51 protein-coding genes (1 of these 51 only partly in view) are annotated in these 55,769 nt (G+C 74.2%); 24 read left to right on the top strand and 27 right to left on the bottom strand.

The annotated features are described in order from the left end of the window. Positions 1–198: 198 nt before the first annotated feature. Positions 199–1,164: a pirin family protein gene (locus tag ACIQVI_RS04760; protein WP_403591044.1), complete on the bottom strand. Its 966-nt coding sequence runs from the start codon at positions 1,162–1,164 to the stop codon at positions 199–201. 171 nt (positions 1,165–1,335) lie between these two features. Here ACIQVI_RS04760 and ACIQVI_RS04755 point away from each other — a divergent pair, with 171 nt between their 5' ends. The 3 genes from ACIQVI_RS04755 to ACIQVI_RS04745 all read left to right on the top strand — a co-directional run bounded on the left by ACIQVI_RS04755 (position 1,336) and on the right by ACIQVI_RS04745 (position 2,907). Further along, positions 1,336–1,680 (top strand): tetratricopeptide repeat protein, encoded by a 345-nt coding sequence (locus ACIQVI_RS04755; protein WP_351972501.1) that lies wholly within the window; start codon positions 1,336–1,338, stop codon positions 1,678–1,680. 46 nt (positions 1,681–1,726) lie between these two features. Further along, complete coding sequence (locus tag ACIQVI_RS04750) at positions 1,727–2,164, top strand: DUF6153 family protein (RefSeq protein WP_403591040.1); 438 nt, start codon at positions 1,727–1,729, stop codon at positions 2,162–2,164. 98 nt (positions 2,165–2,262) lie between these two features. Further along, positions 2,263–2,907, top strand: a complete 645-nt coding sequence (locus ACIQVI_RS04745; protein ID WP_403592261.1) for a DUF305 domain-containing protein — start codon at positions 2,263–2,265, stop codon at positions 2,905–2,907. A gap of 27 nt (positions 2,908–2,934) precedes the next feature. Here ACIQVI_RS04745 and ACIQVI_RS04740 read toward each other — a convergent pair whose 3' ends face one another. The 3 genes from ACIQVI_RS04740 to ACIQVI_RS04730 all read right to left on the bottom strand — a co-directional run bounded on the left by ACIQVI_RS04740 (position 2,935) and on the right by ACIQVI_RS04730 (position 8,065). After that, entirely contained in the window at positions 2,935–4,665 is a 1,731-nt protein-coding gene (locus ACIQVI_RS04740) for a TROVE domain-containing protein (protein WP_403592258.1), read from the bottom strand. Between the two features lie 269 nt (positions 4,666–4,934). After that, positions 4,935–6,602: an amidohydrolase gene (locus ACIQVI_RS04735; protein ID WP_403591036.1), complete on the bottom strand. Its 1,668-nt coding sequence runs from the start codon at positions 6,600–6,602 to the stop codon at positions 4,935–4,937. A gap of 47 nt (positions 6,603–6,649) precedes the next feature. Further along, the gene (locus ACIQVI_RS04730) at positions 6,650–8,065 is read right to left on the bottom strand and encodes a purine-cytosine permease family protein (protein WP_403591034.1); all 1,416 of its coding nucleotides are present in this window, start codon (positions 8,063–8,065) and stop codon (positions 6,650–6,652) included. A gap of 183 nt (positions 8,066–8,248) precedes the next feature. Between ACIQVI_RS04730 and ACIQVI_RS04725 the strand changes: the two genes are divergently transcribed. Further along, positions 8,249–8,857: a TetR/AcrR family transcriptional regulator gene (locus ACIQVI_RS04725; RefSeq protein ID WP_403591031.1), complete on the top strand. Its 609-nt coding sequence runs from the start codon at positions 8,249–8,251 to the stop codon at positions 8,855–8,857. Between the two features lie 7 nt (positions 8,858–8,864). Here the strand turns inward: ACIQVI_RS04725 and ACIQVI_RS04720 are convergent, their stop codons facing one another. Beyond that, positions 8,865–10,304, bottom strand: coding sequence for an NAD(P)/FAD-dependent oxidoreductase (locus ACIQVI_RS04720; protein ID WP_351974300.1), 1,440 nt, complete (start codon positions 10,302–10,304; stop codon positions 8,865–8,867). 115 nt (positions 10,305–10,419) lie between these two features. Here ACIQVI_RS04720 and trxA point away from each other — a divergent pair, with 115 nt between their 5' ends. Beyond that, positions 10,420–10,800 (top strand): thioredoxin, encoded by a 381-nt coding sequence (gene trxA, locus ACIQVI_RS04715; protein WP_403591028.1) that lies wholly within the window; start codon positions 10,420–10,422, stop codon positions 10,798–10,800. Between the two features lie 79 nt (positions 10,801–10,879). Here trxA and ACIQVI_RS04710 read toward each other — a convergent pair whose 3' ends face one another. Together ACIQVI_RS04710 and ACIQVI_RS04705 are read right to left on the bottom strand one after the other, a co-directional pair. After that, positions 10,880–12,064: a thiolase family protein gene (locus ACIQVI_RS04710; RefSeq protein WP_403591025.1), complete on the bottom strand. Its 1,185-nt coding sequence runs from the start codon at positions 12,062–12,064 to the stop codon at positions 10,880–10,882. Positions 12,065–12,235: 171 nt separating this feature from the next. Further along, positions 12,236–12,499, bottom strand: coding sequence for a hypothetical protein (locus ACIQVI_RS04705; protein ID WP_381438971.1), 264 nt, complete (start codon positions 12,497–12,499; stop codon positions 12,236–12,238). 167 nt (positions 12,500–12,666) lie between these two features. Here ACIQVI_RS04705 and ACIQVI_RS04700 point away from each other — a divergent pair, with 167 nt between their 5' ends. The 3 genes from ACIQVI_RS04700 to ACIQVI_RS04690 all read left to right on the top strand — a co-directional run bounded on the left by ACIQVI_RS04700 (position 12,667) and on the right by ACIQVI_RS04690 (position 15,130). Further along, positions 12,667–13,374: an alpha/beta fold hydrolase gene (locus tag ACIQVI_RS04700; RefSeq protein ID WP_403591022.1), complete on the top strand. Its 708-nt coding sequence runs from the start codon at positions 12,667–12,669 to the stop codon at positions 13,372–13,374. 14 nt (positions 13,375–13,388) lie between these two features. Further along, positions 13,389–13,619, top strand: coding sequence for a hypothetical protein (locus ACIQVI_RS04695; RefSeq protein WP_351973977.1), 231 nt, complete (start codon positions 13,389–13,391; stop codon positions 13,617–13,619). A gap of 83 nt (positions 13,620–13,702) precedes the next feature. Next, positions 13,703–15,130, top strand: coding sequence for an SPFH domain-containing protein (locus ACIQVI_RS04690; RefSeq protein ID WP_351973976.1), 1,428 nt, complete (start codon positions 13,703–13,705; stop codon positions 15,128–15,130). A gap of 518 nt (positions 15,131–15,648) precedes the next feature. Here ACIQVI_RS04690 and ACIQVI_RS04685 read toward each other — a convergent pair. Further along, the gene (locus ACIQVI_RS04685; protein ID WP_163013778.1) at positions 15,649–15,816 is read right to left on the bottom strand and encodes a hypothetical protein; all 168 of its coding nucleotides are present in this window, start codon (positions 15,814–15,816) and stop codon (positions 15,649–15,651) included. Positions 15,817–15,893: 77 nt separating this feature from the next. Further along, positions 15,894–16,724 (bottom strand): TIGR02452 family protein, encoded by an 831-nt coding sequence (locus ACIQVI_RS04680; RefSeq protein ID WP_403591017.1) that lies wholly within the window; start codon positions 16,722–16,724, stop codon positions 15,894–15,896. Between the two features lie 289 nt (positions 16,725–17,013). On the opposite strand from ACIQVI_RS04680, the gene egtA reads away from it, so the two are divergent. The 4 genes from egtA to egtD are packed head-to-tail and all read left to right on the top strand — an operon-like array spanning position 17,014 to position 21,333. Then, positions 17,014–18,291, top strand: coding sequence for an ergothioneine biosynthesis glutamate--cysteine ligase EgtA (egtA, locus tag ACIQVI_RS04675; RefSeq protein ID WP_403591014.1), 1,278 nt, complete (start codon positions 17,014–17,016; stop codon positions 18,289–18,291). Then, positions 18,288–19,619: an ergothioneine biosynthesis protein EgtB gene (egtB, locus tag ACIQVI_RS04670; RefSeq protein ID WP_403591011.1), complete on the top strand. Its 1,332-nt coding sequence runs from the start codon at positions 18,288–18,290 to the stop codon at positions 19,617–19,619. The genes egtA and egtB overlap by 4 nt, the downstream gene beginning before the upstream one ends. Next, positions 19,619–20,371: an ergothioneine biosynthesis protein EgtC gene (gene egtC, locus ACIQVI_RS04665; protein WP_351970572.1), complete on the top strand. Its 753-nt coding sequence runs from the start codon at positions 19,619–19,621 to the stop codon at positions 20,369–20,371. Before egtB ends, egtC begins: the two co-directional genes overlap by 1 nt. Next, positions 20,368–21,333 carry an L-histidine N(alpha)-methyltransferase gene (gene egtD, locus ACIQVI_RS04660; RefSeq protein WP_403591008.1) on the top strand — a complete coding sequence of 322 codons (966 nt, stop codon included), beginning with the start codon at positions 20,368–20,370 and terminating at the stop codon, positions 21,331–21,333. Before egtC ends, egtD begins: the two co-directional genes overlap by 4 nt. On the opposite strand, the gene ACIQVI_RS04655 is transcribed toward egtD, so the two are convergent. The 3 genes from ACIQVI_RS04655 to ACIQVI_RS04645 form a co-directional block, all read right to left on the bottom strand. Further along, entirely contained in the window at positions 21,228–22,190 is a 963-nt protein-coding gene (locus ACIQVI_RS04655) for a lysophospholipid acyltransferase family protein (protein WP_403591005.1), read from the bottom strand. The two genes, egtD and ACIQVI_RS04655, sit on opposite strands and share 106 nt — an antisense overlap. Continuing rightward, the gene (locus tag ACIQVI_RS04650; RefSeq protein WP_351970569.1) at positions 22,187–22,984 is read right to left on the bottom strand and encodes a GNAT family N-acyltransferase; all 798 of its coding nucleotides are present in this window, start codon (positions 22,982–22,984) and stop codon (positions 22,187–22,189) included. The genes ACIQVI_RS04655 and ACIQVI_RS04650 overlap by 4 nt, the downstream gene beginning before the upstream one ends. Positions 22,985–23,122: 138 nt before the next feature. Then, on the bottom strand, positions 23,123–24,370 hold the full coding sequence (locus ACIQVI_RS04645) for an extracellular solute-binding protein (protein WP_403591002.1): 1,248 nt from the start codon (positions 24,368–24,370) through the stop codon (positions 23,123–23,125). Positions 24,371–24,648: 278 nt separating this feature from the next. On the opposite strand from ACIQVI_RS04645, the gene ACIQVI_RS04640 reads away from it, so the two are divergent. Next, positions 24,649–24,864, top strand: coding sequence for a dodecin (locus ACIQVI_RS04640; protein WP_121829243.1), 216 nt, complete (start codon positions 24,649–24,651; stop codon positions 24,862–24,864). Positions 24,865–24,962: 98 nt separating this feature from the next. Here the strand turns inward: ACIQVI_RS04640 and ACIQVI_RS04635 are convergent, their stop codons facing one another. Further along, the gene (locus ACIQVI_RS04635) at positions 24,963–25,451 is read right to left on the bottom strand and encodes a hypothetical protein (protein WP_403590999.1); all 489 of its coding nucleotides are present in this window, start codon (positions 25,449–25,451) and stop codon (positions 24,963–24,965) included. A gap of 75 nt (positions 25,452–25,526) precedes the next feature. Here ACIQVI_RS04635 and ACIQVI_RS04630 point away from each other — a divergent pair, with 75 nt between their 5' ends. From ACIQVI_RS04630 to ACIQVI_RS04615, 4 genes are all read left to right on the top strand, one after another. Next, on the top strand, positions 25,527–26,678 hold the full coding sequence (locus ACIQVI_RS04630; protein ID WP_403590996.1) for an MsnO8 family LLM class oxidoreductase: 1,152 nt from the start codon (positions 25,527–25,529) through the stop codon (positions 26,676–26,678). 9 nt (positions 26,679–26,687) lie between these two features. After that, a complete protein-coding gene (locus ACIQVI_RS04625) occupies positions 26,688–29,060 on the top strand; it encodes an ATP-binding cassette domain-containing protein (RefSeq protein WP_403590993.1) in 2,373 nt (790 codons plus the stop codon). A 190-nt stretch (positions 29,061–29,250) separates the two neighbouring features. Beyond that, on the top strand, positions 29,251–30,417 hold the full coding sequence (locus ACIQVI_RS04620) for a M23 family metallopeptidase (RefSeq protein WP_403590990.1): 1,167 nt from the start codon (positions 29,251–29,253) through the stop codon (positions 30,415–30,417). A gap of 75 nt (positions 30,418–30,492) precedes the next feature. After that, positions 30,493–31,194, top strand: a complete 702-nt coding sequence (locus tag ACIQVI_RS04615) for a GNAT family N-acetyltransferase (RefSeq protein WP_403590986.1) — start codon at positions 30,493–30,495, stop codon at positions 31,192–31,194. 48 nt (positions 31,195–31,242) lie between these two features. On the opposite strand, the gene ACIQVI_RS04610 is transcribed toward ACIQVI_RS04615, so the two are convergent. From ACIQVI_RS04610 to ACIQVI_RS04580, 7 genes are all read right to left on the bottom strand, one after another. After that, positions 31,243–33,069 carry a lysyl oxidase family protein gene (locus tag ACIQVI_RS04610; protein WP_403590983.1) on the bottom strand — a complete coding sequence of 609 codons (1,827 nt, stop codon included), beginning with the start codon at positions 33,067–33,069 and terminating at the stop codon, positions 31,243–31,245. A 521-nt stretch (positions 33,070–33,590) separates the two neighbouring features. Further along, positions 33,591–35,099, bottom strand: coding sequence for an MFS transporter (locus tag ACIQVI_RS04605; protein WP_403590980.1), 1,509 nt, complete (start codon positions 35,097–35,099; stop codon positions 33,591–33,593). 199 nt (positions 35,100–35,298) lie between these two features. Then, complete coding sequence (locus tag ACIQVI_RS04600; RefSeq protein ID WP_351970560.1) at positions 35,299–36,126, bottom strand: tyrosinase family protein; 828 nt, start codon at positions 36,124–36,126, stop codon at positions 35,299–35,301. Between the two features lie 26 nt (positions 36,127–36,152). Next, positions 36,153–36,533 (bottom strand): tyrosinase cofactor, encoded by a 381-nt coding sequence (locus tag ACIQVI_RS04595; RefSeq protein WP_351970559.1) that lies wholly within the window; start codon positions 36,531–36,533, stop codon positions 36,153–36,155. A gap of 309 nt (positions 36,534–36,842) precedes the next feature. After that, positions 36,843–37,592, bottom strand: a complete 750-nt coding sequence (locus tag ACIQVI_RS04590) for a succinate dehydrogenase/fumarate reductase iron-sulfur subunit (RefSeq protein WP_403590976.1) — start codon at positions 37,590–37,592, stop codon at positions 36,843–36,845. Beyond that, positions 37,589–39,535 (bottom strand): fumarate reductase/succinate dehydrogenase flavoprotein subunit, encoded by a 1,947-nt coding sequence (locus ACIQVI_RS04585; RefSeq protein ID WP_351970557.1) that lies wholly within the window; start codon positions 39,533–39,535, stop codon positions 37,589–37,591. The genes ACIQVI_RS04590 and ACIQVI_RS04585 overlap by 4 nt, the downstream gene beginning before the upstream one ends. Positions 39,536–39,537: 2 nt before the next feature. Further along, entirely contained in the window at positions 39,538–40,263 is a 726-nt protein-coding gene (locus ACIQVI_RS04580) for a succinate dehydrogenase cytochrome b subunit (protein ID WP_403590973.1), read from the bottom strand. Between the two features lie 96 nt (positions 40,264–40,359). Here ACIQVI_RS04580 and ACIQVI_RS04575 point away from each other — a divergent pair, with 96 nt between their 5' ends. After that, positions 40,360–41,289: a LysR substrate-binding domain-containing protein gene (locus tag ACIQVI_RS04575; protein ID WP_351970555.1), complete on the top strand. Its 930-nt coding sequence runs from the start codon at positions 40,360–40,362 to the stop codon at positions 41,287–41,289. A 141-nt stretch (positions 41,290–41,430) separates the two neighbouring features. Here ACIQVI_RS04575 and ACIQVI_RS04570 read toward each other — a convergent pair whose 3' ends face one another. Both ACIQVI_RS04570 and ACIQVI_RS04565 read right to left on the bottom strand, forming a co-directional pair. Beyond that, positions 41,431–43,596 (bottom strand): EAL domain-containing protein, encoded by a 2,166-nt coding sequence (locus ACIQVI_RS04570; RefSeq protein ID WP_351970554.1) that lies wholly within the window; start codon positions 43,594–43,596, stop codon positions 41,431–41,433. Further along, on the bottom strand, positions 43,593–44,405 hold the full coding sequence (locus tag ACIQVI_RS04565; protein ID WP_351970574.1) for an SAM-dependent methyltransferase: 813 nt from the start codon (positions 44,403–44,405) through the stop codon (positions 43,593–43,595). Before ACIQVI_RS04565 ends, ACIQVI_RS04570 begins: the two co-directional genes overlap by 4 nt. Positions 44,406–45,522: 1,117 nt before the next feature. On the opposite strand from ACIQVI_RS04565, the gene ACIQVI_RS04560 reads away from it, so the two are divergent. From ACIQVI_RS04560 to ACIQVI_RS04550, 3 genes are all read left to right on the top strand, one after another. Beyond that, on the top strand, positions 45,523–45,684 hold the full coding sequence (locus tag ACIQVI_RS04560) for a hypothetical protein (protein WP_163013948.1): 162 nt from the start codon (positions 45,523–45,525) through the stop codon (positions 45,682–45,684). Positions 45,685–45,724: 40 nt separating this feature from the next. Continuing rightward, the gene (locus ACIQVI_RS04555; RefSeq protein WP_351970553.1) at positions 45,725–46,489 is read left to right on the top strand and encodes a hypothetical protein; all 765 of its coding nucleotides are present in this window, start codon (positions 45,725–45,727) and stop codon (positions 46,487–46,489) included. Positions 46,490–46,655: 166 nt separating this feature from the next. Then, positions 46,656–47,240: a hypothetical protein gene (locus ACIQVI_RS04550; protein ID WP_351970552.1), complete on the top strand. Its 585-nt coding sequence runs from the start codon at positions 46,656–46,658 to the stop codon at positions 47,238–47,240. A gap of 125 nt (positions 47,241–47,365) precedes the next feature. On the opposite strand, the gene ACIQVI_RS04545 is transcribed toward ACIQVI_RS04550, so the two are convergent. Then, on the bottom strand, positions 47,366–47,908 hold the full coding sequence (locus ACIQVI_RS04545) for a hypothetical protein (RefSeq protein WP_351974330.1): 543 nt from the start codon (positions 47,906–47,908) through the stop codon (positions 47,366–47,368). A gap of 470 nt (positions 47,909–48,378) precedes the next feature. Between ACIQVI_RS04545 and ACIQVI_RS04540 the strand changes: the two genes are divergently transcribed. Then, complete coding sequence (locus ACIQVI_RS04540; RefSeq protein WP_351974329.1) at positions 48,379–49,041, top strand: class F sortase; 663 nt, start codon at positions 48,379–48,381, stop codon at positions 49,039–49,041. Positions 49,042–49,116: 75 nt separating this feature from the next. On the opposite strand, the gene ACIQVI_RS04535 is transcribed toward ACIQVI_RS04540, so the two are convergent. Both ACIQVI_RS04535 and ACIQVI_RS04530 read right to left on the bottom strand, forming a co-directional pair. After that, on the bottom strand, positions 49,117–49,989 hold the full coding sequence (locus ACIQVI_RS04535) for a polysaccharide deacetylase family protein (protein ID WP_403590967.1): 873 nt from the start codon (positions 49,987–49,989) through the stop codon (positions 49,117–49,119). A gap of 222 nt (positions 49,990–50,211) precedes the next feature. Continuing rightward, positions 50,212–51,429, bottom strand: a complete 1,218-nt coding sequence (locus tag ACIQVI_RS04530) for a CapA family protein (protein ID WP_403590964.1) — start codon at positions 51,427–51,429, stop codon at positions 50,212–50,214. A gap of 259 nt (positions 51,430–51,688) precedes the next feature. Between ACIQVI_RS04530 and ACIQVI_RS04525 the strand changes: the two genes are divergently transcribed. Both ACIQVI_RS04525 and ACIQVI_RS04520 read left to right on the top strand, forming a co-directional pair. After that, the gene (locus tag ACIQVI_RS04525; RefSeq protein ID WP_351972123.1) at positions 51,689–52,234 is read left to right on the top strand and encodes a sigma-70 family RNA polymerase sigma factor; all 546 of its coding nucleotides are present in this window, start codon (positions 51,689–51,691) and stop codon (positions 52,232–52,234) included. 221 nt (positions 52,235–52,455) lie between these two features. Continuing rightward, entirely contained in the window at positions 52,456–52,947 is a 492-nt protein-coding gene (locus tag ACIQVI_RS04520; protein WP_403590961.1) for a hypothetical protein, read from the top strand. A 21-nt stretch (positions 52,948–52,968) separates the two neighbouring features. Here ACIQVI_RS04520 and ACIQVI_RS04515 read toward each other — a convergent pair whose 3' ends face one another. Then, positions 52,969–54,177 carry a histidine kinase gene (locus ACIQVI_RS04515; protein ID WP_403590958.1) on the bottom strand — a complete coding sequence of 403 codons (1,209 nt, stop codon included), beginning with the start codon at positions 54,175–54,177 and terminating at the stop codon, positions 52,969–52,971. After that, on the bottom strand, positions 54,174–55,769 hold the 3' portion of the coding sequence (locus ACIQVI_RS04510) for a cation acetate symporter (protein ID WP_403590955.1). Its footprint extends 186 nt past the window's final position; 1,596 of the gene's 1,782 nt are visible here — the last part of the coding sequence; its start codon lies beyond the right edge, outside the window — the gene reads right to left on this strand; it ends in the stop codon at positions 54,174–54,176. The genes ACIQVI_RS04515 and ACIQVI_RS04510 overlap by 4 nt, the downstream gene beginning before the upstream one ends.

Here is a 55,769-nt window from a genome sequence, read left to right as displayed (position 1 = left end):
GACGCCGATGGCCGACGTCCGTCGCACGACACACTGACGCGCACGAAGGCACCGCCGGGCCTCCACCGCGACCTGCCCCGCGAGGACGGGGTCCGCATCGCGCAACAGACCCGAGCGCGGGACAGGATGTGGGTCTAGGGCCCCAGCACGGTGGCCGTCAGAGGAAGCACGGCCGACACGACCGCGGGTTTCCCCGGGTCAGCGCGTTCGCCCGCGCGGCTTCAGCGGAACGGCGGGCAGCTCGGGGGCGGTCAGCCGTGCGCCGTCGTAGCCGTGTACCTCGCCGAAGCGCGAGCCCTTCTCCCAGTCCTCCCGGGCCTGCCGGATCTCCTCGTCGGTGCGGGCGACGAAGTTCCACCACATGACGATCTCCTCGGCGAAGGGCTCGCCGCCGAGGAGCATCAGGCCCGCGTCCGAGAGGGCGTGGAGGGGGAGTTCGGCGCGGCCGCAGCCGAGGTAGAGCATCGAGCCGGGGAGGACGGGGACGCCGTCGACGCGGGCCTCGCCGGACATGGCGAGGACGGCGTACTCGAAGTCGGGGTCCAGCGGGAGGTTCGTCTCGGTGCCGGCCGCGAGGGCGAGGTCGGCGCCGACGATCGGGGTGTACGCGGTGCCCGGCGAGGCGGTGCCGTCGAGGGAGCCCAGGACCACCGTGGCCGTGAGGCCGGGGGCGGTGACGCGGGGCAGGTCGGCGTGGTGTTCGAAGTGGGGTTCCACGTACCGGTGGGCGTCGGGGAGGGCGACCCAGAGCTGGGCGCCGTGCAGGAAGCGGGCGTGCGGGCGGGGGCTCTCCTCGGAGTGGGAGATCGCCCGCCCCGAGGTCATCAGGCCCAGTTCGCGCGGGCGGACGGTCTGCAGGCTGCCGGTGGAGTCGCGGTGCAGCACCTCGCCCTCGTGGAGCCAGCTGACGGTCTGGAGTCCGGTGTGGGGATGGGGCGGGACCTGCATCCCGGGCTCGTCGGCGATGTCGTCGGGGCCGTAGTGGTCGACGAAGACCCACGCGCCGACCATCCGCCGCCCCAGGTTGGGGAGCAGTCGGCGGACCTCGGTCGATTCGCCGAGCCGGACGTGGCGGGGCGCGAGGAGTTCCCGTACCGGCTCGGCGACGACGAAGCCGCGTCCGCCGCAGACGGTCGGCACGGCCTGGCGGTCGAGATTGCTCATGGCGCCCAACCTATTCCGGTCCCGGGGCCGTGGGGCGTGACGCTCCGGTGGGGCCGCGAGAAGTCGGGAGTCGTCGGGGATATTTAGTGGAATGTTCAATCACATTGGCTTGTTGGATCGAGTGACCGCCCCACACGGCGGCGGGTTCCGAGCTTCGGAAGGGAAGAGCCGGTGAGCGACACGTACTACGAGTTCGGCACGGCCGGGGAGCGCTGGGACCGGGCGCGGCTGTTCTTCGACGCGAAGGAGTACGGGACCGCCGTCCGCATCCTGCGCGGCCTCGTCGCCGAGCACCCGGACCAGACGGCCCAGCGACTGCTGCTCGCCCGGGCGTACTACCACTCCGCCCGGCTCTCCCTGGCCGAGGCCGAGCTGCGCGCGGTCCTGGAGCGCGACCCGGTCGAGCACTACGCCCGGCTGATGCTCGGGCGGACGCTGGAGCGGCAGGGGCGTCCGGAGGAGGCCGCGCCGCATCTGCGGATGGCCGCCGCGATGACGGGCGAGACCGTGTCCTGACGCGTTCTTGATACCCCTCCACGGTATATTCGCCGGCCGGGAGGTCATGGCTGTGCGGACACATCGGGCGGAACGCGGTCGACGAGCGGGAGGTGCCACGGCGCACCTCCTGCTCGTCGTCGTGCTCGCGCTCGGCGTGTTCCTGATGCACACGACGGGCCATCCCGAGGGATCCGGCGGTGGTACGCACACCACCGCCGCCGCCACCACCGCCAGCACCGCCAGCACCGCCACCACCGCTTCCTCCGCGCACGACGGCGGGAGTTCCGGCGCCCGGCACGAGCCCGGCGCGGGGATGGACATGACCACCCTGTGCGTGGCCGTCCTCGGCGTCTGGCTGCTGGCTCGGCTCGTCCTGGCCGCCCTCGGACACGGGCCCGAGCGGCTCGTTCCCCTTCTCGCGCGGCTCGCGCACGTACGGGTTCCGCACGCCCCGCCCCGTCGTCCTCCCGACCTCGCGCTGCTGTCCGTCCTGCGGATATAGGCCGTAACTCCCTCCCACGGGCCCCGTACCGCCCGTGGGCCTCTCCGGCCTGCCCTTTTCCGTACGTACGAACAGCACACGAGGTAGCAACCATGCACATGCGCACCTTCACGCACCGCGCCACCCGGGCGTCCGCCCTCGTCGGCGCCGCCGCCGCGACCGGGCTCCTGCTCACCGCCTGCGGCGCGGACGACACCGCCCCGTCGGCGTCCGTCTCCCCGTCCGCCACAGCCGCCGCGCCCGGGTCCGCCGCCTCGCAGGCGCCCGCTCCGGGGCCCTTCAACGACGCGGACGTCATGTTCGCGCAGATGATGATCCCCCACCACGAGCAGGCCCTGGAGATGGCGGAGCTCGCCGACGGCCGGGCCGAGGACCCCGGCGTCAAGAGGCTGGTCGCCGCGATCGAGCGGGCCCAGGACCCGGAGATCCGGACGATGCGGGCCTGGCTCAAGGGCTGGGGCAGGCCCGAGTCCGCCGGTCACGGGGACGGCCACGGCTCCGGTCACGGCATGGCCGGGATGATGTCCGAGCAGGACATGAAGGACCTGGCGGCCGCCAGGGGCAAGGCGTTCGACCGCGCCTTCGCCGAGCTGATGATCGCCCACCACGAGGGTGCGGTGGCCATGGCGGAGGAGGAGCGGAGCAAGGGCCTCAACCCCACGGCCAAGAAGCTCGCCGACGACGTCGTACGGACCCAGTCCGCCGAGGTCGCCGAGCTGCGGAAGGTCCTCGACCGGCTCTGATCGCCCCTCCTGCCGTCCCCGGACCGGCTACGTCGGTCCGGGGGCGGTCCACGGCCAGGTGCCGTTCCGGCCGGCCTCGATGAGGCCGACCATGCGGAACCCCGCGTCCGTGAGGCCGCCGAAGGTGTGCCGGTGCGGGCCCGCAGGGCCGTGGGCGGGGCGGTAGCCCGCCAGGTTCCAGGTGTAGAACGGGACCTCGGCGGGGACCGCCCCGGCCGGGTCGCCGGGTTCGTAGTAGGCGGTCTGCTCGTCGGTGACGATCAGGACGCGGTCGTGCCCCCGGTAGTGGGTGCGCACCGCCTTGCCGGTGTAGGTGCCGCCGAGGCGGTGGAACCGCTCCAGGATCCCGAGCACCGGCTCGCCCCGCGTGAACGGCACCTCCCGGCTGTTCCAGCCGAACTCCACCAGGTCCGCCCGCTCGGCGCGCAGGGCCAGGGCGGCGCCGAAGACGGCCGCCGCGTCCGCCCGGGTCAGCTTCGACCGCTCGGAGACGGTGTCCCAGAACATGGAGTCGGACCGGTCCACCAGGATCAGGGTCCGGCCGGGCAGGGCGGGCACGTTGGCCAGGGAGTGGCCCAGGGCCTCTTCGAGGGCGGCCGCCCAGCGCTCGGAGGGCGCGTGCCGGTGGGCGGCCAGGTAGCGGAAGGGGAACTGCCGGGAGCGGGCGACCTCGACGGGGTCCGCGAGGCGTGCGGCGACCCCGGCGGCGGTCCCGTCCGAGACTCCTGCCCCGTCGAAGTTCCGCAGGTTCCGCAGGAGGGCCATCGGTCCCATCGAGGGGATGACGGCCTCCCAGACGGGGGCGTCCAGGGGTCCGTGGAGCCAGCCGGCCAGGGCCTCCCAGGTCATGCCGGCGGCCGCCAGGCGTTCGGCGCCGTCCGGCCCGGTCACCACGGCCCGCCGCTCCTCCACCGGCAGCTCCATCAGCTCCCGGTGCGCGGTGAGCAGCCGGTCGGAGGCCGGCGGGAGCGCCCGCCCGGGGTGGTGGCGGCGGTCCAGGGCGTACTGGAAGAGGGCGCCTTGCCAGGGCTTGTCCGGGTCGGGGGTGGCGTGCGTCAAATTGAGGACGTCGCCGAAGCGGAACTCCCTGGACGGGGTGTCGTACTTGAGCAGGGACCGGGACGAGTACAGCCGGCGTACGGCGTCGGCGACGCCCCGCTTCACGGGCTGCGGCACGTTCCGTCCGTACGTGGACGTCCAGTGGGCGAGCAGTTCCCCGGGCTCGTCGGCGCGCTGGAGCACGGAGTCGATCACGGACCGGTTGGACGGGGCGGTGGACCTCCCGGCCCCTCCGGACTCCCCTGACTTCCCGGACTCCCCGGGTGCCTCGGGCTTCCCCGGCGCCCCGATCGCCCCGGGCCCCTCCGCCGTCCCGGGCGTCCCGGTCGCCCCGGCCGCCTCCGTCGCCCCGGCCCGGAGCCGGGCCCGTACGTACGCGGCGGCGCCCACCAGGGACGCCGAGCGCATGTTGCCCTCGGCGCGCAGCCAGCGCAGCAGGCCGGCCGTCCAGACGGGGTCCTCGACGGCGAGTTCGCCCACGAGGCGTACGTACCGCTCGTCGCGCTCCTCGCCGCTCTCGTAGAAGGTCCGCTGGGAGACGAAGGTGCCGACGGCCAGCAGGAAGAGTTCCTCGCGGGGCTCCCGGGTGAAGGCCGGGCCGCCCTCGTGGGTGCGGGGGCCCCGCGGGAGGGGCGTGAAGTGGTTGTTCGGGCGGGGCACGGCGCGGGCGGCCGCCGAGACGTGCGGGGCCACGAGCATCTCGGGCCAGACCTTGGACACGCGTCGGATGTGACGACGAGGCAGGGAATCCCCCAGGATCCGAGGAAGACGGAAGGCCCCCGGCCTGACGGACGGCCGGGGCGAGGGCGACCGCGCTTCCCGAGATCAGAGGTGGCGGCGGCGTCACTTGGGTGTCAGAAGGAAGGAGCCGCAGCCGAGCGCACCGGGAGCGCGGACGCACCGTCACCGTAGGCCGTCCGCCGGATCGCGCGCCAGCGATTAAACGGCGGCCCGTCGGAGCGGCCCGGTCACTTCCCCGCGCGGCGCTCCACGACCACCTCGCCGCCCACCACGACCGTCTCCGCGACGGTGCCGGGGATGTCCTCGGGGGCGACGCGGAGGATGTCGCGGGAGAGGACGACGAAGTCGGCCAGCTTGCCCACGGTCAGGGAACCGCGCTCGTGCTCCAGGAAGTTGGCGTACGCCGAGCCCATGGTGTAGCCCTCGACGGCGGTGGCGACGTCGAGGGTCTCGCCGGCCGTCCAGGCCTCGCCGCCGCCGGGCGGGCGGCGGGTGACGGCGGCGTGGATGCCGACCATGGGGTCCATCTCGGCGACGTTCCAGTCGCTGGAGAGGGCGAGGACCGCGCCGGCCTCGTGCAGGCTGCGCAGCGGCCAGGCCTTGTGCCAGCGGTCGGGACCGACGTTCTCCGCCCAGTCCTGGCCCGGTCCCGCGATGTCGGGGGCCGCGTGCCGGGGCTGCATACAGGCGACGACGCCGAGGGCGGCGAAGCGCGGGGTGTCCTCGGGGTCGAGGCACTCGACGTGGACGACCTGGTGGCGCGCGTCGCGCGGTCCGTTGACGGCGCGGGCGCGCTCGACGGCGTCGAGGACGGTGCGGATGCCCCGGTCGCCGGTGGCGTGGACGAAGCACTGGAAGCCGCGCGCGTCGAGCCGGGTGAGCAGCTCGGCGAACTCCTCCGGCGGGTAGAAGGTGTCGCCCCGGTGGTGGGAGCAGCCCGCGTACGGCTCCAGGAGGGCGGCGGTGCGGGGCTCCACGACGTCGTCGATGTACAGCTTGAGCGGGCCGACCCGCAGCCGGTCGTCGTCGTGCGCAGCGGCCGCCGCCGCGAAGGCGTCGAGGTCCGCCCCGGTGGTGCCGCGCGGGTGGAAGAGGGCGGCGACGATCCGGGAGCGCAGCCGGCCCTCGGCGCGGGCGCGCGCGAAGAGGGCGAGGTCGTCCAGGGAGTTCTGCGGTTCGACGACGGTGGTGATGCCGAAGCCGATGGCGTCGTCCAGGCTCTTGGCGAGCCGTCCGTACTGGCGGTCGGGCGAGGCCCACGGCAGGCCGAGGTCGCGCAGGGCGCGGTGGCCGTCGCGGGAGAGGCCCTTGACGGCGAAGTCCTTGACGAATCCGGTGGGTTCGCCGGTCGCCGGGTCGGTGACGGCCCGGCCGAAGGGCAGGTCCGTGTGGTCGCGGTCGACGCCGAGCCGCTGGAGGGCGGCGGTGTTCAGCCAGGCGGTGTGGACGTCGTAGCTGAGGACGAGGGCGGGGGTGTCGCCGGTGGCCGGGTCGAGGTCGGCGGCGGTGGGCATACGTCCGCCGGGCACGGCCGAGTAGTCGAAGGCCTCGGCCTCGATCCACTCGGCGTCCGGGTGCGCCGCGTGCCAGGTGCGGATCCGCTCGTGGATCGCGTCGAGGGTGCGGGCGCCGGCGAGCTGGACGCAGGCGTCGTCGGAGCCGAGGCGGACGTGGTTGTGGGCGTCGACGAAGCCGGGCAGGACGAGCCGTCCTTCGGCGTCGAGGACGCGGGTGCCGGGGCCGGTCCGGGCGGCGGCCCCGTCGTCGGAGCCGATCCAGACGATCCGCCCGTCACGGACGGCGAGGGCCTGGGCCTCGGGGAGGTCCGGGTCGACGGTGTGGATCCGGGCGCCGGTGAGGACGAGGTCGGCGGGGACGGGGGTGGTGCTGTTCATGCGGGGTGGCTCCATGGCGTACGGGAGGGGCGGGGGTGCGGTGGCGGTCAGGGGCGGTACGGGGCGACGCGCCCGCGGGCGAGGAGCACGTACACCAGGGCGGAGACGGCCGCGCCGAGCAGGGTGAGGTCCGCGCCACCGAGCGGGGCGACCAGGGGGCCGGTCCACAGTTCGGAGTCGCAGGTCAGGGCGGAGAAGACGAGGCCCGCGAGGAGAGCGGTGAGGCCGGCCGGGTGCCAGCCGGAGCGGTACCAGTAGGGGCCGCCGGTGTCCGCGTGCAGGCCTGCGGAGTCGTAGGCGCAGCGGCGCAGCACCATGTCGGCGAGGAAGACCCCGCCCCAGGGGGCGAAGACGATGATCAGGAGGGAGAGGAAGGAGAGGAGCGAGGTGGTGAAGTCGGTGAGGAAGAGGGCGCCGAGGGAGCCTGCGGCGGTGACGGCGGCGCTGATGACGATGGCGCGGGCGCGGCTCCAGGGGATGCCGAGGACCTGGAGGTTCAGGCTCGACGAGTAGAGCGTGATGATCGAGTTGGTGACGGAGCCGCCGAGGACCAGGGCGAGGAAGAGCGGCTGGAACCAGCCGGGCAGCAGGCCCTCGGTGCCCGCGACGGCGTCGGTCATGTCGGCCTGGGTCGCGGCCGCCGCGCCCGCGATGCCCAGGGCGACGGAGGAGAGGAAGCCGCCGAGGGCCGCGCTGCGGGTGACGGCCTTGAGGGAGGTGGTGCGGGGCAGGTAGCGGGTGTAGTCGGCGGGCATCGGGAGGTACGAGAAGGGGCCCGCGAGCACGACGACGAAGGCGAGGCTCCAGGCCTGGGCGCCGGGCGCGGCGGCGGGGGCGGAGGTGTCGGCGCCGGGCAGGACGAGGACGACCAGGACGGCGAAGCCGACGGCGAGGACGTACGCCATCCAGCGTTCGGCGAACTGGACGGTGGCGTGGCCCCAGAGGGCGACGGCGAAGGTCAGCGCGAGGGTGACGGCGAGGGACAGGGCGCGGGGGGCGTGTCCGCCGCTCCAGCCGAGGTCGGCGAGGAAGGCTTCGAGGGCGAGGGTGCCGACCACCGTGTTCACGACGGTGTAGCCGATGCTGACGATCCAGTTGAGGAGGCCGGCGGGCCAGTTGCCCCGGCGGCCGAAGGCGGCGCGGGAGACGACGAGGGTGGCGGTGCCGGTGCGCACGCCGCTGAGGCCTGCCGCGCCGATGGCGAGGAAGGCGAGGCCGCCGATCACGACGACGGCGGCGGCCTGCCCGAAGGAGAGCCCGAAGGCGACGGCGAGGGCGCCGTTGATGACGTAGGTGAAGGTGAGGTTGGAGCCGAACCAGAGCCAGAAGACGTCCTTGGCGCTGCCGTGGCGTTCGGCGTCGGGTATGGGGTCGATCCCGTGTTCCTCCACCTGGAACACCTCGTCGCGGCCCGTGGGTCGCGCGGTTCCCGTGGTCACGGTCGCCGTCTCGTGTCCGAGCACACCGCACTCCTGTCTTGAATGCCGTTCTAAGTTTTAGAACGGCATTCAAGATGTGCGAAAGGTTCCGGCCACGTCAAGACCTTCGGAGGTTGCGGTTAGGGTCGACCCGTACAGGGCGGATTCGTACAGCGCGGATCCGTGCGCGGCGGAGACGGACGGAAGAGCGGGACGGGGACGGCGGCGGTGGCAGGCACGGCACGACGGCGGGACGGACACGTCACCCAGGAGCGGATGCTGGAGGAGGCCATGGCGGCGATCGCCGAGGACGGCCTCGCCTCCCTCACCATGTCGGCGCTCGCGGAGCGGCTCGGCACGAGCGGCGGCCACATCCTGTACTACTTCGGCAGCAAGGACCTGCTGCTGCTCGCCGCCCTCCGGTGGAGCGAGGCGGCGCTCGCCGAGGAGCGCCGCGCGCTGCTCGGCCGGCGGGTCACGGCCGAGCGCAAACTGGACCTCTTCCTGAAGCTCTACCTGCCGCGCGGGCCCCGCGACCCGCGCTGGACGCTGTGGATCGAGCTCTGGGCCCGCGCGGCCGGGAACGACGCGCTGCGCGAGGCCCAGGTCGAGCTGGACCGGGGCTGGCAGGAGGACCTGGAGGCCCTGCTCGCGACGGGCGTCGCGCGGAAGCGCTTCGCCCCGCTGGACACCGCGACCCGGGCCTCCGAACTCCTCGCCCTGCTCGACGGGTTGAGCACCCGGGTGGTCCTGGGGCAGGGAGCGGAGGGCGCCCTGGAGGTGGCCCGCTCGGCGACGCGGGCCCTGGTACCCCGGTGCGCTCCCGCCGGGCGGTGACCGGGCCTCAGCCCCGGTAGGCCTCCAGGAGTCGCAGCCACGCCTCGCTCAGCGTCGGGTACGAGGGGACGGCGTGCCACAGGCGGGCGATCGGGACCTCGCCGACGACCGCGACCGTCGCCGAGTGGAGGAGTTCGCCGATCCCCGGGCCGACGAAGGTGGCGCCGACGACCACCTCGCGATCCAGGTCCACGACCATCCGCGCGTGGCCCCGGTAGCCCGGCGCGTAGAGACCGGCCCCGGCGACCTGCGTCAGGTCCAGGTCCACGGCCCGGACCCGCAGCCCGGCCCGCTCCGCCTCCGCGAGGGACAGGCCGACGGCGGCCGCCTCGGGGTCGGTGAACACCACCTGCGGCACGGCGGCGTGGTCGGCCGTGGCGGCGTACGCGCCCCAGCTCCCGGGATCCGGCAGGTCCTCCCCCTGGGCGCGGGCGGCGATGGCGGCGCCCGCGATCCGGGCCTGGTACTTGCCCTGGTGGGTCAGGAGCGCGCGGTGGTTGACGTCTCCGACGGCGTAGAGCCAGTCGGTGCCGAGGACCCGGAGGCTGTCGTCGACGTCCAGCCAGGAGCCGGGCTCCAGGCCGACCGTCTCCAGGCCGACGTCCTCGGTGCGCGGGGCCCGGCCGGTCGCGAAGAGCACCTCGTCGCCCTCGACGTGGTCGCCGCCCTCCAGGACCACGGTGACCGGGCCGGTGCCCCCGTCCCGTACCACCGCGGTGACCGTCGCGTCGCGGATGTCCGCGCCGCGCTCCCTCAGTGCCCCGGCCACGTGCTCGCCGACGAAGGGCTCCATGCGGGGCAGCAGGCCCCCGCCCCGTACGAGCATCGTCACCTTCGAGCCGAGGGCCTGCCAGGCGGTGGCCATCTCCGCGCCGACCACTCCCCCGCCCACCACGACGAGCCGCTCGGGCACCTGCTGGGAGGAGGTGGCCTCGCGGCTGGTCCAGGGGCGTGCGCCGGGCAGTCCGGGCAGCTCCGGAAGGACGGCGCGGCTGCCGGTGCAGACGGCGACCGCGTGCCGGGCGGTGAGCAGGTGGCGCTCGCCCTCGGGGCTCACGACCTCGACCCTGCGCGGTCCGGCGAGGCGGCCGTGGCCGCGCAGGACGCGGACGCCGATCGAGTCCAGCCAGTCGAGCTGGCCGTCGTCCTTCCAGTCGCCGACGACCTCGTTCCGGTGGGCGAGGACCGCCGCCGCGTCCAGGGGGCCGCCGGCCGCCTCGCGCAGACCGGGGAGCGCGCGGGCGTCGGAGCGGGCGATCCCGGGGCGGAGCAGCGCCTTGCTGGGCATACAGGCCCAGTACGAGCACTCGCCGCCGATCAGCTCGCTCTCGACGATCGCGGCGCTCAGGCCCGCCGCCCGCACCCGGTCGACGACGTTCTCGCCGACCGGTCCCGCGCCCAGTACCACCACGTCGTAGACCTGCTCGTCTTCCACCGTATGTGTCATGATCCCAGTCTGCGGGCAGGGGCCTGGAATAGTGCGGCTCGATACGCCGTTGTGCCCGGCGAGTCCCCCGGGGACCGTGAGGACACCACCAGGAGACCCCGAAAGGCAGGCAGGCATGAGCACCGTAGAGCTCACCAAGGACAACTTCGACGAGATCGTGAGTGACAACGAGTTCGTTCTGATCGACTTCTGGGCTTCGTGGTGCGGTCCCTGCCGTCAGTTCGGCCCGGTCTTCGAGGCGGCCTCCGAGCGCCACCAGGACCTCGTCTTCGCCAAGGTGGACACCGAGGCGCAGCAGGAGCTGGCGGCGGCGTTCGAGATCCAGTCGATCCCGACCCTGATGATCGTGCGCGACAAGGTGGCCGTGTTCGCGCAGCCGGGCGCGCTGCCGGAGGTCGCCCTGGAGGACCTCATCGGCCAGGCGCGGAAGCTGGACATGGACGAGGTGCGCAAGTCCGTCGCGGACGCGCAGGCCCGGGGGAACGCGCAGCCGTAGCGGACCCGCCGGGACGGCGGGGACGCGAGAGGGGTACGGGAAGGCTTCCCGTACCCCTCTCCGGCGTGTCCGGGCGGTCTCAGCGCTCCAGGACCAGCGCGAGGCCCTGGCCGACGCCGATGCAGAGCGCGGCGAGGCCCGTGCCGGAGCCGGCCGCCGCGAGCTGGTGGGCCACGGACCCGGCCAGGCGGGCGCCGGACGCGCCCAGCGGGTGGCCGATCGCGACGGCCCCGCCGCGCGGGTTCACGATCTCGGGGTCGAGTTCCGGCCACTCGGCGAGGCAGCCGAGCGCCTGGGCGGCGAAGGCCTCGTTGAGCTCGAAGGTCCGCAGGTCGGCGAAGGAGCGTCCGGCCTTCCCCAGGGCGCGGCGGACCGCCTCGACCGGGCCGAGGCCGAAGAGCTGGGGTTCGACGCCGGTGACGGCGGAGGTGCGGATGCGGGCGAGCGGCTCGCGGCCGGTCTCGCGCAGTCCGTCCTCGTCGACGAGGAGGAGGGCGGCCGCGCCGTCGTTGAGCGGGGAGGCGTTGCCCGCCGTGACGGTGCCGCCCTCGCGGCGGAAGGAGGGCTTGAGCCGGGCGAGGGCCTCCGGGGTGCTGTCCCGGATCGACTCGTCGCGGGTCAGGTCCACGTCGGGATACGGCACGACCTCGTCGTCGTACAGCCCCTTCGCCCAGGCCTCGGCGGCCTTGCGGTGGCTGGCGAGGGCGAAGGCGTCCTGCCGCTCGCGGGTGATGCCGTGCTTGTCGGCGATCAGCTCGGCGCCCTCGCCGAGGGAGACCGTCCACTCGGCGGGCATCCTCGGGTTGGTCATGCGCCAGCCGAGCGTCGTGGAGTGGAGCTGCTGGTGGCCGGCGGGGAAGGCCCGCTCGGGCTTCTGGAGGACCCAGGGGGCGCGGGACATCGACTCGACGCCGCCGGCGATCGCCACGGAGGCGTCCCCGAGCGCGATGGCGCGGGCCGCCTGGATCACGGCCTCCAGGCCGGAGCCGCAGAGGCGGTTGACGGTGACGCCGGGGACGGTGACGGGCAGCCCGGCGAGCAGGACGGCCATCCGGGCCACGTCGCGGTTGTCCTCGCCCGCGCCGTTGGCGTCGCCGAAGTAGACGTCGTCGACGCGGGCCGGGTCGAGCGCGGGCGAGCGGTCGACGAGCGCCCTCACGACATGGGCCGCGAGGTCGTCGGGGCGCACGGAGGCGAGGGCGCCCCCGAACTTCCCGATCGGGGTGCGGACGGCGTCGACGATGTAGACGTCGCGGATGCTCATCGGTTCTCTCCCACGTGACCTTCGGAACGACTCTGTTCGTCTGTTCGCCCGGCGGGACCGTTCTCGTCCGACCGGGCGCGCAGAGTCTCTGCCCGGCGGCCCGCCCTGTCAACGGACCGTTTCGGGACGTACGCGGGCGACTCGGGGCACTTCGGCGGTGGGGAGGGCGGGTCAGGGGGCGGGGCGGACCAGGGGCGTGAGGGCGTAGTCGAGTTCCCGGCCGTCGACGAGCAGCGCCTCGACCGTCCCGGTCTCGGGGTCGATGTCGGCCCTGATGCCGTGCCCCTCGTAGATCGGGTAGCCGGACTCGCCGTGGTGTCCGGTGGCCTCCACGACGGCCGAGCGGACGGCGCTGTCCGCGACGGAGGCGCCGTGGCGGTCCTCGACGTGCTCGGGCACCAGCAGGATCTCGAATCGCTTCGGAACTGTGCTCATGGGTCGACGCTAAGCGTTCGGCCGGGCGCGCGCCGGGCGACCCGCGAGGACGGCCGCCCCGCCTCGGGTCCGGTGCCGCCGCTCCTCCCCGCGGCCGTACTGTGTGGTCGGTACCGGACGTGCCGGCGGGGCACGCCGGACGTGAGGAGAAACGGAGGGGCGGCACCGTGCGTCTGCACACCACCACGTGGGGTTCCGGGGACCGGACGGCCCTGCTCGTCCACGGCATCATGGCCGACCACCGCACCTGGCGCCGGGTCGGGCCCGCGCTCGCGGAGCGCGGTTACCGGGTGGTCGCGGTGGACCTGCGGGGGCACGGGGCGAGCGGGCGGGGCGCGGGCCCGGAGGAGTACCGGCCCGAGGACTACGCCGGGGACCTCGTGGAGACCGTGCCGGACGGCCTCGAACTGGCCGTCGGCCACTCGCTGGGGGCGCTCGTGCTCGCCCGGGCGGTGGAGCGGCTCAAGCCGGCCCGCGCGGTGTACTCCGACCCGGCCTGGCAGCTGAGGCCGGGCCCCACCGGCTACCGTGCCGAACTCTTCGTACGCGGCAAGGAGCTGACCCGGGAGATGGTCCGGGGGCTCAACCCGTCCTGGTCGGAGGAGGACGTCGACGACGAGCTGGCGGCGCTACGGGTGTGGGACGAGCGGACGGCGTACGGTCTGACGCCGTCCGTGGGCACCGACCTGTGGCCGGTCCGGCCCGTCGTCCCCTCGCTCGTCACCCTCGCCGACCCGAGCCTGCTCGTCCCGCCCGGGAGCGCCCGGATGCTGGCGGAGCGCGGCTTCGAGGTCCGTACGGTGGCGAAGACCGGGCACACCGTGCACCGGGACGACTTCGACGGGTTCATGTCGGCCCTGGACGGCTGGATCTGACGTACCGTTCGGTCATGGACGACGCGTCGATGGAGACCTCGATGGTGGGACTGCTCGGCCGGGTGACCGGCACCGTCGGGCCCGGCCTCGTCGGCGAGGTGATCGTCCGGATCCGGGGCGGCGCCGAGCACTTCCTCGCCCATCCGGCCGTGCCGAAGGAGCGGATCGAGGTCGGAACGGTCGTGACCGTCATGGAACATCTCCCTCCGCGCACCGTCTATGTCACAGCCGCGTACGACGGTTGACCGAAGCGTTGAGCGGAGCCCGTCACGGGCGCACACTCCCTCTCACCGGGTCCGCTCGGCTCCGGTGAAGGGGGACCTTGCCCATGGGCATCGGCATCATGGCGGGCGTCGTCGTCGGCGCCGTCGTCGTTCTGATCGCTGTCTTCAAGATGATGTGGCGCGTCGCGGAACCCAACGAGGCGCTGATCATCTCCGGTTCCAACCACAAGAACGAGGGCCTCGGCGAGGGCATGGGGTTCCGCATCGTCACCGGGCGCGGCACCCTCGTGCTGCCCGGGGTGCAGGCGGTGCGCAAGCTCTCGCTCGACCTCAACGAGACGCAGCTGTCCGTCGAGTGCGTCACCCACCAGGGCATTCCGCTCAAGGTCCGCGGTGTGGTGATCTTCAAGGTCGGTGACGACTTCGTGTCGATCGCCAACGCCGCGCGCCGCTTCCTCGACCAGCAGAAGCTGATGAGCGAGCGGGTGCACATCGTCTTCGCCGGTCATCTCCGCGCCATCGTCGGCGGGTTGACCGTGGAGGACATGATCCGTGACCGGGAGAAGCTGACCGGGCAGGCGCGGTCGGCCTGCGGCACGGAGATGGAGAAGCTCGGGCTGATCGTCGACTCGCTCCAGATCCACGAGATCGAGGACCCGACCGGGTACATCAAGAACCTGGCCGCCCCGCACGCCGCCGCCGTCCAGCGGGACGCGCGGATCGCGCAGGCGGAGGCGAACCGGCGGGCGACCGAGGCGGAGCAGCAGGCCGCGGCGCGCATGTCGGAGGCGACCCGGGACAGCGAGATCCTCCAGGCGGGCTACCAGGCCGAGCGGGACCAGGCCTCGGCCCGGGCCCGGCAGGCCGGTCCGCTGGCCGAGGCGGCCTCGCGGCAGGAGGTCGTCGTGCAGGAGACGCGCGTCGCCGAGCTGGAGGGGCACCGCAAGGAGCAGCAGCTCCAGGCGGAGGTCCGCAAGCCGGCCGACGCGATGGCGTACGAGACCCGGACGCTGGCGGAGGCCGAGCGCGACGCCCGGATCTCGGCCGCCCAGGCCGAGGCGAAGGAGACCGAGCTGGCGAGCGCGGCGAAGGCCACGGCGACCCGGCTCACGGGCGAGGCGGAGGCGGCGGCCCAGCACGCGAAGGGCCTCGCGGTCGCCGAGGCGACACGGGCGAAGGGCCTGGCGGAGGCCGAGGCGATCAAGGCGCGGGCGGCGGCGCTCGCGGAGAACCAGGAGGCGGTGGTCGCCCAGCAACTGGCCGAGAAGTGGCCGGAGATCGTCTCCGCGGGCGCGTCCGCCTTCGGGAACGTGGACCAGATGGTGCTCCTGAACGGCGCCGACGGCATGGCGGACGTCTTCGCCAAGGCGCTCACCATGGGCGGCACCGGGCTCGGCCTGGCCCGGCAGCTGCTCGCCACGATGAGCCCGGCGGCCCGGGAGGAGCTGGGCGGGGCGGTGCCGCCGGCGCCCCGGACGGCGGAGACGGTACGGGAGCGGGTGGAGGTCACGGTCCGCGACGGGGAGGAGTAGGCCCGGGGGACGGGCCGGGTCCGCGCCTCCCCGGGCGGGCACGGCACGTACCCGGCTCTCTGCCGGGCCAGGCGCCCCGGGGACGGGCCGGGTTCGGGTCGGCCGGGTCCGGGTCGGTCGAGTACGGGTACGGGTACGGGTACGGGTACGGCCAGGGTCAGCCGGGCCCGGATCAGCCGGGTACGTGCTGGTTCAGGTGCGTTTCAGGCCGGGTACGCGCCGGGCCGGTTATGTGCCGGTGCGGGTGCGTGCCAGGCCGGGTACGGTCCGGGTCCGGGTCAGCCGCGTATATGCCGGGCCGGGTACACGCCGGGCCGGAGGCCTCGGGCGGTACGGATCGCGTCCGCTCCGGACACGATCGGGCCCGGCGCCGTGGTGGCGCCGGGCCCTTCGGTCTCGCCGCGGCCGTGACGTCGGCCGTGGTCCCCGGTCGCGGCGGGGCCGGTCCGGTCGTGGCCCAGGGTCCGCCCGGCCCTGATCCGCCGGACAGGCCCCGGCCCGCCACGGCCGGATCCGTGTCAGTTGTGGCCGAACCTGCGTTCCTTGCGGTGGCCGTGTTCCACCGCCGAGATCGGCGTCTCCCGCGCGGTGACCCGGGAGGCCTTCTCCTTCGCGGTCGCGTCGGTGCGGTGTTCGTGGCCGCCGGTGCGGGCCCCCTTGTTCACACGGGTCTGTTTCTTGCCCACGATCGTGCCTCCCGTGACGGGTTTCGGACATCGGTCCGTATCCCTTCAGCGTGGCACGCGGGCGGGGAACCCGCACGTCAGGGCGTACGGCCGAGGACCCGGGCGAAGGCGGCGAGCGTCGGCGTGCCGGAGGCGCGGTCCAGGACGGCGAAGACGACCTCCTCGAAGTGGCCGGCGAACCGGCCGTCCCCGGTGAGCAGCGCCCTGAACGCGCCCGCGACCTGCTCGGGATCGTTCCGGAAGACCCCGCAGCCCCAGGCACCGAGGACGAGCCGCCGGTATCCGGCCGCGGCGGCCGTCTCCAGGACGCGTTCGGCGCGGGAGGCGAGGGCCTCGGGCAGCCGGCCGGCGCGCTCGGGGGCGGTGCGGCGGACGACGCCCGCGTTGGGGGCGGGCGAGGTGAGGAAGCCGACCGTGAAGGGCTCGGCGAGCAGCTCGCCCCGGTCGTCGCGGAAGACCGGCACCCGGGGCGAGTGGATGACGCGGTCGGAGTAGAAGACGTCCCGGTCGGCGCGGTGGTGCTCGTAGTACTCGGGGGCCCGCAGCAGGGTGGCGTACAGGGCGGAGGACCGGCAGAGGGCCTCCTCCTGGGCCTGGGCGCCGTTGAGGTAGCCGCCGCCGGGGTTGCGGGCGGAGGCGAAGTTCAGGACGGCCACCGGGCGGGCGGGGTCGGCCGAGGTCATCCGGCGGGCGGCGGCCAGGCTGCTCTCGCCGGTGACCTCCAGGACGGGCGTGCGGTCGGTGCCGGGGGTGACGGCGACGGGGCCGGGACCGTGCAGTCGGGTTCCGGCCAGGGCTGCGGCCAGGTCGTCGGCGATCGAGACGGTCCGGCCGTCCCGGGTGAGGTAGCGGCCCTCGGCGACGATCTCCTCGGTCCGGGACGCGATGTGGCGCAGTCGTGCACTCATGGGCGCAAGGATGATCGTCTCCTTCCGCCCGGGACAACGGATTTTCGCCGGTCCGTGACCACGGCGCATGTTTCCGTGACGGCGGGGGAATCCGGACGGGCGGGTGCACGGGGGGCGCGTACGGCCCGTCCGGGGCGCTCTTGCACGGCGGTCGGTGGTGGCTTTAGGTGGAACCAGTGGCGTTCCGGGGGCTCCGTCCCCGGAAGCCTGTTTCCGGTGCGTCCGGGATCGCGCTCGCGGGACGGACCGTCCCGGGACCGGTCCCCTCAGAGGACCAGGAGGTGCACGGATGTCGCCGAGCGGCATACCGCGTGGCGGCCCCCCTCTCACCGAGGCGGAGGCGGAGGAACTGCTGCGATGTATCTGCTTCAAGACCGGCCCGCCCCGCACCGTGGGGGTGGAGCTGGAGTGGCTGGTGCACGAGTTGCGGGACCCCCGGGTGCCCGTACGGCCGCAGCGGCTCGCCGCGGCCCTCGACACCGTACGGGCGTTGCCCCTGGTGTCGGCCCTGACGTTCGAACCCGGTGGTCAGCTGGAGCTCAGCTCGCGGCCCGCCGGGTCGCTCATGGAGTGCCTGGACTCGCTCGCCGCCGACCTGCGGGCGGTGCGGGGCGCGCTCGGGCCGCTCGGCCTCGCCCTCAGCGGCTACGGGGTGGACCCCTGGCAGGCGTCGCGCGGCCGGGTGCTCCACGAGCCGCGCTACGACGCGATGGAGGCCGCGCTCGACCGGACGGGACCGGCCGGGCGGGCGATGATGTGCGAGTCGGCTTCGGTGCAGATCTGCCTCGACGCCGGGGTCGACGGGCCGGGCCCGCTGAACTACCGGCGCCGGTGGCGCCTTGCCCACCTCCTGGGCGCGGTCCTGGTGGCCGCCTTCGCGAACTCGCCGGTGCACGGCGGGCGCCGCACCGGCTGGCGCTCGACGCGGCAGTTCCTGTGGGCGGAGCTCGACCCGGTGCGGACGCTCGCGCCGCGGCGGGCGTCCGCGCCCGCCCCGGACGGGGATCCCCGGACGGAGTGGGCGGCGCACGTGCTCGACACCCCGGTGCTGTGCGTGCGGACCGACGAGGGGCCGTGGGCGGTGCCGGAGGGGCTGACCTTCCGGGAGTGGCTGCGTACGGGGCTCCCCCGTCCGGCCGACGTCGACGACCTGCGCTACCACATGACGACGCTCTTCCCGCCGGTGCGGCCGCGCGGCCATCTGGAGTTCCGGATGGTCGACGCGCAGTCGGGGCGGGACGGCTGGATGGTGCCGGCGGCCGTGACGACGGCGGTGTTCGACGACCCGGAGGCGGCGGAGACCGTGTACCGGGCGGTGAAGCCGCTCGCGGAGCGGGCCGGTGACGACCCGGCGCCGCGCAATCCGCTGTGGGTGGCGGCCGCCCGTGACGGTCTGGCCGATCCGGATCTGCACGCCGCCGCGCGGACGGTGTTCTCCGCCGCCCTGGAGGCGCTGCCCCGGATCGGGGCGAGCGAGGAGGTGCGGCGGGCGGTCGCCGCCTTCCACGAGCGGTACGTGGTTCCCGGGAGCTCCCCGGCCGACACGCCCGAGGCGGTGACGTCATGACCGCGCACGCGACCGGGACGGGCGCCGGTGCCGAGGCGCTGCGCGAGCGGGCGCTGGACGCCCTGGCGGCGGCGCGGGAGCGCACCCTCCGGCTGACCTCCTGCGTGGAGGACGACGACCTCACCGCCCAGCACTCCCCGCTGATGTCGCCGCTCGTCTGGGACCTGGCGCACATCGGCAACCAGGAGGAGCAGTGGCTGTGGCGGGCCGTCGCGGGGCGCGACGCGCTGCGGCCCGAGATCGACTCCCTCTACGACGCCTTCGAGCACCCGCGCGCCGAGCGCCCGTCGCTGCCGCTGCTCGCGCCGGGCGAGGCCCGCGCCTACGCGGCGGACGTACGGCTCCGGATCCTCGACGTGCTGGAGGGGGCGCCGTTCGAGGGGCGGCCGCTGCTCGACGCGGGTTTCGTGTTCGGCATGGTCGCCCAGCACGAACAGCAGCACGACGAGACGATGCTGATCACCCATCAGCTGCGGAAGGGGCCGCCCGTCCTGACCGCTCCCCCGCCGCCGGTCCGCCGGAGCGGTCCGCTGCCGTCCGAGGTCCTCGTCCCCGGCGGCCCGTTCACCATGGGGACCTCGGACGAGCCGTGGGCCCTCGACAACGAGCGCCCGGCGCACCGGCGGGACGTCCCCGCCTTCCACATCGACACCGTCCCGGTCACCAACGGCGCCTATCTGGCCTTCGTCGCGGACGGCGGCTACACGGACCGGCGCTGGTGGCATCCCGCCGGGTGGGCGCAGATCCGCGAGCACGGCATCGGGGCGCCGCTGTTCTGGCGCAAGGACGGCGGGCAGTGGCTGCGCCGCCGGTTCGGGGCGACCGAGCCGGTGCCGGAGGAGGAGCCGGTGCTGCACGTGAGCTGGTACGAGGCGGACGCCTACGCCCGCTGGGCGGGGCGCCGGCTGCCGACGGAGGCCGAGTGGGAGAAGGCGGCCCGGTTCGACCCGGCCACCGGCCGCTCCCGCCGCTATCCGTGGGGCGACGGGGACCCGGGGCCCGAGCACGCGAACCTCGGGCAGCGGCACCTGGGCCCGGCGGCGGCCGGAAGCTACCCGGAAGGCGCCTCGCCGCTGGGCGTGCGGCAGTTGATCGGGGACGTGTGGGAGTGGACGGCGAGCGACTTCCTGCCGTACCCGGGCTTCACGGCCTTCCCGTACAAGGAGTACTCGGAGGTGTTCTTCGGGCCGGAGCACAAGGTGCTGCGGGGCGGTTCGTTCGCGGTGGACCCGGTCGCCTGCCGGGGCACCTTCCGCAACTGGGACCTGCCGGTGCGGCGCCAGATCTTCTCCGGCTTCCGCACGGCCCGCTCCGCGGAGCTCGGCTGATGTGCCGTCATATCGCCTATGTGGGCGGGCCGGTGGCGCTCGGGGAGCTGATCGTGCGGCCGGAGCACGGACTCCTGCGCCAGTCCTGGGAGCCCCGTACGCAGACCAGCGGGGTGGTGAACGCCGACGGGTTCGGGGTCGGCTGGTACGCCGAGGGGGATCCGGTGCCCGCGCGGTACCGGCGCGCCGGGCCGATCTGGGGCGACCTCTCCTTCGCGGACCTCGCCCGGGTGGTGCGCTCCGGGGCGCTGCTCGCGGCGGTCCGGGGGGCCACGCTGCCCGGCGCCGACGGGGAGGCGGCGGCGACGCCCTTCGCCTCCGGGCGCTGGCTGTTCAGCCACAACGGCGCGGTGCCGGGCTGGCCGGACACGCTGACCCCGCTCGCCGCGACGCTGTCCGCGGGGGAGCTGCTGCGCCTGGAGGCCCGTACCGACTCGGCGCTCGTGTGGGCGCTGGTCCTGCACCGGCTGCGGGCCGGGGACGCGCCGGGCGAGGCGCTCGCCGCCACCGTGCGGGAGGTCGCGCAGGCGGCCCCCGGGTCCCGGCTGAACCTCCTCGTCACCGACGGCGACCGGATCGCCGCGACCGCCTGGGGCAACAGCCTCTGGTACCTGACGGGTCCCGGCCGGGCGGTCGTGGCCTCCGAACCGTACGACGACGATCCCCGCTGGCGGGAGGTGCCCGAGCGGACGCTCGTGACCGCCGACCGCACCGACGTCGCCCTCACCCCGCTCAAGGAGCCGCCCGCGTGAGCCCGTACCAGCTGACCCGCACCCTCGACCCGGACGCCGCCGGCGCCGATCTGCGCGCCGACGTCGTCCACGGTCTGACCCGCTCCCCCAAGGAGCTGCCGCCCAAGTGGTTCTACGACGCCCGGGGCAGCGAGCTGTTCGAGGAGATCACCCGGCTGCCCGAGTACTACCCGACGCGGGCGGAGCGGGAGATCCTGGCCGCGCGGGCGCCGGAGATCGCCGCGGAGACGGGGGCGAGGACCCTGGTGGAGCTGGGCTCGGGGTCCTCCGAGAAGACCCGGTTCCTGATCGACGCGCTGCTGCCCGGTCTGGACAGCTACGTGCCCGTGGACGTGAGCGAGTCGGCGCTGACCGGGGCGGCGGAGTCGCTGCTCGCGGAGCGGCCGGAGCTGCGGGTGCACGCCCTGGTCGCGGACTTCACCCGGGGGCTCGCGCTGCCCGGGACGCCGGGGCCGCGTCTGGTGGCCTTCCTCGGCGGCACGATCGGCAATCTGCTCCCCGAGGAGCGGCGGACCTTCCTGCGCTCGGTCCGCTCGATGCTCGCACCGGGCGACTCCCTGCTGCTCGGCACGGACCTGGTGAAGGACGAGGCGACGCTGGTGGCCGCCTACGACGACGCGGCCGGGGTGACCGGGGAGTTCAACAAGAACGTGCTGTCCGTGATCGACCGGGAGCTGGGCGCGGACGCCGATCCGGCGGACTTCGAGCACGTGGCGGTGTGGGACGCCGGGCGGGAGTGGATCGAGATGCGGCTGCGCGCCCGCCGCGCGCTCACCGTGAAGATCCCGGAGCTGGACCTCGTGGTGCCGTTCGCGGCGGGCGAGGAGCTGCGGACGGAGGTGTCCGCGAAGTTCCGTCAGGGAGGGGTGCGGGAGGAGCTGGCGGCGGCGGGCCTCGACCTGGCCCGCTGGTGGACGGACGACGGGGACAGGTTCGCGCTGTCGCTGGCGCGGGCCCGCTGAGCCGGAACCCGCCGGGCCGGGTCCCGCCGGGCCGGGTCCCGCCGGGTTGTTCCCCGTGGGGCCACGGCCCGCTGGGCGGCGGCCGCGAGGGCGCGCCGGTCCGGGTACCGGCCGCTCGGCAGGGGGTCCGCGAGGCGGACCTCGGCGGTGAGGCGCCGGGTGGTGACGACCCTCCACAGGGAGGTGCCGAGCGGGTCGTCCCCGACGTACGCGGCGGCGTCGGCGGGCCGGTAGTCGATCCGTACGGGCTGTACGGCGCAGTCCGCGTCCAGGGCGGCCTGGAAGGCGGCGGGCCGGAACCGTCCCCGTTCCCGGCCGCACCAGGTGGAGCCCTCGGGGAAGACGGCCACCCGGCCGCCGGCCGCGAGGATCCCGGCCATCGCGCGGACGGTGCCGGGCAGGGCCCGCAGCCGGTCCCGCTCGATGAAGAGGGTGCCGCCGAGCGCGGCGAGGAGGCCGAGGACCGGCCAGCGGCGCACCTCCGCCTTGGCGACCGTGCGGGCGGGCAGCACGGCCGCGAGGAGCGGGACGTCCAGCCAGGAGACGTGGTTGGCGACGACGAGGAGCGGGCCGGCGGCGGGGGTCCCCTCGTACCGGACGCGGACGCCGAAGGCGCGGACCACGGTCCGGGTCCAGAGCCGGACGAGGGCCAGCCGGGCGGCGGGCGGGAGCGGGGCGGCGGCCGGGGCGAGCAGGACGCCGAGGAGGACGGCGGCGGTGCCGGCGGTCAGCCGGGCCAGGGCCCGCGGGAGGCCGGCTCCGGAGTCGGGGCCGGTGCCGTCCGGGTGGGCGGCGCAGCGGCCCGGGGTGCAGGGCGCCGTGGGGAGCCACGGCGGGAGGGCCGTGGGGCCGTTCACCGGGCCGGGGCGAGCGACAGGAAGTGGTTGAGGTAGCGCGGGTTGGTGCGGCGCAGCGAGAGCAGGACGTAGAGGTCGGCGACGCCGAAGTCGGGGTCGTGCGCGGGGGCGCCGCAGACCCAGGCGCCGAGCCGGAGGTAGCCGCGCAGCAGCGGGGGCAGCTCGGTGCGGCCCTCGGGGCGGGCGACGCCCTCGGGGCTCCACAGGCGGTGCGGGGTGACCCAGTGCTCCTCGGGGGCGAGGTGCTTGGTCCGGACGGTGTCCCAAGTGGCGGCGGCGAGGGCGCCGCCGTCGGCGAGCGGGATCGAGCAGCATCCGGCGAGCCAGTTGTGGCCGGTCTCGGCCATGTAGCGGGCGAGTCCGGCCCAGATGAGGGCGATGACGGCGCCGTTGCGGTGGGCGGGGTGGACGCAGGAGCGGCCGACCTCGACGAGGTCGTGCCGGACGGGGGCGAGCCGGGTGAGGTCGAACTCGCCCTCGGAGTAGAGGCGCCCGGCGACGGCGGCCCGCTCGGGCGGCAGGAGCCGGTAGGTGCCGACGACCTCGCCGGTGGTCTCCTCCCGTACGAGGAGGTGGTCGCAGTACGCGTCGAAGGCGTCGGTGTCGAGGCCGGGCTCGGGACCGTCGAGCCGGGCCCCCATCTCGCCGGCGAAGACCTGGTGGCGCAGCCGCTGGGCGGCGCGCACGTCCTCCTGGTGGCGGGCGAGGCCGACGGCGTACCGGGGCGTGGGCCGCTCGGCGGCCCGGGTCCGGGGCTGGGCGGGGACGGCGAGCGTGTGCGTCGGTGCGGACATGGCGGGCGCCTCCGGCGGACGGAAGGGAAGGGGCGGGGCCGGGGCCGCTCGCGCGGTGGCCCGGCTCCTTACTTCTTCCGTGACCGGCTGGATTCGACGTGACCGTCCGGGGGCTCGCGGGTGTGCGAACGCTGAATGCTATTCGGCGAGGGTCTCGGTGATCGCCTCGGAGGCCTTGCGGGCCGCCTTGAGCGGGTCCTCGCCCTGGAGGACGGCCGTCATGTAGGGCTTGATCGGGTTGTCGCCCTCGACGTCCGCCCACTGCGGGGAGTTGGGGGTGGCCCGGCCGCGGGCGGCGCCCTGGGCCATGACGGCGGTGGCCTCCTGGCCGGCGACGACGGAGGCGAGGCTCTTCTTGTTGGGCACGTAGCCCATGGCGCGGGCGAGTTCGGTCTGCCACTTCTCGCCGGCCATCGCCTTGACGACGTCGAGGGCGGCGCCGCGCTGGGGGGCGTTCTCCGGGATGATCAGGTCGGAGCCGCCGGTGAAGACGGCGCAGGGCTGGCCGGCCTTCTTGCCGGGTATCGGGAAGTAGCCGAGCTTGTCCTTGAGCTCCGGGTTGGTCTTGAGGATGGCGGCGACGGCGCTGGGGGTGGCGATGAGCTGGGCCACGTCGCCCTTGGCGAAGACGTCGGCCTGCGGCGGGTTCTGCTCGTCGGCGTTCTTGGGGCCGGAGCCGAGGGACTGGAGGTCCTTGTAGAAGGCCATGCCGCGCTGGGCCGCCGGGCTGTCGAGGGCGCCGGTCCACTCGCCGCCCTTGTCGACGGCCAGTTCGCCGCCCTCGTCCCAGATGAAGCCGGAGAGGGTGTACCAGTCCTGTCCGGCGAGGTAGATGCCCTGGGAGCCGTTCTTGTTGAGCTTCTCGGTGTCGGCGAGCCACTGGGCGCGGGTGGCCGGCGGCTTGTCGATGCCGGCGTCCCGGAACAGGTCCTTGTTGTAGATGACGATCCGGTTGGCGGCGTACCAGGGGATGCCGTACTGGGAGCCGGAGATGCTGCCGGGCTCGGCGAGGCCGGGCAGCCAGTCCTCGCTGCCGAGGTCGCGGACCGACTCCAGGGTGAGGTCGAAGAGCTTCTCGGTGTCGGCGTACTGGGCGACCTGGGTGTTGCCGACCTCGATGACGTCGGGTCCGCCGGGGCCCTCGAGCGCCTCGGTGACCTTCTTGCCGATGCCGGTCCAGTCCTGGACGGTGAACCGGAGCTCGACGCCGTCGTGCTCCTCCTCGTAGGCCTTCTTGAAGCGCTCGACGAAGTCCTCGCTGGCGCTGTCCCGCATCAGCCAGATGTTGACGGTCTTCGTGCCCTCGCCGCCCGGGAGCATCCCGCAGCCCGAGAGGGCGAGCGCGGTGGCGGCTGCCAGGGGACAGACGAGATGTCGGTTCTTCACGTGGGTCACCTTCTGCGGTTCAGCACAGGGTCGTGCGGTATGGGGGCTGACCCGGCATGGGGGGACCGAACGGGGTGTTCGCGCGGGTATGTGGCCTGGATTCTGGTCTGGACCAACGGGATGGTCAAGTCCTTGACCATCCCGTTCCGCCCCCGGTAAGGACGATCTGTGCCCTTACCGACGGTAATTCCCCGTGGGCCGTGGGGAGGTCGTCGTGTCGCGCCCCGGCGCGGCCTGGGGCACGGTGGAGGGAACGCACCGAGAGGAGCTCGTCCCCCATGTCGAACCACACCTACCGCGTCACCGAGATCGTCGGCACCTCCACCGAGGGCGTCGACCAGGCCATCCGCAACGGCATCGAACGCGCCTCGCAGACCCTGCGGGGCCTCGACTGGTTCGAGGTGACGCAGGTGCGCGGCCACCTCGTCGACGGCTCGATCGAGCACTACCAGGTCGGCCTGAAGGTCGGCTTCCGCCTGGAGGACGAGACCTGACGGGCGCGTCCCGGGACCCGGCTCCGCGCGGCGGGGCCGGGTCCTTCGCGCGTCGGCGGCGGGCCCGGCGCGGCGGCGTCAGGTCCGGCGCGCCGGCGTCAGGTCCGGCCCTCCTCCTCCTGCGCCTCCCTCAGCACCTCGGAGGGGGTCGCCCAAAGGGCCCGTACGACGGTGAAGCCGGCGGCCTCCGCCGCGTCGCAGACCTGCGCGTCGTCGTCGACCAGCATCCTGACCGGGCGGTCGGCGGCGAGCCGGCGCAGGACCTCCACCTTGGTCACCCGGGCCGGCCGGAAGTCGCGGTCGCGCCGCATGTGGACCGGCCCCGCCGGGAGCCCCTGCGCCGCCAGCCAGTCCACGGTCGCGCGGCGGCACCGCTCCGGCCGCCCGGTGAGGTAGACGACCTCGCACTCCCCGGCCGCCTCCCGGCACAGCGCGACGCCCTCCGCCAGCGGCGGATCGCCGGGCGCCGCCGCGAAGAAGGCGTGCCAGTCCTTGGGCCTGCGCTCCAGGAAGTGCTGGCGGTGCGCGGTCGCGGCGAGGGTGTTGTCGAGGTCGAAGACGGCGAGGGGCCTGTTGTCCTGTGTCACGGGGCCAGGGTAGGAGGCGGGGCCCTCCGGCGGACGGGCCGGGAATCCCTCGCACCCCACGGCGTTGAACCCTGCGTGAGCAGCTTCCCCGGCGACGTCCGGTTCTCCGTACTCGACCGCTCCCGCACCCGGGAGGGCGAGGACGCCGCGCGGGCGCTGCGCGAGACCGTGCGCCTCGCCCGGGAGGTCGAGGCCCTCGGCTACCACCGCTTCTGGGTGTCGGAGCACCACGGCGTGCCCGGGGTCGCCGGGTCGGCGCCCACGGTCCTCGCCGCGGCCGTCGCCGCCGCGACCTCCGCCGTCCGCGTCGGCACGGGCGGGGTGATGCTCCCCAACCACCGGCCGCTGGTCGTGGCCGAGCAGTTCGGCGTCCTGGAGTCCCTCTTCCCCGGCCGGATCGACATGGGCGTCGGCCGTTCGGTGGGCTTCACGGACGGCGTCCGCCGGGCCCTGGGCCGGGACGCGGACGACGCCGACCGGTTCGGGGAGCAGCTCTCCGAACTCCTCGGCTGGTTCACCGGCGGGCAGACCGCCCACCCCCGGGTGCACGCGCGGCCCGCCGAGGGCCTCCGGGTGCCGCCCTTCGTCCTCGCGACGGGCGAGGGGGCGGCGATCGCGGCGGCGGCCGGGCTGCCGCTGGTCATCGGCGACCTGCGCGGCCGGGACCGGCTGCTCGCCGCCGTCGACACGTACCGGGCGGGCTTCCGCCCGTCCCCGTGGGCCGCCGAGCCGTACGTGGTCGTCGCCGGGACGGTGGCGGTGGCCGCCACCGAGGAGGAGGCCCGGAGGCTGCTGGTCCCGGAGGCCTGGGCGATGGCGTACTCGCGCACCCGGGGGGACTTCCCGCCGCTCGACGCCCCCGGGCGGATCGAGCGGCTGCCGATGACGGAGAAGCAGCGGGGGTTCTACGAGGCGGGGCTCCGGGGGCACGTGCACGGCACGGAGGAGCAGGTGGCCGGGGCCCTGGAACGGATGGTGGAGGAGACCGGGGCGCAGGAGGTCCTGGTGACCACGAGCACGTACGACCGGGAGGCGCTGAGCGCGTCGTACCGGGGGCTGGCGCGGGCGGTGGGGCTGACGCCCCGCACCCGCCCGGAGGAGCCGCCCAGCTTCGCCCGCCCGGAGGAGCCACCCCGCCGCACCCTCCCGGAGGAGCCGCCCGGCCTCACCCGCCCGGAAGGCCCGTCCGGCCGCACCCGTCCGGAGCAAACAGCGGATAGCGCATAAAATCGGATCATGCACGACAGCCCCCACGATCCGTACGTCCGCGTCCGCGGCGCCCGTGAGCACAATCTCGCCGGGGTCGACGTCGACATCCCCCGCGACGCGCTCGTCGCCTTCACCGGGGTCTCCGGCTCCGGCAAGTCGTCGCTCGCCTTCGGCACGGTCTACGCGGAAGCGCAGCGGCGCTACTTCGAGTCGGTGGCGCCGTACGCGCGGCGGCTGATCCACCAGGTGGGGGCGCCCTCGGTCGGCGAGATCACCGGGCTGCCGCCCGCCGTCTCCCTGGAGCAGCGCCGGTCGTCGCCGAACGCCCGCTCGTCCGTCGGCACGGTCACCACCCTCTCCAACTCGCTGCGGATGCTGTTCTCGCGGGCCGGCCGCTATCCGGAGGGGGCCGGGCGGCTGGACTCCGACGCCTTCTCCCCCAACACGGCGGCGGGCGCGTGCCCTTCGTGCCACGGGCTCGGGCGGATCCACGAGACGAGCGAGGAACTGCTCGTGCCCGATCCGGACCTGTCGATCCGCCAGGGGGCCGTCGCGGCCTGGCCGGGCGCGTGGCAGGGGAAGAACCTGCGGGACGTCCTCGACGCCCTGGGGTACGACGTCGACTGGCCGTGGCGGGAGCTGGCCGCGAAGGACCGGGAGTGGATCCTGTTCACGGACGAGCAGCCGGTCGTCACGGTGCACCCGGTACGGGAGGCGGGGCGGATCCAGCGCCCGTACCAGGGCACGTACACGAGCGCCCGGCGGCTCGTCCTGCGCACCTTCTCCGATTCGAAGAGCCCGGCCCTGCGCGCGAAGGCGGAACGCTTCCTCACCAGCGCGCCCTGCCCGGTGTGCGGGGGCGGGCGGCTGCGGCCCGAGGCGCTCGCGGTCACCTTCGCGGGCCGGACCGTCGCGGAGCTGGCCGCGCTGCCGCTGACGGCCCTGGCCGGTCTCCTCTCCACGGCGGCGGCCGGGGCGGACGCGACGGAGACCGCGCGGGTGCTCACCGGGGACCTCGTCGCCCGGATCGGCACGGTGACCGAACTCGGCCTGGGCTATCTGAGCCTGGACCGCGCCACCCCCACCCTCTCCAACGGCGAGCTCCAGCGGCTGCGGCTCGCCACCCAGCTGCGCTCGGGGCTCTTCGGCGTGGTGTACGTCCTCGACGAGCCGTCGGCGGGGCTGCACCCGGCCGACACGGAGGCCCTGCTCGTGGTCCTCGACCGGCTCAAGGCGGCGGGGAACTCGGTCTTCGTCGTCGAGCACCACCTCGACGTCGTCCGGCACGCCGACTGGCTGGTGGACGTCGGGCCGGGGGCCGGGGTGCACGGCGGGCGAGTGCTGCACAGCGGGCCGCCGGGCGATCTGGCCGGCGTCGAGGAGTCCGTGACGCGCCGGTTCCTCTTCGGCAGGGAGCCCGTCCCCGCGCGGACCGTGCGCGAACCTGCGGGCTGGCTGCGGACGGGGCCGGTCACCCGGCACAACCTGCGGGGAGTGGACGCGGCCTTCCCGCTCGGGGTGTTCACCGCCGTCACGGGCGTCTCCGGTTCCGGCAAGTCCACCCTCGTGGACGCGCTCACCGGGCAGGTGGAGGGCGCCGGGCGCCTGGTGACGGTGGACCAGCGGCCCATCGGCCGCACCCCGCGCTCCAACCTCGCCACGTACACCGGCCTGTTCGACGTCGTCCGCAAGCTGTTCGCGGAGACCGACGAGGCGAGGGCGCACGGGTACAGGGCGGGGCGCTTCTCCTTCAACGTGCCCGGCGGGCGCTGCGAGACCTGCCAGGGCGAGGGCTTCGTCTCGGTCGAGCTGCTCTTCCTGCCCAGTACGTACGCGCCCTGCCCCGACTGCCACGGCGCCCGCTACAACCCCGAGACCCTCCGGGTGCGGCTGCGCGGCCTCACCGTCGCCGAGGTCCTGGACCTGACCGTGGAGTCCGCCGCCGCCTTCCTCGCGGACGTCCCGGCCGCCGCCCGGAGCCTGCGCACCCTGCTCGACGTGGGCCTCGGCTACCTGCGGCTCGGCCAGCCCGCCACGGAGCTCTCCGGCGGCGAGGCCCAGCGCATCAAGCTCGCCTCGGAGCTCCAGCGGCCGCACCGCTCCCCCACCCTGTACGTGCTTGACGAGCCGACCACCGGGCTCCACCCGGCCGACGTGGAGGTCCTGATGCGCCAGCTGCACGGCCTGGTGGACGCGGGGCACTCGGTGGTCGTCGTCGAGCACGACATGGACGTGGTCGCCACCGCCGACTGGGTGATCGACCTGGGCCCGGACGGCGGCGACCGGGGCGGCCGGATCGTGGCCGAGGGTCCCCCGGAGCGGGTGGCGGGGGCGGCGGACAGCCGCACCGCTCCGTATCTGGCCCGGGCCCTCTCCGGAGGGGCCTCCCCCCGCTCCTGAGGCGCGGGGGCTCCGGTCGGCGTCCGGCCGCGCGGCCGTCGCCATTGGGCGGATCAATGACGACGTCTTGACACGGTTGACGCGCGTTGACCGCGAACGACACACTCAGTCAGGTACACGTCAATCCCACGGGGGGTCGGATCGACGCACGTCCGGTGGATCCTTCTCCCGAGCGAAAGGAACGCCGCCCGTGTTCTCCGGACTCCCCGCGAGAGTCGCCCTCACCGTCCTCGCCGCCACCGGCCTGCTCGCCGCCGCGCCCTCGGCCTCGACGGCCCGCCCGGCACCGGCCCCGGTCTCCGCGACCGCCGCCGACGCGCCGTCCGCCGTTTCGTCGTCCGCCGTTTCGCCCTTCTCCGTTTCCCCGTCTGCCGGTTCGCCGTCCGCCGGGGTCGCCGTGAAGATGCCGGCCGCCGTCGCCGACCGGCTCGGCACCGACCGGAAGGCGCTGGTGGACGCCGTCTCCGCCGACGTCCTCTCCCGCTCCCACGACGCCGGGGGCCTCGCCCCGGCGACCGCCGTCGGCAGGCTCGCCGCCGAGGGCCGCAAGGTGGTCGTCGACGTGCGCGCCGTCTCGCGCGACTGGGCCCGCGGCGTCGCCTACGTCGAGGCCCCGCGCACACGGCACGGCGAACCGGAGGGCTGGCTCTACATCGCCCACCGTGAGGACGGGCGCTGGGTCGCGGGCCTGGAGGGCGACCGCGAGTTCGCCGAGCACGTGGCCCGGTCGCCGCTGGTCGGCGAGGCGGAACGGCGGACCATGACGGCGTACGCCGAGCGCAGGGCGACGCCGCCGGCACAGGCACCGCGGACACAGGTGTCGCCCGCCGGGGCCCAGGCCAACGTGAACGGACTGCTGCTGCCCTGGATGCCGGACTACTACATGACCCTGACCGGCGGCCCGCACGCCCACGACAGCGGGTCCGGCTACTGGAGCGCCCTCGACTTCGCCGGCGGCAACGCCAGCGGCCTGGTCCGTTCGTCCCGCGAGGGCACGGCGACCTCGATGTGCGGCGCCGGCGGCGGCTGGACCCGGGTGATCCACCCCGGCGGCTTCTCCACGGACTACTACCACATGCGGAACACGACCTACTACAACGGGACGTCGATCGCCCGCAGCGCCCTGCTCGGCAGCATCGGCACCGACACCTGCGCCGGCGGATCCGCGACCGGGGCCCACGTGCACTGGAGCCTGCGCACCTACGACGCCAACTACAACGGCCAGTACACCTGGCTGAACGGCCGCACCATCGGCGGCTGGACGTGGTGGAACGGCTCCGGCCAGTACTCCGGCTGCGGCACCCGCCTGGGCGTCACGGCCTGCCCCGGCACGGCGATCTACAACCGCACCGGCTGACCGGATCCCGGACCCCTCGGCGGCGCTCCCCGGGCCCTGTGGAACAGTGGCGGTCCCGAGGAAAGGCGACAGACGATGACGAACGACGAGGGCGACGGCCTCGCGGTGCTCGACGACCCGGTGGGCGAGTCGCTGCGCGGTCGTCACGCGGGGCTCGGACGCCGGCACGGCAGGACCGCCACGTACCTGCCGGAGGTCGCGACCTTCTCGGCGCTGCCCGCCGACGCGGACGCGGCGGACTGGGCCGACCTCGCGCGGCTCCTCGGCCGTGACGCCTTCGCCGACATGTTCAGCTGCGCGGCCGTCCCGCCGCCGGACTGGGAGCCGGTCTTCGTCCTCGAAGGACGGCAGATGCTCTGGTCCGGGGGCGGGACGTCCGGCGCCGACGACGCCGGTGTGGTCGAACTCGGCGCGGCCGACGTGCCCGAGATGCTCGACCTGATCGCGCGCACGCAGCCGGGGCCGTTCTGGCCGCGCACGCGCGAACTCGGCACCTACCTGGGGATCCGCGACGGCGGCCGGCTGGTGGCCATGGCCGGGGAGCGGCTCCGGCCGCCGGGCTGGACCGAGATCAGCGCCGTCTGCACGGATCCCGAGGTGCGCGGCCGGGGGCACGCCGCCCGGCTGGTGGGCGCGCTCGCCGACCGCGTCCTGGCCCGGGGCGAGCGGCCCTTCCTGCACGTGGCCGAGAAGAACGCCGCGGCGATCGCGCTCTACGAGCGGCTCGGCTTCACCACCCGGAAGCATGTGACCTTCCGGGGCTTCCGCACCCCGTGACCGCTCCCCCGGCGTGAGCGGTGTCCCCGGCGTGAGCGGCGTCCGCGGTCAGTTCGCGTTGACCAGGTCGTGCGCCGGGACCGTCACGGTCCGCTTCCCCGGCTTGCCGCCGAGGACGACCTTGCGCAGGGCGCTGTTGTTGTCGAGGTTGGTCTCCTTCAGGCGCTTGGCCGGGTTGGCCAGGACCTGGATGTAGTAGGTGCCGTTGGGCACGTCCGTGATGTCGAAGGACTGCCCCGGCAGGTCCTGGGTGTAGGTGTCGCCGGAGCCGACGTCCAGGACCTCGCGGACGGAGATCGAGTTCTCCTGGCCGCAGGCGGTGGCCAGGTCGGTGTTGAACGGGTGCCAGTTGGCGTTCTTCACCGTGTAGTCGACGGCGTCGGTGTTGGCCAGGCAGAAGGCCTCCTTGCCGCTGCGGACCGCCTCCTTCTTGTCGGCCTTCAGGAGCCGGTAGCTGGCGAAGTCGGTGAAGTGCCAGTGGACGTGGCCGGGGCGCGGGTCCCACTCCATGGTGCCGGTCGGGGTGTAGCCGACCTGCTTGCCCTTGGCGTCGTAGAAGTACTGGTAGGCGTCCATCTTCGCCTTGCCCGGCGAGCGGAAGCCGTCCACGACGAGCTGGGCCGGTCCGGCGTTCCACACGTTGGCGCTGAAGGCCAGGTAGTCCTTGCCGGGGACGTTCTCCGTGCCGTCGCTGATGGTGATGCCGTACGCGGGCAGCGAGCGCAGGTCGGGCTTGGGGACGTCCGGGACGGAGGCCTTGCCGGTGGGCCGCTTGGCCGCCGGCGTGAGGGCGGGCGCCTTGCGCGAGCCGTCGGTCTGCCCGGTGGCGTCGCCGGTCCGCGCCCCGGCCGCGTCGGTGCCCCGCGCCCCGGCGAGCGCGGCCTGCTGCTGCTTCTTCAGCGCCCACGGCAGGGCCGGCGGGGCGGCCTTCAGCGGTCCGTGGCCCACGTTGTACGAGGGGGTGGCGCCGCTGGTCTCGGGCGCGCCGGCCTGGGCGGGCTTCACCGGGCCGTGGTGCCCGGCGTGCGCGTCGGGGGCTTGGTGGGCGGCTCCGTGCCCGGCGTGCTCCCCGGCCGTGCCGTGCCCGGCGTGCCCTCCGGCCGTACCGTGTCCGGCGTGCTCCCCGGCGGCGGCCGACCGGGCGGCGGAGACGCCGTTGCCGTCCTCCCAGCTGCGCTCCTGGACGGTGACCTTCACCGTGGCGGGCTTGTCGGCGATGCCGAAGAGGTCGCGGTACTTCTTGGCGACGCCGACCTTGGCCGTGTACGTGCCGGCGGCGAGCTTCACCGGCTGGGTGTAGGAACCGGCGTAGGTGTTGGCGGCCCACCCCTTCTCGACGCCCCACACGGAGCCGAGGGTGAAGGGGTTGGTGGGGCAGCTCTCCGGATACTTCGAGGTGGCGGGAGCGTCGGGGCGGATCCGGCCGCTGGCGTTGTTCGGACAGAAGCTCTCCGTACGGCTGACGACCTTCTTGCCCGCCTTGTCGGTGAGGGTGATCTCGGCGAAGCCGGGCAGCCCGGAGAAGTCCTTCACGGTGCCCTGGGGCAGCGTCTTGGCCTTGGCCTTGCCGCCCTCGTACACGGTCTGGGTGACGACGACCGGGTCCTTGTAGGACTTCCGGGTCACCTTGAGCTCCAGCGGCGTTCCCTCCGCGGTGAGGTAGGTGCCCAGGTCCAGGTAGACGCCCGGCTCCTCCTTCCAGGAAGTGAGCGTGACGGAGCCGGTCGCCGCGACGAGGCTCAGCTTGGGTCCCGTCGCGGCCGTCGCCCGCTCCGGGGCGGCGGCCATGAATCCGGCCGTCACGGCCATGGCGGCGACGGCCGTGGTGCCGGCGAGCAGCGGACGCCTCAGCCGGGTGGTGCGCGTAGTGGTCATGGTTCCCTCGTTCTCGACGCTGTGGAGAGGCAACGGGCGGCGGTCCTCCGGCCCGGCGGGACAGGACCACTGCCCGGCCGGCGCCACGAGAGGCACTCGCCGCGCCCGTGCGGTGAGAGGAGGGGATCCGGCACCCGGTTGTCCGGGGAGCCGAAATCGGCGGGATGTTGGCCGAATAGCGCCGTCGCGGGAAAAACGGGCGGATCGGCCGCGCCGCGTTAGGGGAAGGGCGCACCGTGACGCGGGGCGCCCTGTCACGCGGGGCGGGTCCGGTACCGGGGGACCCGGGTACCGGAGCGGTCTGGGCGGGCAGGAGGCGGTCCGGGCGCGGGAGCAGGCCTGGTCGGTCGGTGGAGCCCCGGCCCATCAGGGCGGAGAGGCGGCCCGGGCGCGGGGAGGCCCTGGGCGTACGCAAGAGGCGTCCGGACTCGGGAGCGGCCTGGACGCGGAGGGCGGCCCGAGCGTGTGTGCCATCCCTCCTGGCGGAGCCGTCCCGTTCCGGTCGCGCGGAGCGCGCCGGCTCAGCCGCGTGGAGCGGCCCCGTCGCGGGAGGCGGCTTCGTCGCGGGGAGCCGATGCCTCGCGCGCGGCGGCGCGGCGGCCCGCCACCACGTCGGCGACGGCGACGGCGAGCGAGGCGGCGACGAAGGCGATCGAGACGAGGAGGCCGTGGTCGTAGGCGGTGGCCCAGCCGTCCTGGGCGACCTGGCCGAAGAAGACCGAGCCGACCGCGGCGATGCCGATCGCCGAGCCGACCCGCTGGCCGGTCTGCAGGGTGCCGCCCGCGCTGCCCGCGCGCCGCACCGGCACCTCGGAGAGGGTGAGGGTCTGGTTCGGGGCGATCACCAGGCCGCTGCCGAGTCCCGCGAGGAGCAGCGGGGCGAGCATCGCCCAGCCCGCGCCCCTGCCGGGCACCTGGTGCACGGCGAACGCCGTCCCGGCGAGGCCGATCGCCACCATCGCCAGGCCCACCACCACGAGCGGCCGGCCGAAGCGGTCCACGAGCCGGCCGCCGATCCCGGCCGCGATCCCCGAGCCGAGGGCGAAGGGGGTGATGGTGAGCCCGGCCTGGAGCGCGGTGTAGTGCAGTCCGCTCTGGAGGTAGAGCGTGCTGACGAAGAAGATCGAGGTGAAGCCCGCGAAGTAGAGCAGGATGAGCAGCGAGCCGAGCCAGTAGGAGCGGACGCGGAAGAGCTCCAGGTCGATGAGGGGCTCGGCGCCGGACCGGGCGCAGCGGCGTTCCCACCAGACGAAGACGGCGAGCAGGACGGCGGCGAGGGGGACGAGGAGGTACTTGCCGTTCCCGGGCCACTGCTGGGACTGGACGAAGGGCAGCAGCAGGGCGAGCACGGCGGCGCCGAGGAGCAGCACGCCGACCGGGTCGAGGCGGCGGAGCCGTACCGGCTTGGCGTCCGGGGTGTCGGGGAGCAGGCGCCGGGCGAGCAGCAGGCAGACGATCCCGATCGGGAGGTTGACGTAGAAGACCCAGCGCCAGCCCTCCTCGGGGCCCGCCGTCTGGATGAGGAGGCCGCCGAGGAGGGGGCCGACGGCGGTGGAGATGCCGACGACCGTGCCGAACATCCCGAAGGCCCGGCCGCGCTCGCGGCCCCGGAACATCTGCTGGATGAGCGCGGAGATCTGGGGAGAGACGAGGCCGCCGGCCACTCCCTGGGCCAGCCGCGAGATCACCAGCCACGTGCTCGTCTGGGCCGCTCCGCAGGAGGCCGAGGCGAGGGTGAAGAGCGCGAGGCCGACGATGAAGACGCTGCGCCTGCCGCGCGCGTCGCCGAGCCGTCCGGCGGGGATGAGGAAGAGCCCGAAGGCGAGCGCGTAGCCGGAGAGCACCCACTGCAGGTCGGACTCGGGGGTGTCGAGGCCGGAGCGGATCGAGGGCAGCGCGACGTTCACGATCGACACGTCGAGCAGGGTCATGAACCCCGCCACGAGGCAGACGCCGAGCGCCTTCCACCGGTTCGGGTCCGGCGCGTCCTGCTGCCGGTGCGGGGCCTGCGCCGACTCTTGCCCGGTCACGTGTCCTCCTGGTTCCCTCGGGTACGACCGGGTGGGCGGCGCGCGGCACGGACCGCGGGCGCCTCCCGGCCTGCGAAGACCCGGGTACCCGGCGCACGGCTTCCCGATTCCTCCTTTTCACCTCGATCATCCGTTGATGTGGGCAAATGCCCGGGTGTCCGTGCGGGGGCACCCGGGCCGGGAGGCCGTGCGGGGACCGTCAGGCCGCCGTGTCGAAGGTGTAGTGGGGGGTGTGGTCCAGCATGTCGGCCGGGGTCACGTCGTTCCACGGGCGCATGGTGTCGTGGAGGTCCACGACGTTCCGGGTGCCCGCGGCCGGCAGGTAGGCCGAGCCGGGGTGGCGGGCCTGCCAGTCGGCCCACAGCTTGTCGACGAAGGCGTGGTGCAGCCAGAAGACGGGGTCGTTGGGCGAGACCCCGGTGCCCATCTGGCCGCCGACCCAGACGTGGACGCGGTTGTGGAGGTTCACCCCGCGCCAGCCCTCCAGGTGGTTGCGGAAGCCGTCGGAGGCGCTGTTCCAGGGGGCGGTGTCGTAGGTCTCCATGGCGAGGACGGAGTCCACCTCGGCGCGGGTGGGGAGCTGCCGGCCGCCGGCGCCGAGGTCGCGCCGGAGGAAGTCGCGTCCGTCGACCCGGACGGTGATCGGCCAGCGGTTGCCGGCCCGGGCGAAGGGGCCGTCGGTGACCTGGCCGTCGCGGGCGCGTCCGGTGCCGCCGAGGAAGTCGGGCGCCCACAGCGAGGCGCGGGCGGTCCGGTCGGCGGTCCAGTCCCAGTAGGGCAGGGTGACGGTCGGGTCGACGGACTTCAGGGCCGCCTCGAAGTCCAGGAGGAAGCGCCGGTGCCAGGGCAGGAAGGACGGCGAGCGGTGGCCGACGCGGTCGCCGTCGTCGGTGTCGCCCATGATGAAGGCGTTGTGCGTGGTGACGAAGGCGTCGTAGCGCCCGGAGCGCTTGAGCTCCAGGAGGGCGTCGACGAAGCGCCGCTTCTCGTCGGCGGTGAGGGTGGCCTGGTTCTTGCGTACGGTCATGGTGGTGGTGCCTGTTCCTGGATCGGTCAGCCGAGGGCGAGGGGGACGAGCGGGGCGCCGCGCAGTTCGCGGACGGCCGCGCGGGCCAGTTCCCTGGGCGTGGCGACGGGCTCGTAGTGGTTGATCACGCTGATCCAGGTGCCGTCGGCGTTCCGCATGACGTGCAGTTCGCGGCCGTCGACGGTGACGGTGTAGCCGCCGCCGTGGTGTCCCCCGTGGTGACCGCCGCCGTGCGCGGGGCCGCCCCGGATGCGGCGGCCCTGGTAGACCTCGTCGAAGGAGGCCGGGTCGTCGGCTGCGGCGCGGGGCGCCGCGGTCGCGGCCTGCCCCGTGCGGGCGAGGACCGCGACGGCGCCCGCGGCGCCTGCCGCGACGCCGAGAGCCCGGCGGCGGGTGATGCTGGACATGGAAACCCCCAAGTGGTCTGTGCGACCGGGGGTTTGGTCATATGCCCCCGGCAGGGGTCATCAGTACCCGCGAGGAGGGACGCGGCGGAAATCGCCGACGGAGGGTTGGCCGTGAAGTGGTCAACTTGCCACATAAAGTACAGGTTTGAACGGAGTTGATCTTGCTGTTCGCGCACACGGAAGCACCCCTGGGCGAAAATCTTACGGAGAAAGTGATCTTTCCGTGAATGATCTTTCGCCCGGGGGTGCGATGTGTGGCGGAGCCCACGCCCTCGGATTGTCCGGATCCGACCTCAGTCGCGACCGGCCTCAGCCTCGGCCCGCCTTCCTCCGCGCCCGCAGCCACTCCCGGTTCATCGCCGAGATCGACGGCAGCGGGATCCCCTTCGGGCAGGCGGTCGCGCACTCGCCCGTCAGGGTGCAGCCGCCGAAGCCCTCCGCGTCCATCTGGGCGACCATGTCGAGGACCCGGGTCTCGCGCTCCGGGGAGCCCTGCGGCAGGACGTTGAGGTGGTTGACCTTGGCCGAGGTGAAGAGCATGGCCGAGCCGTTGGGGCAGGCCGCCACGCACGCGCCGCAGCCGATGCACTCGGCGTGCTCGAAGGCGAAGTCCGCGTCGGCCTTGGGGACCGGCGTGGCGTGGGCCTCGGGGGCCGCGCCCGTGGGGGCGGTGACGTAGCCGCCGGCCTGGATGACCCGGTCGAAGGCCGAGCGGTCGACGACCAGGTCCTTGACGACCGGGAAGGCGGAGGCGCGCCAGGGCTCGACGTCGATGGTGTCGCCGTCGCGGAAGGAGCGCATGTGGAGCTGGCAGGTCGTGGTGCGCTCCGGGCCGTGCGCGTCGCCGTTGATGACGAGGCTGCACGCGCCGCAGATGCCCTCGCGGCAGTCGTGGTCGAAGGCCACGGGGTCCTCGCCGCGCAGGGTGAGTTCCTCGTTGAGGGTGTCGAGCATCTCCAGGAACGACATGTCGGGGGAGATGTCGTCCACCTCGTAGGTGGCCATGGTGCCGTCGGCGTCGGCGTTCCGCTGGCGCCAGACGCGCAGGTTGAGCTTCATGCGTAGCTCCGCTGGGTGGGGTGGACGTACTCGAAGGTCAGTTCCTCCTTGTGGAGGACGGGTGCGCGGTCGGGGGCGGTGAACTCCCAGGCCGCCGCGTAGGCGAACTCCTCGTCGCGGCGGGCGGCCTCGCCGTCGGGGGTCTGGGACTCCTCGCGGAAGTGGCCGCCGCAGGACTCGGCGCGGTGGAGCGCGTCGAGGCACATCAGCTCGGCGAGCTCCAGGTAGTCGACGATCCGGTTGGCCTTCTCCAGGGACTGGTTGAACTCCTCGCCGGTGCCGGGGACCTTGATCCGGCGCCAGAACTCCTCGCGGATCTCGGGGATGCGGGCGAGGGCCTTGCGCAGTCCCTCGTCGGTGCGGGCCATGCCGCAGAACTCCCACATGAGTTCGCCGAGTTCGCGGTGGAAGGAGTCGGGGGTGCGGTCGCCGTCGACGGCGAGCAGCAGGTTGAGCCGGTCCCCGGTCTCGGCGAGCACCTCGCGGACGGCCGGGTGGTCGTCGGTGACCGGTTCGGCGTGCGGGTGGCGGGCGAGGTAGTCGTTGATGGTGGCGGGCAGGACGAAGTAGCCGTCGGCCAGGCCCTGCATGAGGGCGGAGGCGCCGAGCCGGTTGGCCCCGTGGTCGGAGAAGTTCGCCTCGCCGATGGCGAAGAGGCCGGGGACGGTGGTCTGGAGGTCGTAGTCGACCCAGAGCCCGCCCATCGTGTAGTGCACGGCGGGGTAGATCCGCATGGGGACCTCGTACGGGTTCTCGGCGGTGATCCGCTCGTACATGTCGAAGAGGTTGCCGTACTTCTCCTCGACGGCCCCGCGTCCCATGCGGCGGATGGCGTCGGCGAAGTCGAGGTAGACGCCCTGGCCGCCGGGGCCGACGCCGCGTCCCTCGTCGCAGACGTTCTTGGCGGCGCGGGAGGCGATGTCGCGGGGGACGAGGTTGCCGAAGGAGGGGTAGATCCGCTCCAGGTAGTAGTCGCGCTCGTCCTCGGGGATCTCGGCGGCCGGGCGGGTGTCGCCCTTGGCCCTGGGGACCCAGATGCGTCCGTCGTTGCGCAGCGACTCGCTCATCAGGGTCAGCTTGGACTGGTGGTCGCCGGTGCGCGGGATGCAGGTGGGGTGGATCTGGGTGAAGCAGGGGTTGGCGAAGTACGCGCCGCGCCGGTGGGCCCGCCAGACGGCGGTGGCGTTGGAGTTCATCGCGTTCGTCGACAGGTAGAAGACGTTCCCGTAGCCGCCGGTGGCCAGGACGACGGCGTCGGCGTAGTGGGTGGAGATCGCGCCGGTGATCAGGTCGCGGGCGACGATCCCCCGGGCCCGTCCGTCGACCACGATCAGGTCGAGCATCTCGGTGCGGGCGTGCATCTCGACGTGTCCGGCGGCGATCTGCCGGGACAGGGCCTGGTAGGCGCCGAGGAGGAGCTGCTGGCCGGTCTGGCCCCGGGCGTAGAAGGTGCGGGAGACCTGGACGCCGCCGAAGGAGCGGGTGTCGAGGAGGCCGCCGTACTCGCGGGCGAAGGGGACGCCCTGGGCGACGCACTGGTCGATGATCTCGACGGAGATCTGGGCGAGGCGGTGGACGTTGGACTCGCGGGCGCGGAAGTCGCCGCCCTTGACGGTGTCGTAGAAGAGGCGGTGCACCGAGTCGCCGTCGTTGCGGTAGTTCTTGGCGGCGTTGATGCCGCCCTGGGCGGCGATGGAGTGGGCGCGGCGCGGGGAGTCCTGGAAGCAGAACTGGACGACCTGGTAGCCCTGTTCGGCCAGGGTGGCGCCGGCGGAGCCGCCGGCCAGGCCGGTGCCGACGACGATGATCCGGTGCTTGCGGCGGTTGGCGGGGTTGACCAGCTTGGCCTCGAAGCGGCGGGTGTCCCAGCGCTCGGCGACGGGTCCGGCGGGGGCCTTGGTGTCGGTGATCGGCTCACCGAGGGCGTAGTCGGCGAAGTTCACGGTCAGCTCACCACTCCGGTCATGACGGCGACGGGTACGGAGACGAAGCCCGCGGTCAGGACGATCGCGAGGCCGTTGGCCAGGGCCCGCAGGAGGCGCTCCCGGCGGGCGTTGCCGACGCCCAGGGTCTGGGCGGCGCTCCAGAAGCCGTGGCGGACGTGGAGTCCGACGGCGAGCATGGCGACGAGGTAGATGGCGTTGCCGTACCAGGTGGAGAAGGTGTCGACGACGTTCTGGTAGGGCTTGCCCTCCTCGAAGCCGCCGGTGTGGACGGTGCCGGTGGTCAGGTCGAGGATGTGCCAGACGATGAACAGGGCGAGGATGATCCCGCCCCAGCGCATGGTGCGGGTGGCGTACGAGGCCCGCTTGCGGCGGTGGACGTACGCGGTGGGGCGTGCCTTGATGTCGCGCCGGCTCAGCTGGTACGCGGAGACGGCGTGGGCGCCGACGGCGGCGAGGAGCACGATCCGCACGATCCAGAGGGCCCACTCGTGGTGCAGGAGCGGGGCGCCCATGACGCGCAGCCAGTGGGCGTACTCGTTGAACTCCTCGGGGCCGAAGAAGACCTTGAGGTTTCCGGCGACGTGGGCGACGAGGTAGCCGAGCATGATCAGCCCGCTGACGGCCATGACCGTCTTCTTGCCGAGCGTCGAGGAGAGGAATCCGCGTGACGGTGTGGGGGACGGCGGGCGTCCCGTCGTCCGGTTCCCCGTGGGTGCCAGAGCCATGCCGTCGAGGCTAGGGTCGGAGGACCCGAGAGGTCCAAGACATGGTCCGGCTGATCTCGATAGGCTTTTCCTATGTGTATCGCCTAGGCTGGGGTCATGCAGTTCCAGCAGCTCCTCTACTTCGTGGCCGTGGCCGAGACCCGGCACTTCACCCGGGCCGCCGAGCGCGTCCACGTCTCGCAGCCCTCGCTCTCCCAGCAGATCAAGGCCCTGGAGCAGGAGCTGGGCGCGGAGCTGTTCAGCCGGGCCCGGGGGAACATCACGCTCACCGACGCCGGGGAGGCCCTGCTGCCGCTGGCCCGCCGGATCCTCGCGGACACGGAGACGGCCCGTCTGGAGGTGCAGGAGCTGGCCCAGCTCAAGCGGGGCCGGGTGCGGCTCGGCGCGACCCCGAGCCTGTGCACGGGGCTCCTGCCGGACGTGCTGCGGTCCTTCCACGACCTGCACCCGGGGATCGAGCTCCTGATCGAGGAGAGCGGCTCGCACGACCTGGTGCGGGAGCTGGCGCGCGGGGCGCTCGACCTGGCCCTCGTGGTGCTGCCGCTGCCGACCCCGTCCCCCGCCCTGACCACGATCGAGCTGCTCCGGGAGGACCTGGTGGTGGTCTCCGCCGCCTCGGAGCCGGCGCCCCGGCGCCCGGTGCGGATCAGGGACCTGCGCGACCAGCCGCTCGTGATGTTCCGGCACGGCTACGACCTGCGGGAGCTGACGGTGGCGGCCTGCCGGGCGGAGGGCTTCGAGCCGGCGTTCACCGTCGAGGGCGGGGAGCTGGACGCGGTGCTCGGTTTCGTACGGGCCGGGCTCGGGCTCGCGGTGGTCCCGGCGATGGTCGCCGCGCGGGCCGGCCGCGACCTGCGGGTGACGGCCCTCGCCCGGCCGGGCCTGCGCCGCACCATCGCGCTGGCCCACCGGAGCGACGTGGCGCCGCCGAGGGCCGCGCGGGAGCTCCAGCGGGTCCTGCTGGCCTCCCGGAAGGTGCGGCCGGGGGGCCCGAGGGGGGCGGGGCCCGGAAGCGCGCCCGCCTGAGCGCGCGGCGCCGGCCGCCCGGCCGCGTCACGGCTCCCCCGTCACGCCTCCCCCGTCATACCCGCCTCCGTCACGCCTCCCCCGTCCTACCCGCCTCCGTCACGCCGTCCCCGTCACACCGCGTCCGTCACGCCTTCTCCGTCACACCGCGTCCGCCAGGAGCAGCGAGTGGATGCGGTCCGGGGCGCCGGGGCGGGCGTAGTACCAGCCCTGCGCCGTGTCGCAGCCGAGTTCCCGGAGCTGGCGCGCCTGCGCCCCCGTCTCCACGCCCTCGACGGTGACCGCGAGCTCCAGGCTGTGGGCGAGCGAGACGATCCCCTCGACGATCTTCAGGTCGACCGGGTCGACCGGGTGCTGCTGCATCCCCCGGGTGAAGGAACGGTCCAGCTTGAGGACGCTCACCGGCAGCCGCCGCAGGTTGGCCAGGTTCGAGTAGCCGGTGCCGAAGTCGTCGAGCGCGATGTCGACACCCATCTCGGCGAGCTGCCGCAGCGGCTTCAGGAGGCCCTCGTCGGCGCCGATCAGGGCCGACTCGGTCACCTCCAGGCAGAGCGCGCCCGGGTCGAGCCCGGAGCGCTCCAGGACGTCGACGGTGTCGGCGACCAGGCGCGGGTGGTGGAGCTGCGTCGGGGAGAGGTTGACGTTGATGCGGAGCGGGCCGCCGTCGGCGTGCCGGGTCTGCCAGAAGCGGGCCTGGCGCACGGCCTCCTGGAGCACCCAGCGGCCGAGCGGCACGATCAGGCCGGTGTCCTCGGCGAGCGGGATGAAGCGGTCGGGCCCGAGCACCCCGTGCTGCGGGTGGCACCAGCGGACGAGCGCCTCCGCGCCGTGCACGCTGCCGTCGCCGAGGTGGACGAGCGGCTGGTACTCGATGAAGAACTCGCCGCGTTCCAGGGCGGCCGGCAGGGCCGTGGTGAGGCCGTGCCGGGTGATGGCGCGGGCGTCGGCCTCGGGGTCGGCGAGCTCGAAGCGGTTGCCGCCCGCCGACTTGGCCCGGTACATGGTGATGTCGGCGCTGCGCAGCACCTCGGCCGGGGTCCGCTCCCCCGCCGGGCCCTCGACGACGCCGAGGCTGCCGCGCACGGTCAGCTCGCGGCCGTCGATCCGCAGCGGGGTGGCGAGGGCGGCGAGGATGCGGTCGGCGAGGTCGGTGACGTCGCGCTCGCCGCCGGAGCCGGTGGTGAGGGCCACGAACTCGTCGCCGCCGAGCCGGGCCACCATCTCGTTGGCCCCGGTGACGCAGCTCTGGAGCCGGTCCGCGACCTCGACGAGCAGCCGGTCGCCGGTGGAGTGGCCGAGGCTGTCGTTGATGACCTTGAAGCCGTCGAGGTCGAGGTAGCAGAGGCCGAAGCGGGCGTTGTCGCCGGGGGCGAGCGCCTTCTCCAGGCGCTCGAAGAACAGGGTCCGGTTGGGCAGTCCGGTGAGGGCGTCGTGGGTGGCCTCGTACCGCAGGCGCAGGTGGAGCAGGCGCCGCTCGGTGGTGTCCTCCAGGAGGGCCAGCTGGTACTGGGGGCGGCCGTCGGCGTCCCGGAGGAGCGAGACGGTGAGGTTGGTCCACAGAACCGTTCCGTCACCCCGGTAGTACGGCTTCTCGACCCGGTAGTGCTCCCGCTCGCCGCGGACCAGCTCCTCGTACAGCCTCCAGACGTGCGGCCCGTCCTCCGGGTGGACCCACTCGCTGACCTTGCGGCTGCGCAGCCGGCCCTCCATCCCGCCGAACATGCGGGTGAGGGTCTCGTTGACCTCCAGGAGGTTGCCGTCGAGGTCGGCGATGCCGATGCCGATGGCCGCCCCGTCGAAGACCGCGCGGAAGCGGCTCTCGGTGGCGTGCAGGGCGATCTCGGCGGCGGTGCGGGCGGCGAGCGCGGAGCGGGCGATGGCCTCCTGCTCGGCGAGGGTCCGCTCGCGCAGGGCCTGGGCGTAGCCGGCGGCCATGGCGTGCTGGAGCCGGGCGCAGCGGGCCCGCAGCTCCTCGGCCGGCAGGTCCGACTCCGTACCGCAGTAGAGCACCAGGTACGAGTCGACGACGCCGAGGCTGCGGCCGAGCGCGTCCGGGTCGGTGCAGTGGGCGGCGACCAGGGCCGCTCCGGCGCGCTGGGCGGGGGTCGTGTCGAAGGGCCGGGCGTGCAGGGCGTCGCACAGGGTGCGGGCCAGCGGCAGCAGGTGCACCTCGAACTCGGCCCGGGTGAGCGACGTGGCGGTCACCGGGAAGATCGCGCGGCTCCAGATGGTGACGAACCGCCTGAGTCTGTCCTCCGGGCCATCGGCCTCGGCGCCGGAACCGGCCGGCTGGGACGGGACCTTCACGCCTTGCGCCCCACCCCTGCGATGCCGGAGAAGGTGTGCGGATCCTCCTCCTCGACCGGGCTCTCCGGCCGCCAGACGGGCATCGGGACGAGACCGGGCTCGACCAGCTCCGTGCCCTCGAAGAAGCGGGCGATCTCCGCGCCCGACCGCATCACCAGGGGGTTGCGGATGTTCCGGTAGACCCCGACGGTGCCGCCGGCCTGCTCCTCCAGGGCCGGGATGCCCTCGTACGAGGCGTGGGTGAGGATCAGGAAGCTGCCGGGCGCGAGGGCGTCGATCAGCTCGGCGACCGCCTCGTACGGGCGGTCGTGGTCCTCCAGGAAGTGGAGCACGGCGACGAGGAGGAGGGCCACCGGCCGTTCCAGGTCGAGGAGTCGGGTCACCTCGGGGCTGTGCAGGATGTCGGCCGGCTTGCGCAGGTCGGCGGAGACGACGGCGGCGTTCTCCTGGCCCTCCAGGACGGCGCGGCTGTGGGCGACGGCGACCGGGTCGTGGTCGACGTAGACGACCCGCGCGGCCGGGTCGGCGGCACGGGCGACCTCGTGCACGTTGCCGAAGGTGGGTATGCCGGAGCCTATGTCCAGGAACTGGGTGACGTCGTTGTCAACCGCGTGGCGGACGGCGCGCCGCATGAACGCCCGGTTCGCCTGCATGATCTTGGGCAGGCCGGGCATGAACTCCATGGCCCTGCGGGCCGCTTCCCGGTCGACTTCGAAGTTGTGCGAGCCGCCCAGGTAGAAGTCGTACATTCGGGACACGCTCGGCACCGAAATGTCGATACCCGGCGGAGCCCAGGCGGGACGCTCCATCATTGTCTCCAACAAGTCGCCGTGGGATACGGCCATGTGTTCGCGGCCGGTGTTCGAGGTGAGGCTACTGATCGCCCGCCGGGAGGGCGAGTAGAAACGGAAATTCGCGGTCCGTTCTTGGTCACACGCCATTGGCACGTGCTTCCGGAACGCCGACTTCACGCCTTCGGACCGTGCATTTTCACGTGCAGGTGATCGTGCGTCGGTTCCCGTCCCGCTTCCGGACGCGCCCGCGTGAGGGCTCCGACCCCTTTCCCGGCTGGGGTGTTGCCGTGATCGGGGTCCTGCCGCCGGTGCAGGATGCCTCGTCGACCGCGATGTCCGACAGGGCGACAACCGGACAGTTCTTCTTCCGGCGGCCGGATCGGTTCCCGTCGGGAATCGCGAGGTGCGCGATACCGGGACGTGGCGCCGAATCCGCCTACTGTCCGATAGAACGTCAAGTCGGCGCATCTGGAGATCCCCTCCATCCGGCGAATCCACCGGGATTCCGCCCCGGCGCACGCCTCCCGCGATCAAGCTCGACGGCGTGTCTCTGTACGGATCACTCCTCGCGCGGCCGTTGGCGGCCCTGGCCCTGGTGTGGCTGCTCGCCGCCCCCGCGCCCGCCTCCGCCGACGCCTGCGCCCACGCCGTGACCGGGCCCGGCGGCGCGCACCTCGCGGTGGCGTCGGCCGGGTCGGGCCCGTGCCCACATCCGCACCCGCACCCGCACCCGCACCCGCACCCGCACGAACCGAAGCCCACCCCGACGCCGACTCCCCCACCGACGCCCACGCCCACCCCCACGCCGCCCGCGTGCCCGTCCCCCACGCCGTCCCCCACACCCACGCCCACGCCTACTCCGACGGCCACCCCGTCCGCGCCGCCGCCCCGGCCCACTCCCACGCCGCCGCCTCCACCCGCCCCGAAACCGCCCGCCCCGAAGCCGCCCCCGCCCGTGACGACGCCGCCTCCGCCCGTACGGACGACCCCGCCCCCGCCTCCCGTAAGGACACCGGCCCCTCCCGTACGGAAGCCGCCGCCCCGGGCCGCCCCGCCGGCGTCGCGTCCCGCGCCGGAGCGCACGCCGGAGCCCGAGCCGACGTCCGCCGCCGCTCCCCCGCCCCCGGTCACCGTGCGGCCCGAACCCCCGTCCCCCGCCCCCGTCGCCCTCCCCCACTACCGGCCCGCCACGCGGCCCCAGCCGAAGGGCGGCACGTCCGTCCTCACCACGACGCTGGTGATCATCGCCCCGGCGGTCCTCGCGACCGCGATCCTGCGCTCCCGCTCCCGCTGATCCCGCGCTCCCCGATCCCCTGATCCCACCGGAGGAATCCGTGTCCGAATGGCTCGTTCTGTCGCTCGCGATGGCGGCGGCCTGTGCCGTCGTGCTCACCATCGTCGTCATCAACCACCGCCGGATCCCCGACGACGACGACCCCAGCGAGACCCCGGACGTCATCGAGTACATGACGATGATGATCGGCGTGATCTACGCCATCGTCCTCGGCCTGGCCATCGCCGGCGTCTGGGAGGCCCGGGGGGCCGCCCAGGAGACCGTGCGGCAGGAGGCCCAGGCGCTGCACGAGATCTCGGCCCGCGCCGAGGTGTATCCGCAGGAGGTCCGCGCCCGCATCCGCGCCGACGTCGACGCGTACGTCTCCTACGTGGTCGACGACGAGTGGAAGCACATGTCCGAGACCGGGGAGCTGAGCGAGGAGGGCACCGCGCTCCTGGAGAAGGTGCGGCGGAGCGTCACCGACTACCGGCCGGCGAACGACTTCGAGGGGCAGGCGTACCAGCCGCTCGTGGACCAGGTGGCCGCCGTCGACGACGCCCGGAACGCCCGCGGGCAGAACGCGGGCGAGACCATGCCCGGGGTGGTGTGGTTCGGGCTGATCGTCGGCGCCCTGGTGACGGTCGGCCTGATCTTCACGCTCCAGATCCGCAGGACCGGGCGGGAGCTGCTGCTCGCCGGGCTCTTCAGCGTGCTCATCGCCTTCCTGCTCTTCCTCATCTGGGACTTCGACGCGCCGTACGGCCGGGGCATGTCCGCCACCGCCACGCCGTTCACCGATCTGTTCCCGCAGGTCACCGAGTGAGAAGCGCCACCGGAGTGGGCCGCACGGGGGACACGCGTGACCCGTTCGCACCTCTGGGATCGCGGGCGTGGTAGCCCGCTCCTAGCGTTTCGGGCATCGAGGTGCACGCAGGCCCTTCGCGGGAACCCCCTTCCGCGGCTGCCCCTCGGGACCCGGAGGATTCACCATGCGCGCGATACGTGCCGCATCCACTGCCCTCTTGGGGGTGGCCGCCTTCGCCCTGGCCGCCCCCTCCGCCGTCGCGACGGAGGGTGCCCCGGCACCCAACCCGCGGGCGAGGGGCGCCAAGGCCCCGGGCGACTTCGTCGTTTCGCCCTCGGTCGTCTCCCCCGGCGGCCGGGTGGCCCTGAGCGCCCCCGGCTGCGCCAGCACGGCGACGGCCGCGGCCGGTGTCTTCGACACCGCCGTCATCGCCCCGGGGGCGACGGCGACCGCCACCGTGGACCTGGACGTGCGGCCCGGCAGCGTCTACACGGTCGCGTTCAACTGCACGGGCGGCGTCCAGGGCACCGTCGACCTCACGATCAGCGGCGGTGCCACGGCCACTCCCACGGCCACCGCCACCGCCGGCCCGACGATCAGCTCCACGATCCTCACCACCCCGCGGGGCGTCCAGGGCGGCCTCGGCGGCTCGGTGGACGACGGGGCAGGACCCGTCGAACTGGCCGCGGGCGGGGCCCTCGTCGTGGCCGCCGCGGGTGGCGTCCTCTACGTGGTGCGCCGCCGCGCCGCCGCGTCCCGGCGCCACTGAGGGGGCGGCGTGGCGCGGACCCCGTCGGTACGCGGGCGTTCCCTTCCCGGACGCCCGTCGCCCCCGGATCCTGACGAGGATCCGGGGGCGACGGGCACGGGGGGCCGACCGGGAGGTTCGGCCGGTCAGATCCCCGCGCCGGTCACACGGCGACGGCGGGCGACGAAGAGACCGCCGCCGAGGGCCGCCGCGGCGACGAGGCTGCCGCCGATGGCCATCTCGGTGGAGCTGGGAGCCAGCGAGCCGCCGAGGCCGCCCTGCGCGCCACGGCCCGGGAGGACCCGGAACGACTGCGTGACCACGGAGGAGTTGCCGTTGCAGCGGACGGCCAGGTTGTAGTTGCCCGGGGTGGCGTGGTTGTAGACGCGGGCGACGGCGGTGGAGACGCCGTTGTTGTTGCCCGAGAGGGTGGCCTCCGGGAAGGCGTTGGACGTGACCGTGCCGCCGCGGTTGCAGCCCCGCGCGGTGATCGTGAGCGTCGAACCGGGGTGGACGTCGAAGGGGTTGACGGTGACGTCGGTCGGGCCGCCGTTGCCGCCGCCGTTCCCTCCGCTGTTGCCGCCGCCGAGGACGGTGCTCGGGCCGTGGTTGGCGGCGGCGAGGGGGGCCGCGAGCCCGACCGCCGCGATCGCGGTGGCGGTCACCGCCAGAGTGCGTGCAGCACGCATGGTTGAACCTCCAGTGGAAGACGCCCCAAAGCGGTGCTCCGGGAGTTTCGACGAGTACGCCTTCCATGACGAACCATCACCACTCGTGACGGACCACGCATGTCGGCACTGGGCCACTCCGGTGAGGCGACACGCCGGGGAAAGGGACGCCGGACGTGCCGTACGCGCAGGTCAGAGCCTTCCAGGGTGCTTATCTGACGATTACTCGGATGGGTCAGCCCGGCGTCACCCGCCTGTCGGCCCTCCGTCACCCGTCCGCCGCCGGGCCACGCGGTTCCGCCGGCCCGTCCACCGCTCCCGCCCACCGTTCCCGCACCGTCCGTCCGGCGGCCTCCGCGACCCCGCTCCGACGCACTGCGCGGACCCGTCCCGACGCCCGTCCGGGGGCGGCCCCCACCCGTTCGGACCGTCCGGCGCGACGGACCGGTGGACCGCCCTTACCGTTCTGACGACGCCACGAAGGGAGAACCATGCCCCCGAAGGACTTCCGCGTCTCCGAGCGCAGGAGACTCCAACCCTGGGGTGTCCTGGCCCTCGCCATGCTGTCCGGGCTCGCGATGATGCGCAACGGGGTGGACGTCACCTCCGGGCCGCCGCAACCCGCGGCGGCGGCCCGGCCTGCGGCGCTCCCGACCGCCCCGGCGGCCCCCTCCTCGGCCACGGGCCTGGAGCCGCTGCCCTTCGCCCCGGCCTCCCGGATCAAGATCCCGGCGATCCGGGTCGCGGCCCCGATCATGGACGTGGGCCTGGACGCGGACGGCTGGGTGGCGGCGCCCCCGCCCCAGGACGCCAATCTCGCCGGCTGGTACCAGAACGGCATCTCCCCCGGCCAGCGGGGGACTTCGGTCGTCGTCGGCCACGTCGACAACACCCAGGGCCCGGCGGTCTTCTACGGCCTCGGCTCCCTGGAGAAGGGCCAGCACATCGAGGTCGAGCGGTACGACGGCCGGGTCGCGGTCTTCGAGATCTACGGCGTCGAGGTGTACGCGAAGGACAACTTCCCCGGCGTGCAGGTCTACGCCGACACGGGCCAGCCGGAGCTGCGGGTCATCACCTGCGGCGGCGGGTACACACGCGCGCGGGGGTACGACGGGAACGTCGTCGTCTACGCCCGGATGGTCGGCTCCCGCTGAACCGGCGTCACCCGATCCGACATCATCGGAGGAGGCCCGGCACCTGGGGTGCCGGGCCTCCTCCGTGACGGGCGGTCAGCGCCGGGGAACGGTGATGTGGTACCCGGCGTCGAGGAGCGCGGGCAGGTAGCGGCGGAGCGCGGCCACGCTCTGGGAGCGGTCGCCGCCCGCGTCGTGGTTGAGGACGACGACGCCGGGGGCCGCGCCGTCCAGGACGCGGCGGACGATGGAGTCGGTGCCGGGCTCCTTCCAGTCCAGGGTGTCGACGGTCCAGGCGAGCGGCTCCATGCCGAGCTCGGCGCCGATCTCGAAGGAGTGCCGGTTCCAGGCCCCGTAGGGGGCGCGGTACCAGAGCGGGGCCGCGCCGAGGGCCCGCTCGACGACCTCGCTGGTGGAGCCCAGTTCGTCGCGGATGCGGGAGGGCCGCAGCTTGGGGATCAGGGGGTGGGACCAGGAGTGGTTGCCGACGACGTGGCCCTCGGCGGCCATCCGCCGCAGCAGGTCCTGGTTCTCGACGGCCATCTCGCCGCAGACGAAGAACATCGCCCGGCAGTCGTGGCGGCGCAGGGTGTCGAGGATGCCGGGGGTGTAGCGGGGATCGGGTCCGTCGTCGAAGGTCAGCACCATCGAGCGGCCGGCCCCGGCCACGCTGAGGAAAGGCCGCTGCCGCACGGGCGGCAGCGCGCGCCGGTGCGCCGGGGGCGCGTCGGCCGCCATCGGCCGGAGGCGGTACGCGTTCGGGTTCAGCCGGGCGGCCTTCGCCCCCGGACCGGCGGCCGGACCCGCGGCCCCCGGCCCCGCCCCGGTCTCCGGGGTGTGCCGGGGCACGGGGGCGGCGCCGGTGGCCCGGTCGGGCGCGGCAAGCCGGTCGGCGGCGAGGACTCCGACGGTGGCGGTGGCGCCGAGCGCGGCGGCGAGGCGCAGCACCGCTCGACGCCCGCTGGGCATCTGATCCTTTTTCATGACCAATGGTTCGTACGGATGAGGGTCCGTGCGGCTCAGCGACACCGGCCGCCCGTCCGAAAGCACCCGTTGGGCGGATCACCCCGAAGGGCGGCCGAGCGGCAGGGCCACCGGTTCGTCAGCTCGGCGGCTCGGCGGCCGGTGAGGGCGCGCCGCCGGCCCGCCGGTCGCCGTGGTGCCCCGACCGGTGCCCCTCCCCCGTACCGTCTACTTGCCCATCACGAGGCCGTCCGCGCCCGCGCCCCGGCTGAGCACCACCTGCCGGATCGTGTCGCGGATCGCGGCCAGGCGCGGGTCCGCGCCGGTGTCGGCGCCGAGGTTGACCACCCGGCCGCGCCCGGTGTCGAACCACTGGGGGACGAACTCGGCCCGGGTGACCTCCCAGCGGCCGCCCGCCGTCCGGGGCGGGGCGAAGGTGAAGCGGCCGATGCTGCCCTGGTTGCCGCGCGGGTCGTGGACGCCCTGGTGGTTGATCATGTCGCCGGCGATCTGGTCGCCCATCCCGTAGACCACCCAGGTGCCGTTGACCTTCTCGTAGGCCTGCGGGACGTGGGCGTGGGTGCCGAGGACCAGATCGATGTCAGGGCGCCCGCCGGTGTGCGAGGCGGTGAGCGTCCGGCCGAGGGAGAGCTGCCGCTCGTCCGGCTCGGTCTGCCACTCGGTGCCCCAGTGGACGCTGACCACGACCACGTCGGCACCGGCCGCGCGGGCCGCGCGCGCGTCGGCGACCACCCGCCGCTCGTCGAGCAGCTTGACCGCCCAGGGCCGCCCCTTCGGGAGCGGGTAGCCGTTGGTGTCGTAGGTGTAGGCGAGCTGGGCGACGGTGGCGCCGCCCGCCTTCATCAGGGCGGGGCGCGCCGCCTCCTCGGCCGTGCGGGCCGATCCGGCGTGGCGGATGCCCGCCTCGTCCAGGGCGTCGAGAGTCCGGCCGAGGCCCGCCGCCCCGTCGTCGAGGGTGTGGTTGGAGGCGGTGGAGCAGGAGTCGTACCCGGTCTCCTTGAGTCCGGCGGCGACCTCGGGCGGGGACTTGAAGGCGGGGTAGCCGGTGTAGGGCCCGCCCTTCTTCCCGTACACGGTCTCCATGTGGCAGAGGGCGAGGTCGGCGCCGGAGACGACGGACTTCACGCCGGAGAGCATGGGCCGGAAGTCGTAGCCGTCGCCCCCGGCGTCCTCGGCCGCCTTGCGGATGACGGAGTCGTGCGGGAGGACGTCCCCGGAGGCCACCAGGGTGAATCCGGCGGGCGCGGAGGCCGCGCCGGGGGCGGCGGAGGGGACGACGGACCCGGGGGCGGTGGCTTTGGGGGCGGCGGTCTTCGGGGTGGCGGCGCCGACGTCCGGACCGTTCCCGCCGGCGCAGCCGGTCGCCGCCGCGAGCAGGAGGGCGGCGAGGGCCGCCGTCCCCGCGGGCCTGGTGCGTGAGGTCATGTGCGGCACTCCACCCGAATCATGTGATGAACATCTGTTCTGACGAATTGATCCCGTGGGAAAGCCGCAGTCAAGGGTCGAGGCCGCACCGCGCCACGAACCCCGCTGAAACGGACGCAGCGACTCCGACCGACCGTTCGCCGTACCATTCGCCGCTCGGTGCGACCGTTCGTCGCAGACCGATGTCCGTTCCCTGTCCCTCGCCGTCCGGATGCGTTCGTATACGGGCCGACGACGAGCCGCGGGAGAGGTGGGCAGCATGACGACGGCGACGACCGACGAACGGACCCTGGAGGAGTTGCAGCGGGACCACGGCCCCGCGCTGCTCTCCTTCCTGCTCGGCCTCACCTACGGGGACCGGCAGCGGGCCGAGGACCTCGCCCAGGAGACCCTCGTACGGGCCTGGCAGCACCCCGAGGCCTTCGACGGCCCCTACGACTCCATGCGCCCCTGGCTCTTCACCGTGGCCCGCCGCCTGGCCATCGACGCCCGCCGCTCGCGCCTCGCCCGGCCCGCCGAGGTCGGCGACGGCGTCCTCGCCGTGACGCCCGACCCGGCCGACGCCACCGCGTCCGCCGAGGCCGCGCTCGACGTGCGGGCGGCCGTCCGGGGGCTGAGCCCCGAGCACCGGGCGGTGCTCGTCCGGCTCTACTTCCACGGGCTCACCGTCAACGAGGCCGCCGTGGAGCTCGGCATCCCCGCCGGGACCGTCAAGTCCCGCTCCCACTACGCCCTGCGGCAGCTCGGCCGGTCCCTGCCCGGCTACCGGCCGCGCCGGGGCCTCGCGCTGTCGCCGGGACGCTGATCCCGGCTCCGGTACGCCTCCGGTGTCCCCCGCGTCACCCTCGGCACCGGAATCCCACCCGTACCGATCCGGCCGGAAAACGTATCCGAAACCACTCGGGCGAGTTGAGCAAAGCGGGACCCGCGGGCGCCCCGTACGGAGGAGGCTCTCCCCGGGCCCCGTTGTCCGGGCCCCTCACACGGCCCCTCACGCGCGGTCATGTCCGGGAGAAGGTGGGAGCGTTGCGGCCCGAGAGCACGAACGGCGCCGGCGGCACGAGCGGCGGCGGCCTCGCCGTCCCGATGGCCTGGCTGTGCGCCGAGTACCTGGCCGACGAGGTGCTGCGGGCCGCCGCGCTCGTGGCGCCCGGCTCGCTGGAGTACCGGGCGGGGCTCCAGGCCCTGACCCTCACCGTCCACCTCGCGGAGGACCCGGACCGGCCGCCCGCCGGCCGGATCGACGAGTGGCTGCGGCACACGGCGTACGACCGCCCCTGGCCGCCCTGGGTCGAGGAGCGGCTCGCCGAGCGGCGGGCGGGCGGCGGCGAGGGGCCCGACCTGGCGCTCGCGGAGACCGCGTGGCGGCGGCTGCGGGAGACCTGGATCCGCGCCGCCGACCTCGACGGCCGGGCGGACGGCGACGCGGGGTGCCCGGTCGACGAGGCCGAGCAGATCTGGCTGCCCGCCTGGAAGCTGGGCCTGCCGCTCGCGCACCTCTCGCTGCACCTGCGCTGACCGGGACGCCCGGCCCGGTGCTCACGGGGGTGAAGGGTGCACCCCGGGGCGGTACTTGGGGATCCGTACCGTCACCTTCATCCCGGCGCCGACGCCCGTCTCGATGACGAGGCCGTACTCCGTCCCGTACACCTGGCGCAGCCGCTCGTCCACGTTGGAGAGGCCGATGCCGGCGCCCGCCGGGTGCTCCCCGCGCAGGACGGCGCGCAGCAGCTCCGGGTCCATGCCGATGCCGTCGTCCTCGACGGTCACCACGGCCTCGGCGCCCGCGTCCCGGGCGGCGATGACGACCCGGCAGCCCTTCTCGCGGTCCTGGAGGCCGTGCTTGACCGCGTTCTCCACCAGCGGCTGGAGGCAGAGGAACGGCAGGGCCACCGGCAGCACCTCGGGAGCGATCTGGAGGGTCACCTTGAGCCGGTCCCCGAAGCGCGCCCCGGCGAGCGCCAAGTACTGCTCGATGGAGCGCAGTTCGTCGGCGAGCTGGGCGAACTCGCCGTGCCTGCGGAAGGAGTAGCGGGTGAAGTCCGCGAACTCCAGGAGGAGTTCCCTGGCGCGCTCGGGGTCGGTGCGGACGAACGAGGCGATGGCGGCCAGGGAGTTGAAGATGAAGTGCGGGGATATCTGGGCGCGCAGGGCCCTGATCTCCGCCTCCACGATCCGGGTGCGCGAGCGGTCGAGCTCGGCCAGCTCCAGCTGGACGGAGACCCAGCGGGCCACCTCGGTCGCGGCCCGCACCAGGACGGCGGACTCCCGCGAGCCGTAGGCGACGAGCGCGCCGAGGACCCCGTCCTCGCCGGTGAGCGGGGCGATCACCGCCCAGCGCAGTGGGCAGGCCGGGTCGGCGCAGCCGGAGTCGGCGGAGCGGCTGCGGCCGGTCTCCAGGGTCTCGGCGGCCTGCGCGGGGACGTGCGCGCGGTGGTGGTCCTCGCCGGGGCCGTCCCAGGCGAGGACCGCGCCCCGGTCGGTGAGGCAGAGGGCCTCGGTGCCGAGCAGCGAGCGGAGCGTGCGGGCGGCCCTGCGGGCGGTCTCCTCGGTGAGTCCGGCGCGCAGCGGGGGCGCGGCGAGCGAGGCGGTGTGCAGGGTGTGGAAGGTGGCCCGCTCGACGGGCGTGCCGAGGTCGGGGTCGGCGTCCCGGCCCCCGCGCCGGGCGGCGAACCGGCCGAGGACGAAGCCTGCGGCGAGCAGCACGGCCCCGGCGGCGGCCGCGGCGGCGAGGGCGATGCCGCTCATCGGCGCGCTCCGGAGCGGGAGCCGGGGCGGGTCTCGGTACGGGCGTCCGGGCGGCTGTCCTGGGCGGGTACGGCTCCGGTGATTTCCTCCGGGAGGTGGAGGCGGGCGAGGAGCGCCGGGGTGCCGGGCGGGATCCGGCGGGGGGTGGCGAGGGAGACGAGGACCATGGTGAGGAAGCCGAGCGGGACCGACCAGACGGCGGGCCAGGCCATCAGGGTGTGCGGCCAGCCGCCGGGGGCGAGTCCGGCCCGGGTGGCCATGACGGCGGCGAGGGCGGAGCCGCCGCCGAGCAGGAGTCCGGCCATCGCGCCGGGCGGGGTGAGCCGCCGCCACCAGATGCCGAGGACGAGCAGCGGGCAGAAGGAGGAGGCCGAGACCGCGAAGGCGAGGCCGACGGCGTCGGCGACCGGCACCTTGGAGGCGACCACCCCGACGCCGAGCGGGACGGCGGTGGCGAGCAGGGTCGCGAGCCGGAAGTGCCGGACGCCCCGGGAGGGCAGCACGTCCTGGGTGAGGACCCCGGCGACGGACATGGTGAGCCCGGAGGCGGTGGAGAGGAAGGCGGCGAAGGCCCCGCCCGCGAGGAGCGCCCCGAGCAGGTCGCCGGGGAGCCCGCCGAGGATCCGGTCGGGCAGGACGAGGACGGCGGCGTCGGCGGAGCCGGTGAGGGCGAGCTCGGGGGCGTAGATCCGGCCGAGGAAGCCGTACAGCGGCGGGAGGAGGTAGAAGGCTCCGACGAGCCCGAGGACGACGAGGGTGGTGCGGCGGGCGGCGCGGCCGTGCGGGCTGGTGTAGAAGCGGACGGCGACGTGCGGCAGGCCCATGGTGCCGAGGAAGGTCGCGAGGATCAGTCCGTACGTGGCGTACAGCTGGTGTCCGTCGCGCCCGCCGGCCAGCGGCTGGGACCAGCCGAGGGGGTCGGTGCCGCCGGCCAGCCGCTCGGGCAGGGGCGCGCCGGGGGCGAAGGCGAGCGTGGTGCCGCCGAGGACGTGGTGGGTGCCGGGGCCGAGGGTGACGGTCCGCTCGGTGTACGGGACGGAGTCGACGCGGCCGGTGACGGTGACGGTCAGCGGGGCGTCGAGCCCGATCCGTACCGTGTCGGCGACCCGGACGACGGTGTGGCCGCGCAGCACGGCGGGGGCGTCGAAGCGGGCGCGGGGCGCCCCGTCCCCGTGCCAGGCGGCGAGCAGGAAGAGGACGGGCACGAGCAGGGCGGTCAGCTTCAGCCAGTACTGGAAGGCCTGGACGAAGGTGATGCTGCGCATCCCGCCGGCGGCGACCGTCCCCGTGACGACGAGGGCGACGAGCAGGCCGCCGACCCAGTCGGGGGCGCCGGTGAGGATCTCCAGGGTGAGCCCGGCGCCCTGGAGCTGCGGCAGCAGGTAGAGCCAGCCGATGCCGACGACGAAGAGGCTGGCGAGCCGCCGGGCCCGCCGGGATTCGAGGCGGGCCTCGGCGAAGTCGGAGAGGGTGTACGCGCCGGAGCGGCGCAGCGGGGCGGCGACGAGGACGAGCAGGACGAGGTAGCCGGCGGTGTAGCCGACCGGGTACCAGAGCATGGCGGGGCCCTGGACGAGGACGAGTCCGGCGAT

This window comes from Streptomyces sp. NPDC098101 (assembly GCF_044760185.1).
GTDB lineage: Bacteria > Actinomycetota > Actinomycetes > Streptomycetales > Streptomycetaceae > Streptomyces.
This window is presented reverse-complemented; position numbering and strand designations above follow the sequence as displayed.

Bases quoted from the DNA above. Each gene is read 5' to 3' on its own strand.
- ACIQVI_RS04535 (WP_403590967.1), bottom strand. From the start codon at position 49,989: ATGCCCAGCGGGCGTCGAGCGGTGCTGCGCCTCGCCGCCGCGCTCGGC.
- ACIQVI_RS04705 (WP_381438971.1), bottom strand. From the start codon at position 12,499: ATGAGCACAGTTCCGAAGCGATTCGAGATCCTGCTGGTGCCCGAGCAC.
- ACIQVI_RS04600 (WP_351970560.1), bottom strand. From the start codon at position 36,126: ATGACCGTACGCAAGAACCAGGCCACCCTCACCGCCGACGAGAAGCGG.
- ACIQVI_RS04525 (WP_351972123.1), top strand. From the start codon at position 51,689: ATGACGACGGCGACGACCGACGAACGGACCCTGGAGGAGTTGCAGCGG.
- egtC (WP_351970572.1), top strand. From the start codon at position 19,619: ATGTGCCGTCATATCGCCTATGTGGGCGGGCCGGTGGCGCTCGGGGAG.
- ACIQVI_RS04515 (WP_403590958.1), bottom strand. From the start codon at position 54,177: ATGAGCGGCATCGCCCTCGCCGCCGCGGCCGCCGCCGGGGCCGTGCTG.
- ACIQVI_RS04530 (WP_403590964.1), bottom strand. From the start codon at position 51,429: ATGACCTCACGCACCAGGCCCGCGGGGACGGCGGCCCTCGCCGCCCTC.
- ACIQVI_RS04540 (WP_351974329.1), top strand. From the start codon at position 48,379: ATGCCCCCGAAGGACTTCCGCGTCTCCGAGCGCAGGAGACTCCAACCC.
- egtB (WP_403591011.1), top strand. From the start codon at position 18,288: ATGACCGCGCACGCGACCGGGACGGGCGCCGGTGCCGAGGCGCTGCGC.
- ACIQVI_RS04550 (WP_351970552.1), top strand. From the start codon at position 46,656: ATGCGCGCGATACGTGCCGCATCCACTGCCCTCTTGGGGGTGGCCGCC.
- ACIQVI_RS04625 (WP_403590993.1), top strand. From the start codon at position 26,688: ATGCACGACAGCCCCCACGATCCGTACGTCCGCGTCCGCGGCGCCCGT.
- ACIQVI_RS04760 (WP_403591044.1), bottom strand. From the start codon at position 1,164: ATGAGCAATCTCGACCGCCAGGCCGTGCCGACCGTCTGCGGCGGACGC.
- ACIQVI_RS04680 (WP_403591017.1), bottom strand. From the start codon at position 16,724: ATGAGTGCACGACTGCGCCACATCGCGTCCCGGACCGAGGAGATCGTC.
- ACIQVI_RS04710 (WP_403591025.1), bottom strand. From the start codon at position 12,064: ATGAGCATCCGCGACGTCTACATCGTCGACGCCGTCCGCACCCCGATC.
- ACIQVI_RS04640 (WP_121829243.1), top strand. From the start codon at position 24,649: ATGTCGAACCACACCTACCGCGTCACCGAGATCGTCGGCACCTCCACC.
- ACIQVI_RS04650 (WP_351970569.1), bottom strand. From the start codon at position 22,984: ATGTCCGCACCGACGCACACGCTCGCCGTCCCCGCCCAGCCCCGGACC.
- ACIQVI_RS04695 (WP_351973977.1), top strand. From the start codon at position 13,389: ATGGACGACGCGTCGATGGAGACCTCGATGGTGGGACTGCTCGGCCGG.
- ACIQVI_RS04690 (WP_351973976.1), top strand. From the start codon at position 13,703: ATGGGCATCGGCATCATGGCGGGCGTCGTCGTCGGCGCCGTCGTCGTT.
- ACIQVI_RS04750 (WP_403591040.1), top strand. From the start codon at position 1,727: ATGGCTGTGCGGACACATCGGGCGGAACGCGGTCGACGAGCGGGAGGT.
- ACIQVI_RS04590 (WP_403590976.1), bottom strand. From the start codon at position 37,592: ATGAAGCTCAACCTGCGCGTCTGGCGCCAGCGGAACGCCGACGCCGAC.
- ACIQVI_RS04575 (WP_351970555.1), top strand. From the start codon at position 40,360: ATGCAGTTCCAGCAGCTCCTCTACTTCGTGGCCGTGGCCGAGACCCGG.
- ACIQVI_RS04615 (WP_403590986.1), top strand. From the start codon at position 30,493: ATGACGAACGACGAGGGCGACGGCCTCGCGGTGCTCGACGACCCGGTG.
- ACIQVI_RS04545 (WP_351974330.1), bottom strand. From the start codon at position 47,908: ATGCGTGCTGCACGCACTCTGGCGGTGACCGCCACCGCGATCGCGGCG.
- ACIQVI_RS04745 (WP_403592261.1), top strand. From the start codon at position 2,263: ATGCGCACCTTCACGCACCGCGCCACCCGGGCGTCCGCCCTCGTCGGC.
- ACIQVI_RS04735 (WP_403591036.1), bottom strand. From the start codon at position 6,602: ATGAACAGCACCACCCCCGTCCCCGCCGACCTCGTCCTCACCGGCGCC.
- ACIQVI_RS04720 (WP_351974300.1), bottom strand. From the start codon at position 10,304: ATGACACATACGGTGGAAGACGAGCAGGTCTACGACGTGGTGGTACTG.
- ACIQVI_RS04740 (WP_403592258.1), bottom strand. From the start codon at position 4,665: ATGCTCGTGGCCCCGCACGTCTCGGCGGCCGCCCGCGCCGTGCCCCGC.
- ACIQVI_RS04595 (WP_351970559.1), bottom strand. From the start codon at position 36,533: ATGTCCAGCATCACCCGCCGCCGGGCTCTCGGCGTCGCGGCAGGCGCC.
- ACIQVI_RS04580 (WP_403590973.1), bottom strand. From the start codon at position 40,263: ATGGCTCTGGCACCCACGGGGAACCGGACGACGGGACGCCCGCCGTCC.
- ACIQVI_RS04610 (WP_403590983.1), bottom strand. From the start codon at position 33,069: ATGACCACTACGCGCACCACCCGGCTGAGGCGTCCGCTGCTCGCCGGC.
- ACIQVI_RS04565 (WP_351970574.1), bottom strand. From the start codon at position 44,405: ATGGAGCGTCCCGCCTGGGCTCCGCCGGGTATCGACATTTCGGTGCCG.
- egtA (WP_403591014.1), top strand. From the start codon at position 17,014: ATGTCGCCGAGCGGCATACCGCGTGGCGGCCCCCCTCTCACCGAGGCG.
- trxA (WP_403591028.1), top strand. From the start codon at position 10,420: ATGAGCACCGTAGAGCTCACCAAGGACAACTTCGACGAGATCGTGAGT.